48 protein-coding genes and 1 tRNA gene (1 of these 49 running past the window's edge) are annotated in these 57,671 nt (G+C 71.6%); 21 read left to right on the top strand and 28 right to left on the bottom strand.

The annotated features are described in order from the left end of the window. Positions 1–21 carry the 5' end (the start) of an AarF/ABC1/UbiB kinase family protein gene (locus ASG32_RS17700; protein WP_056528674.1) on the bottom strand. 1,341 nt of this gene lie to the left of the window's left edge, so the window shows 21 of its 1,362 coding nt (coding positions 1–21); it begins with the start codon at positions 19–21; the stop codon falls past the left edge of the window. 109 nt (positions 22–130) lie between these two features. Continuing rightward, a complete protein-coding gene (locus tag ASG32_RS17695; RefSeq protein WP_056528669.1) occupies positions 131–2,002 on the bottom strand; it encodes a M3 family oligoendopeptidase in 1,872 nt (623 codons plus the stop codon). 250 nt (positions 2,003–2,252) lie between these two features. Here ASG32_RS17695 and ASG32_RS17690 point away from each other — a divergent pair, with 250 nt between their 5' ends. The 3 genes from ASG32_RS17690 (at position 2,253) to ASG32_RS17680 (ending at position 7,659) form a co-directional block, all read left to right on the top strand. Beyond that, positions 2,253–3,737 (top strand): sigma-54 dependent transcriptional regulator, encoded by a 1,485-nt coding sequence (locus ASG32_RS17690; protein ID WP_020092001.1) that lies wholly within the window; start codon positions 2,253–2,255, stop codon positions 3,735–3,737. A gap of 246 nt (positions 3,738–3,983) precedes the next feature. Then, positions 3,984–6,002 (top strand): L,D-transpeptidase family protein, encoded by a 2,019-nt coding sequence (locus tag ASG32_RS17685; RefSeq protein WP_056528666.1) that lies wholly within the window; start codon positions 3,984–3,986, stop codon positions 6,000–6,002. Positions 6,003–6,144: 142 nt separating this feature from the next. After that, positions 6,145–7,659 carry a DUF882 domain-containing protein gene (locus ASG32_RS17680; RefSeq protein ID WP_082557927.1) on the top strand — a complete coding sequence of 505 codons (1,515 nt, stop codon included), beginning with the start codon at positions 6,145–6,147 and terminating at the stop codon, positions 7,657–7,659. Between the two features lie 82 nt (positions 7,660–7,741). On the opposite strand, the gene ASG32_RS17675 is transcribed toward ASG32_RS17680, so the two are convergent. The 15 genes from ASG32_RS17675 to ASG32_RS17610 all read right to left on the bottom strand — a co-directional run bounded on the left by ASG32_RS17675 (position 7,742) and on the right by ASG32_RS17610 (position 22,259). Further along, positions 7,742–7,993 (bottom strand): hypothetical protein, encoded by a 252-nt coding sequence (locus ASG32_RS17675; protein ID WP_020091998.1) that lies wholly within the window; start codon positions 7,991–7,993, stop codon positions 7,742–7,744. A gap of 192 nt (positions 7,994–8,185) precedes the next feature. Then, positions 8,186–10,876, bottom strand: a complete 2,691-nt coding sequence (ppdK, locus tag ASG32_RS17670) for a pyruvate, phosphate dikinase (RefSeq protein ID WP_056528663.1) — start codon at positions 10,874–10,876, stop codon at positions 8,186–8,188. Between the two features lie 165 nt (positions 10,877–11,041). Beyond that, positions 11,042–11,185 (bottom strand): DUF3096 domain-containing protein, encoded by a 144-nt coding sequence (locus ASG32_RS32670; protein ID WP_012319762.1) that lies wholly within the window; start codon positions 11,183–11,185, stop codon positions 11,042–11,044. A 109-nt stretch (positions 11,186–11,294) separates the two neighbouring features. Continuing rightward, positions 11,295–12,398, bottom strand: coding sequence for a photosynthetic reaction center cytochrome PufC (pufC, locus tag ASG32_RS17665; RefSeq protein ID WP_056528659.1), 1,104 nt, complete (start codon positions 12,396–12,398; stop codon positions 11,295–11,297). A gap of 10 nt (positions 12,399–12,408) precedes the next feature. Next, positions 12,409–13,389 (bottom strand): photosynthetic reaction center subunit M, encoded by a 981-nt coding sequence (gene pufM, locus ASG32_RS17660; RefSeq protein ID WP_020091995.1) that lies wholly within the window; start codon positions 13,387–13,389, stop codon positions 12,409–12,411. A gap of 80 nt (positions 13,390–13,469) precedes the next feature. Further along, the gene (gene pufL / locus ASG32_RS17655) at positions 13,470–14,294 is read right to left on the bottom strand and encodes a photosynthetic reaction center subunit L (RefSeq protein WP_020091994.1); all 825 of its coding nucleotides are present in this window, start codon (positions 14,292–14,294) and stop codon (positions 13,470–13,472) included. Between the two features lie 80 nt (positions 14,295–14,374). Next, the gene (gene pufA, locus ASG32_RS17650) at positions 14,375–14,566 is read right to left on the bottom strand and encodes a light-harvesting antenna LH1, alpha subunit (protein WP_020091993.1); all 192 of its coding nucleotides are present in this window, start codon (positions 14,564–14,566) and stop codon (positions 14,375–14,377) included. A 10-nt stretch (positions 14,567–14,576) separates the two neighbouring features. Further along, entirely contained in the window at positions 14,577–14,813 is a 237-nt protein-coding gene (gene pufB / locus ASG32_RS17645; protein ID WP_012319767.1) for a light-harvesting antenna LH1, beta subunit, read from the bottom strand. 127 nt (positions 14,814–14,940) lie between these two features. After that, positions 14,941–15,162, bottom strand: a complete 222-nt coding sequence (locus ASG32_RS17640; protein WP_199866133.1) for a hypothetical protein — start codon at positions 15,160–15,162, stop codon at positions 14,941–14,943. A gap of 35 nt (positions 15,163–15,197) precedes the next feature. Next, on the bottom strand, positions 15,198–16,664 hold the full coding sequence (gene bchZ / locus ASG32_RS17635; protein WP_056528653.1) for a chlorophyllide a reductase subunit Z: 1,467 nt from the start codon (positions 16,662–16,664) through the stop codon (positions 15,198–15,200). Beyond that, positions 16,664–18,193: a chlorophyllide a reductase subunit Y gene (gene bchY / locus ASG32_RS17630; protein ID WP_056528646.1), complete on the bottom strand. Its 1,530-nt coding sequence runs from the start codon at positions 18,191–18,193 to the stop codon at positions 16,664–16,666. The genes bchZ and bchY overlap by 1 nt, the downstream gene beginning before the upstream one ends. Before the next feature lie 5 nt (positions 18,194–18,198). Further along, the gene (locus tag ASG32_RS17625; RefSeq protein WP_042669531.1) at positions 18,199–19,203 is read right to left on the bottom strand and encodes a chlorophyllide a reductase iron protein subunit X; all 1,005 of its coding nucleotides are present in this window, start codon (positions 19,201–19,203) and stop codon (positions 18,199–18,201) included. Then, a complete protein-coding gene (bchC, locus tag ASG32_RS17620; protein WP_056528642.1) occupies positions 19,200–20,138 on the bottom strand; it encodes a chlorophyll synthesis pathway protein BchC in 939 nt (312 codons plus the stop codon). The genes ASG32_RS17625 and bchC overlap by 4 nt, the downstream gene beginning before the upstream one ends. A gap of 94 nt (positions 20,139–20,232) precedes the next feature. Further along, entirely contained in the window at positions 20,233–21,360 is a 1,128-nt protein-coding gene (locus ASG32_RS17615) for a methyltransferase (protein ID WP_082557926.1), read from the bottom strand. A gap of 29 nt (positions 21,361–21,389) precedes the next feature. Continuing rightward, on the bottom strand, positions 21,390–22,259 hold the full coding sequence (locus ASG32_RS17610) for a polyprenyl synthetase family protein (RefSeq protein ID WP_056528639.1): 870 nt from the start codon (positions 22,257–22,259) through the stop codon (positions 21,390–21,392). A 106-nt stretch (positions 22,260–22,365) separates the two neighbouring features. On the opposite strand from ASG32_RS17610, the gene crtD reads away from it, so the two are divergent. Further along, on the top strand, positions 22,366–23,901 hold the full coding sequence (gene crtD / locus ASG32_RS17605) for a 1-hydroxycarotenoid 3,4-desaturase CrtD (RefSeq protein ID WP_056529289.1): 1,536 nt from the start codon (positions 22,366–22,368) through the stop codon (positions 23,899–23,901). Continuing rightward, entirely contained in the window at positions 23,898–24,758 is an 861-nt protein-coding gene (locus ASG32_RS17600; RefSeq protein WP_056528637.1) for a carotenoid 1,2-hydratase, read from the top strand. Before crtD ends, ASG32_RS17600 begins: the two co-directional genes overlap by 4 nt. Here the strand turns inward: ASG32_RS17600 and ASG32_RS17595 are convergent. Then, on the bottom strand, positions 24,718–26,046 hold the full coding sequence (locus tag ASG32_RS17595; RefSeq protein WP_056528634.1) for a glycosyltransferase family 87 protein: 1,329 nt from the start codon (positions 26,044–26,046) through the stop codon (positions 24,718–24,720). The genes ASG32_RS17600 and ASG32_RS17595 overlap by 41 nt on opposite strands. 148 nt (positions 26,047–26,194) lie before the next feature. Here ASG32_RS17595 and ASG32_RS17590 point away from each other — a divergent pair, with 148 nt between their 5' ends. Genes ASG32_RS17590 through ASG32_RS17555 form a run of 8 tightly spaced genes read left to right on the top strand, consistent with a single transcriptional unit; the run spans position 26,195 to position 37,503 of the window. Continuing rightward, entirely contained in the window at positions 26,195–27,445 is a 1,251-nt protein-coding gene (locus ASG32_RS17590) for a glycosyltransferase (RefSeq protein ID WP_056528631.1), read from the top strand. Beyond that, on the top strand, positions 27,442–28,722 hold the full coding sequence (locus ASG32_RS17585) for a glycosyltransferase family 4 protein (protein WP_056528629.1): 1,281 nt from the start codon (positions 27,442–27,444) through the stop codon (positions 28,720–28,722). The genes ASG32_RS17590 and ASG32_RS17585 overlap by 4 nt, the downstream gene beginning before the upstream one ends. Continuing rightward, entirely contained in the window at positions 28,710–30,662 is a 1,953-nt protein-coding gene (locus ASG32_RS17580) for a glycosyltransferase (protein WP_056528626.1), read from the top strand. The genes ASG32_RS17585 and ASG32_RS17580 overlap by 13 nt, the downstream gene beginning before the upstream one ends. After that, a complete protein-coding gene (locus ASG32_RS17575; RefSeq protein WP_026604759.1) occupies positions 30,659–32,500 on the top strand; it encodes an ABC transporter ATP-binding protein in 1,842 nt (613 codons plus the stop codon). The genes ASG32_RS17580 and ASG32_RS17575 overlap by 4 nt, the downstream gene beginning before the upstream one ends. Next, positions 32,500–33,366 (top strand): hypothetical protein, encoded by an 867-nt coding sequence (locus ASG32_RS17570; protein ID WP_056528623.1) that lies wholly within the window; start codon positions 32,500–32,502, stop codon positions 33,364–33,366. Before ASG32_RS17575 ends, ASG32_RS17570 begins: the two co-directional genes overlap by 1 nt. Then, positions 33,363–35,330, top strand: a complete 1,968-nt coding sequence (locus ASG32_RS17565) for an ABC transporter substrate-binding protein (RefSeq protein WP_056528621.1) — start codon at positions 33,363–33,365, stop codon at positions 35,328–35,330. The genes ASG32_RS17570 and ASG32_RS17565 overlap by 4 nt, the downstream gene beginning before the upstream one ends. Further along, positions 35,327–36,343: an ABC transporter permease gene (locus ASG32_RS17560; protein WP_056528616.1), complete on the top strand. Its 1,017-nt coding sequence runs from the start codon at positions 35,327–35,329 to the stop codon at positions 36,341–36,343. Before ASG32_RS17565 ends, ASG32_RS17560 begins: the two co-directional genes overlap by 4 nt. 11 nt (positions 36,344–36,354) lie before the next feature. Then, the gene (locus tag ASG32_RS17555; protein WP_056528614.1) at positions 36,355–37,503 is read left to right on the top strand and encodes an ABC transporter permease; all 1,149 of its coding nucleotides are present in this window, start codon (positions 36,355–36,357) and stop codon (positions 37,501–37,503) included. Between the two features lie 24 nt (positions 37,504–37,527). Here the strand turns inward: ASG32_RS17555 and ASG32_RS17550 are convergent, their stop codons facing one another. Further along, entirely contained in the window at positions 37,528–39,744 is a 2,217-nt protein-coding gene (locus ASG32_RS17550) for an HWE histidine kinase domain-containing protein (protein ID WP_082557925.1), read from the bottom strand. Between the two features lie 55 nt (positions 39,745–39,799). Next, positions 39,800–40,141: a SelT/SelW/SelH family protein gene (locus ASG32_RS17545; protein WP_234082982.1), complete on the bottom strand. Its 342-nt coding sequence runs from the start codon at positions 40,139–40,141 to the stop codon at positions 39,800–39,802. A gap of 258 nt (positions 40,142–40,399) precedes the next feature. On the opposite strand from ASG32_RS17545, the gene ASG32_RS17540 reads away from it, so the two are divergent. Beyond that, positions 40,400–40,474, top strand: a tRNA-Val gene (locus tag ASG32_RS17540). A gap of 157 nt (positions 40,475–40,631) precedes the next feature. Next, entirely contained in the window at positions 40,632–42,164 is a 1,533-nt protein-coding gene (locus ASG32_RS17535; protein ID WP_056528605.1) for an acyl-CoA carboxylase subunit beta, read from the top strand. A 38-nt stretch (positions 42,165–42,202) separates the two neighbouring features. Here ASG32_RS17535 and ASG32_RS17530 read toward each other — a convergent pair whose 3' ends face one another. The 3 genes from ASG32_RS17530 to ASG32_RS17520 form a co-directional block, all read right to left on the bottom strand. Continuing rightward, positions 42,203–42,664, bottom strand: a complete 462-nt coding sequence (locus tag ASG32_RS17530) for a hypothetical protein (RefSeq protein WP_056528602.1) — start codon at positions 42,662–42,664, stop codon at positions 42,203–42,205. Positions 42,665–42,741: 77 nt separating this feature from the next. Next, positions 42,742–43,296 (bottom strand): TerB family tellurite resistance protein, encoded by a 555-nt coding sequence (locus ASG32_RS17525; protein WP_056528600.1) that lies wholly within the window; start codon positions 43,294–43,296, stop codon positions 42,742–42,744. A gap of 191 nt (positions 43,297–43,487) precedes the next feature. Next, entirely contained in the window at positions 43,488–44,408 is a 921-nt protein-coding gene (locus ASG32_RS17520) for a metallophosphoesterase (RefSeq protein WP_020091969.1), read from the bottom strand. 183 nt (positions 44,409–44,591) lie between these two features. On the opposite strand from ASG32_RS17520, the gene hemC reads away from it, so the two are divergent. Both hemC and ASG32_RS17510 read left to right on the top strand, forming a co-directional pair. Continuing rightward, positions 44,592–45,515 carry a hydroxymethylbilane synthase gene (hemC, locus tag ASG32_RS17515; RefSeq protein WP_056528598.1) on the top strand — a complete coding sequence of 308 codons (924 nt, stop codon included), beginning with the start codon at positions 44,592–44,594 and terminating at the stop codon, positions 45,513–45,515. Positions 45,516–45,525: 10 nt separating this feature from the next. Then, the gene (locus tag ASG32_RS17510; RefSeq protein WP_056528596.1) at positions 45,526–46,437 is read left to right on the top strand and encodes a PhzF family phenazine biosynthesis isomerase; all 912 of its coding nucleotides are present in this window, start codon (positions 45,526–45,528) and stop codon (positions 46,435–46,437) included. A gap of 50 nt (positions 46,438–46,487) precedes the next feature. On the opposite strand, the gene ASG32_RS35630 is transcribed toward ASG32_RS17510, so the two are convergent. The 4 genes from ASG32_RS35630 to ASG32_RS17495 form a co-directional block, all read right to left on the bottom strand. After that, complete coding sequence (locus ASG32_RS35630) at positions 46,488–46,616, bottom strand: hypothetical protein (RefSeq protein ID WP_280141588.1); 129 nt, start codon at positions 46,614–46,616, stop codon at positions 46,488–46,490. Positions 46,617–46,638: 22 nt separating this feature from the next. After that, positions 46,639–47,709, bottom strand: coding sequence for a phytoene/squalene synthase family protein (locus tag ASG32_RS17505; RefSeq protein WP_056528593.1), 1,071 nt, complete (start codon positions 47,707–47,709; stop codon positions 46,639–46,641). After that, positions 47,690–49,213: a phytoene desaturase gene (locus tag ASG32_RS17500; RefSeq protein ID WP_020091964.1), complete on the bottom strand. Its 1,524-nt coding sequence runs from the start codon at positions 49,211–49,213 to the stop codon at positions 47,690–47,692. Before ASG32_RS17500 ends, ASG32_RS17505 begins: the two co-directional genes overlap by 20 nt. 74 nt (positions 49,214–49,287) lie before the next feature. Continuing rightward, positions 49,288–50,847 (bottom strand): hypothetical protein, encoded by a 1,560-nt coding sequence (locus ASG32_RS17495; protein ID WP_244492016.1) that lies wholly within the window; start codon positions 50,845–50,847, stop codon positions 49,288–49,290. Positions 50,848–51,168: 321 nt separating this feature from the next. Between ASG32_RS17495 and ASG32_RS17490 the strand changes: the two genes are divergently transcribed. The 3 genes from ASG32_RS17490 to ASG32_RS17480 all read left to right on the top strand — a co-directional run bounded on the left by ASG32_RS17490 (position 51,169) and on the right by ASG32_RS17480 (position 53,942). After that, a complete protein-coding gene (locus ASG32_RS17490) occupies positions 51,169–52,140 on the top strand; it encodes a GDP-L-fucose synthase (protein ID WP_020091962.1) in 972 nt (323 codons plus the stop codon). A gap of 77 nt (positions 52,141–52,217) precedes the next feature. Further along, the gene (locus ASG32_RS17485; protein ID WP_056528586.1) at positions 52,218–53,240 is read left to right on the top strand and encodes a lipase; all 1,023 of its coding nucleotides are present in this window, start codon (positions 52,218–52,220) and stop codon (positions 53,238–53,240) included. Positions 53,241–53,243: 3 nt separating this feature from the next. Beyond that, positions 53,244–53,942, top strand: a complete 699-nt coding sequence (locus tag ASG32_RS17480; protein WP_056528583.1) for a GDSL-type esterase/lipase family protein — start codon at positions 53,244–53,246, stop codon at positions 53,940–53,942. On the opposite strand, the gene ilvD is transcribed toward ASG32_RS17480, so the two are convergent. After that, positions 53,943–55,772, bottom strand: coding sequence for a dihydroxy-acid dehydratase (ilvD, locus tag ASG32_RS17475; protein ID WP_056529283.1), 1,830 nt, complete (start codon positions 55,770–55,772; stop codon positions 53,943–53,945). It lies immediately after the preceding gene. 127 nt (positions 55,773–55,899) lie between these two features. Between ilvD and ade the strand changes: the two genes are divergently transcribed. Continuing rightward, positions 55,900–57,621 (top strand): adenine deaminase, encoded by a 1,722-nt coding sequence (gene ade, locus ASG32_RS17470; protein ID WP_056528580.1) that lies wholly within the window; start codon positions 55,900–55,902, stop codon positions 57,619–57,621. Positions 57,622–57,671 lie beyond the last annotated feature (50 nt).

Raw genomic sequence — 57,671 nt, 5'->3', positions numbered from 1 at the left:
TTCGCGGTCGGTCTCGGCCATCACTCGATCTGCTTGTCTGACGATGATGCGCAGATAAGCCGCCCCCGGCCGCGAACCAGGGGCGTGGGTCCCTGCGCCGCGGGGGGCGACGGGGTCCGCGGCGCTCGGCTCAGGCCTGTCCTTCCATACTCTCGAGCTCGACGATCATGCTCTCGATCATGCCGAGCCCGATCTGCCAGAAGCCCGGGTCCTTGGCGTCGAGGCCGAAGGGCGCGAGCAGCTCGCCGTAGGGTTTCGAGCCGCCGGCCGCGAGCAACGCGAAGTAGCGGTCCACGAAGCCGTCCTCCGCCCGGGCGTAGACGCCGTAGAGCGAGTTCACCAGGCAGTCGCCGAACGCGTACGCGTAGACGTAGAACGGCGAGTGGATGAAGTGCGGGATGTAGGCCCAGAACGGCTCGTAGCCGGAATCCAGCGTGATCGCCGGACCGAGCGATTCTGCCTGGACGGACAGCCACAGCGCGTTGATCTGATCGGTGGTCAGCTCACCCTTGGTGCGGGCGAGATGGACCTTCCGCTCGAACGAGTAGAAGGCGATCTGGCGCACCACCGTGTTGATCATGTCCTCGACCTTGGCGGCGAGCATGGCCCGGCGCTGGGTCGTGTCCGTGGTCGCGGCGAGGAGCCGACGGAAGGTCAGCATCTCGCCGAAGACGCTCGCCGTCTCGGCCAGCGTCAGGGGCGTCGGCGCCATGAGGGCGCCGTTCGGCCCGGCGAGCACCTGGTGGACGCCGTGGCCCAGCTCGTGCGCCAGCGTCATCACGTCCCGCGGCTTGCCCTGGTAATTGACCAGCACATAGGGGTGGACAGAGGGCACGGTCGGATGCGCGAAGGCGCCCGGCGCCTTGCCGGGACGGGTCGGCGCGTCGATCCAGCGCTCGTCGAAGAAGCGCCGCGCGATCCCCGCCATCTTCGGCGAGAAGGCGTCGTAGGCGGACAGCACCGTGTCGCGGGCCTCCGTCCACGGGATCGTGCGCTGCTCGACGCGGGGCAGCGGCGCGTTGCGGTCCCAGTAGGGCAGCGCCTCCTGCCCGAACCACTTCGCCTTGAGCGTGTAGTAGCGGTGGGACAGGCGGGGATAGGCCGCCCGCACGGCGTCGACGAGGGCTTCCACCACCTCGGGCTCGACCCGGTTCGACAGGTGGCGCGCGTCCGCGACGTCCTTGAACCCGCGCCAGCGGTCGCTGATCTCCTTGTCCTTCGCCAGCGTGTTGGTGATGAGCGTGAACACCCGCAGCTGACCGCGCAGGACCGCGCTGATCGCGCCGGCCGCCTCCTTGCGGACCGCGCCGTCCGGATCCTGAAGCTTGTTGAGCGTCGGCTCCAGCGGCATCTCCTCGCCCTGCACGGTGAAGCGCAGCGCGGCGATCGTTTCGTTGAACAGCCGGTCCCAGGCGGCGTTCGACGTGACCGACTTCTCGAGGAACAGCTTCTCGGTGCGATCGTCGAGCTGGTGCGGCTTCTCCCGCCGCAGGTCCTCGATCCACGGGGCGTAGTGGGCGAGCGGCCCTTCGGCCATCGCGGCGTTCATGGCCGTATCGTCGACGCGGTTCAGCTCCAGGGCGAAGAAGAGGAGATCCGCCGAGGCGCTGGTCAGCCGCTCGCGGGTGTCGCCGTAGAACTTGGCGCACGCCTCGTCGGTGGTGTCGCCGGAATAGACGAGACCTGCGAAGGACATGAGCCTGCCCAGCAGGTCCTCGATGCCCTCGTAGGCGCGCACCGCCTCGGCCAGCCGCGCGGACGCGTCCGGGCCCGCGGCGAGCTCCGCGATCCGGCCGGCGTAGGTCTCGGAGAAGCGGCGGCACTCCTCCTCAGCGCGGGTCATGTCGCCGGAGAAGTTCGGATCATCGAGGCCGGAATAGAGATCCGTGAGGTCCCATTCCGGAAGATGGCCGAGGTCGGCAGCCTTCGCGGCGGCGCGCGCGGCACTCACGCCCTCCGGCAGGCGGACAGTCACCGGCGAGGCGGTGTGGCTCGGCATCATGGTGTGCGATCCTCTCCAAGGGCTCCGGCCCCGTACCCTGATATCGAGCGTGCCGCCACGCGTTCAACGCGGAGGGACCGTCGGACCGGCGCGCGATCGGTGACGACGCGGCGCAAACGTCGTTAAGCGGCACTTTACGACTGTCGGTCACCCTACGGCTCGAAACGAAACAGTCGCCGAATCGGAAGGCCGCGACCGGGTCGAGCCCGCGTCGCGTGTCCGGCCTTCGCGCGCCGTTCAGGGAGCCGCCATGTCCGCCACCGTGCTCATCGTGGATGACGATCCGGTCCAGCGGCGCCTGGCCGAGGCGGCCGTGCGCCGCTTCGGCTTCGAGGCGCGGATCGCCGAGACCGGTGCGGACGCGCTGACCCTGCTGCGATCCGAGGGTGCGGATGTCGTGCTCCTCGACCTCGTGATGCCGGGGCTCGACGGGCTCGGTGTCCTGGCCGAGATGCGCAAGAGCGGCCTCGCCACGCCGGTCATCGTCCAGACCTCCAACGGCTCCATCGACACGGTGGTCAGCGCCATGCGGGCCGGCGCCGTGGATTTCGTGGTCAAACCGGCGGGCGCGGAGCGGCTCCAGGTCTCGATCAAGAATGCCCTGCGGGTCGACACGCTCGAGGAGGAGGTGCGCCGCATGCGCCGCCGCGCCTCCGGGGCGCTCACCTTCAAGGATCTCACCTCGAAGAGCCCCGACATGGAGCGGGTGATCCGCCTCGCCGAGCGGGCGGCGAAGTCGAACATCCCCGTTCTGATCGAGGGCGAGTCCGGTGTCGGCAAGGAGGTCCTGGCCCGGGCGATCCAGGGGTCCGGCGACCGGCGCGGCAAGCCCTTCGTGACCGTCAATTGCGGGGCGATCCCGGAGAACCTGGTGGAATCCACCCTGTTCGGCCACGAGAAGGGGGCGTTCACCGGCGCCACCGAGAAGCACGCCGGCAAGTTCGTCGAGGCCTCGGGCGGGACCTTGTTTCTGGACGAGATCGGCGAGTTGCCCCTCGACGCACAGGTGAAACTGCTCCGGGCCCTCCAGGAGGGCGAGGTCGATCCCGTCGGCGGCAAGCGCTCGGTGCGGGTGGACATCCGGCTCGTCTCGGCGACGAACCGGTCGCTGCTCGACCTCGTGAAGCAGGGCAAGTTCCGCGAGGATCTCTACTACCGCCTGAACGTCTTCCCGATGACGCTGCCGCCCCTGCGGGCGCGCCGCGAGGACATCCCGGATCTCGTCCGCTCGTTCTGCGCGCGGTTCTCGGCCGAGGAAGGCAAGCGCGTGCGGGCGATCAGCCCGGAGGCCATGGCCCTGCTCACGCGCTATCCCTGGCCGGGCAACGTCCGGCAGCTGGAGAACGCCCTGTTCCGCGCCGTCGTGCTGGCGGACGGCGACGAGCTGACCGTCTCCGAATTCCCCCAGATCGCCGCGCAGGTCGAGGGCTTCGACGTGCGGATCCCGGCAGCACCGGTCCAGCCGCAGATGCCGGCCTACGCCCCCGAACCGGTGCGGGAGATCGTCCGCGTCGAGGTCCGCGACCCGCACGCCATGTCGCTCGTCGCCGAGGAGACCGGCGAGATGAAGCCGATGGACGTCCTGGAGGCGGAGATCATCCGCTTCGCGCTCCAGTTCTACCGGCAGCGGATGTCCGAGGTCTCGCGCCGCCTCGGCATCGGACGCTCCACCCTCTACCGCAAGCTCAAGGATCTGGGGCTGGAGGAGGACGATAAAACCGAGGACGCGGCCTGATCGAGCGCGGCGTGCGCTAGCGCACCGCGCGCATTCGTTTCGGCCACGGTCGCTGAAATTCTCGGCCCTGCTACGTCGCGCCGGCAGATGATTGAGCGGATCGTAAGCTGAGCAGCATTAGAAATGACACATTCACCTGCAGGACCGAGCCTCTATTCGCGATAACTGCGGTTGCTCAAAGCCACGCTTGCGCGGATAATCACAATCTGAGCGTGCGGTCCTGCCGCCGCGCCCCGGGAGATCACGATGCGCGTCCCGCGCTCCAGCCTCATCGCGCTGGCCGCCCTTCTCGGCGGCACGCTGGCCCCGGCCGGCTCCCTCCGCGCCGCGACGGTCGCGCTGGACCAGCCGGCCACCGATATCCCCGCCTCCCCGCCCGTCGCCTTGCCGGCGCCGCCCGCGCAGGCGGACACGTCCGCGCCCGCCGCAGCGGCCCTTCCCGACTACAAGCCGGAGGCGCCGGCGGCCGAGCCGGCCCCGGCTCCCGCCGCGGCGGCTCCGGTCGCCCCGACGGACCCGCTCGGCGCCGCGGTCTTCGCCCGGTTCGCGGATGCCGCGCCCCTGCTGCTGCGCCTCACCGGCAAGGACCGGGACGCGATCCGGAGCTTCTACGAGGCCCGCGGCTTCAAGCCGATCTGGATCTCCGGCGGGGCCTGGACCGACGCCGCGAAGGCGGTCTCGGCGCGGTTGGCGGCCGCCGCCGAGGACGGTCTCGACCCCCGCGCCTACACGGTCCCGACGCTCGCCGATAACCCGGACGAGAAGGCGGTCGCCGACGCCGATCTGCGCCTGTCCGCGGCGGCGGTTCTCTACGCCCGGGACGCCCGCGGCGGCCGGATCAACCTGGCCTCGATCTCGCGGCTGATCACCCCGCACCTCGATCTCCCGGCCGGCAACGACGTCCTGGCGAAGCTCGACGAGGCCGGCGCGAAGGCCGGCGAGGCGCTGCAGGCCTACAACCCGGCGACTCAGGGCTACCTCGCGCTGAAGGCGCGGCTCGCCGCCCTGCGGGGACCCGCGCCGACCGCGGTGAAGCCGCTGCGCCTCCCGGCCGGACCGGCTCTCCGCGTCGGCATGCGCGATCCCCGCGTCCCGCTGCTGCGGGCGCATTTCGACCTGGAGAGCCGTCCTGCGGCGACCCTGGACAAGGGGCCGGGCGAGCCGGAGGAGTACGACCCCGTCGTCGCCGACGCGGTGGCGAAGTTTCAGCGCGGCCGCGGCCTGCCGGGGAACGGCGTCCTGAACGTCCAGACGGTGCTGGCCCTCGCCGATGCGGGCCGCGCCGCGCGCCCGACGGGCGGAGAGGCCGAACTCATCGTCAACATGGAGCGGTGGCGCTGGCTCCCCGGCGATCTGGGGCCGGATTACATCCTCGTCAACGTGCCGGAATATCGCCTGCGCGCCTACCGGGGCGGTGTGATGCGCGACGAGGCGCGGGTCATCGTCGGCAAGCCGGAATCGCGCACGCCGCTGTTCTCCGGGATGATGGAGTACGCGGTCGTCAACCCGTCCTGGTACGTCCCGCCGTCGATTCTGAAGACGATGGCGCCGAAGCTCGCCGGCTACGGCGGCAAGACCTGGGGCGGCTACGAGGTCGTCCGTCGCGGCGGGCACATCTCGCTGCGCCAGCCCCCGGGGGAGCGCAATGCGCTCGGCTTCATCAAGTTCATGTTCCCGAACCAGCACGCGGTCTACCTGCACGACACGCCGAACCGCTCGCTGTTCTCCGCCGCGAAGCGCGATTTCAGCCACGGCTGCGTCCGCGTCGACGACCCGTTCCGCCTCGCCGACGCGGTGCTGCCGAACTGGTCCGCGGATCGGCTGAAGAAGCTGATCGGCAAGGGCGAGCGCACCATCCGGCTGCCGGAGAAGCTGCCGGTCCACCTCGCCTACTTCACCGCCTTCGTGGACGACGGCGGCGCCTACCGCACCCTGCCGGATCTCTACGGCTACGACGCGCCGATGCGCGCGGCCCTCGGGCTGCCCGGCGGCGGCGGGCCGGCGATCGCGCGGCTCCCGGACGAGCCGCCACGGCGCAAGGCCGAGCGCGCCCCGAAGCCGCCCGCGCCCCGGACCGTCCATCGCCGCGCGCCCGAGCGGCCGGTCGCGGATGCCGACGCGTGGCCGGGCGGGCGCTACGAGGAGGCGGAGACGCCGCGCCGCGCCCAGCGTCGCGCCGCCCGTGCCGACAGCGCGCCGGAATACGGCGAGCCCGGCCTCTGGACGCCCGCGCCGCAGCAGGCGGCGCCGCGCGGGTGGTGGTAGCCCACCCGCGCCACCAGCAACTTTCAGGTGCGCGGCCGCACAGCCGGGCACGATTTCGCCACGGTCGAGCCTTAGCCGTTTCGGTCGCGAACCCGGTTCAACAGGCGTCGGGTCAGGCTGTCGGGAGAGGATCAGGACCGTCGTGCCCAGTCTCCCGCGCGCCCTTCGCCACGTCACCCTCGCCCTGTCCGGCCTCGCGCTCGGACTGATCGCCGGGACGGCCGAGACCGAGGACGCGGTCGCCAACGGCGACACCCGCTCCCTGTCGATCTACCACACCCACACGCAGGAGAGCGCGACCATCACGTTCAAGCGCGATGGTCGCTACGACCGCGCGGCCCTCGAGCAGCTGAACTGGCTCCTGCGCGACTGGCGGGTCAACGAGCCGACCAAGATGGACCCGCGGTTGTTCGATACGGTCTGGGAGGCCTATCGCCAGGTCGGGGCGACGCAGCCGATCCACGTCGTGTCGGCCTACCGCTCCCCGGGCACCAACGCGATGCTGCGCCGCCGCTCCAGGATGGTGGCCGAGTACAGCCAGCACATGCTCGGCAAGGCGATGGACTTCTTCCTGCCGGACGTGTCGATCGACCGGATCCGGGAGGTCGGCCTCCGGATGCAGCGGGGCGGCGTCGGCTGGTACCCCCATGCCGGAACGCCCTTCGTGCACCTCGACGTGGGTTCGGTGCGGATGTGGCCGCGCATGACCCACGACCAGCTCGCCCGCCTGTTCCCGGACGGCAAGACCGTCCTGCTCCCGAGCGACAACCGCCCCTTCCCCCGCTACGAGGAGGCCAAGGCCGAGATCCTGGCCCGCGGCGGTACCGTGGCGGGCCTCACGACGCAGATGGCCAGCGGCGAGGAGGAGGACGGGCCCGGCCTGTTCGGCTTCCTGGCCAGCCTGTTCGGCGGCGGGCGGTCGGCACCGGAGCCCGCGCCGGCGCCGGCTCCGGTGGAGACGGCGCGGAAATCGCGGCGCGCGCCCGTCGTCGCCGTGGCGAGCGCCGATCCGCAGGATGCGGCGGGCGCGCGCGCGGCCCTCGCCTACGCGGCGCCCGCGGCCGACGACGCCCTGCGCGGCTCGCTCGCCGAGCGGGCACAGGCGAAAGGTGCCGAGACCAAGCCCTCCGACACCAGGCCCGCCGACGCCAAGGCGCTCCTGACCGCCAGTCAGCCGGTCGCCGTCGACGATACCGTGACCGCCGTCACGGCACCGCTCCCGCCGCGGCGCCCCGCCGATATGGCCGCCGTCGCGGCGAGCCTGAACATGCCCCTGCCGCCGCCCCGCCCTGTGCAGTTCGCGGCGCTGGAGCGCGGGATGGCCAACCTCGCGCCGGCGGCCGAGATCCGCGCCCTCGACAAGCCGGCGGCGGCGGTTCCGGCTCGCGCCCGCTCCCTCGTGGCTCCGGACGCGGATGCCAAGGCGCAACTGCGCGCCCTGTTCGACTCCGTATCGGCCGGCCCGGGCGCTGCCCCGGCGAGCCGCGCCACGCCCGTGCACGTGGCCGCCACGCGCCTGCGCGGTGCCGCGCCCGACGCGGTGGTCGGCGCCGCGCCCGATCGGGTCACCACGCGCTTCAGTCCACGCAGCCCCGGCGACGATCTGCCGACCCGTTTCACCGGCTCGGCCGCGCGGGCCGTGTCTGGGGCGCGGTGATTCGACCGTCGTCGTCAGGACGTCCGCATCGGAGCCGCGCACCGGACCGCGCCGCCCGAGGCGGTCGGCACCGGGATCGCGCTCAGCGGAGCGGCTTGGACAGGTTGACCGCCAGCGCGCCGACCAGCGTGGTCGCGTAGCTGTCTTCCTGCGTCGCCGAGATGCGCTCCGCCTCGCTGCCGCTGTTGGCCGCGACCGACATCATCAGCATCACGGCCGTGACGACACCGCCGAGACCGGCGACGAGAGCGAGATAGGCGCGAACGGCGACGCTCGGGACAGCCGCGACCGCTTCGGTCTCGGCGAGGCACAGCGGCGATGGGCTGTGGGACATGGTGGCGGCCGCTTCTGACGGGCGATGCTGAACCCGACGCGGGCCGATTAGGCGCACGTCCGGCGTACCCGCTCAATCCAAGAACGCCTCAAAAAGAGGCGAGTTCGACCGAAAGGCGAATTTTTCCACTGATCCTCATACGGACGGTTGATAGCCGAAAGGGGGACATGCTCGGCGTCCCCCGGACCGGTCTCAGCCTTCCTTGCCGGCGACCTTGCCGAGCGCCGCCTGGGCGGCCGCCAGCCGGGCAATCGGCACCCGGTAGGGCGAGCAGGACACGTAATCGAGTCCCACCTCCTGGCAGAAGCCGATCGAGGCGGGGTCGCCGCCGTGCTCGCCGCAGATGCCGAGCTTGATGTCCGGGCGCGTCTTGCGGCCGCGCTCGACGCCGATGCGCACCAGCTCGCCCACGCCTTCCTGGTCGATCGTGATGAACGGGTCGGCCGGCAGGATGCCCTTCTGGGTGTAGGGGCCCAGGAAGGTGGCGGCGTCGTCGCGGGAGATGCCCAGCGCCGTCTGGGTGAGGTCGTTGGTGCCGAAGGAGAAGAACTCCGCGGTCTCGGCGATCTCGTTGGCCTTGAGGGCCGCGCGCGGCAGCTCGATCATCGTGCCGACCTGATAGTCGAGGGTCGCGCCCTTCTCCTCGGCCACGGCCTTCGCCATGGCGTCGATCCGGGCCTTCACGATGTCGAACTCGGCGCGGGTGAAGACCAGCGGCACCATCACTTCGGGCGTCACCGCCTTGCCGGTATCGGCGGCCGCCTGGACCGCGGCCTCGAAGATCGCGCGGGCCTGCATCTCGGCGATCTCCGGGAAGGCGATCGCGAGGCGGCAGCCGCGGAAGCCGAGCATCGGGTTGTGCTCGGACAGCTCGCGCGTCCGGTGCCGGATCTTCTCCTCGGAAACGCCCGTCGCCTTCACGACCTCGGCGACCTCGGCGTCGGTGTGCGGCAGGAACTCGTGCAGCGGCGGGTCGAGGAGGCGGATCGTGACCGGCAGGCCGGACATGATCGTGAACAGCTCCAGGAAGTCCTGGCGCTGGTAGGGCAGGATCTTCGCCAGCGCCGCGCGCCGGCCCTCGGCGTCGTCGGCGAGGATCATCTCGCGGACCGCGATGATGCGGTCACCCTCGAAGAACATGTGCTCGGTGCGGCAGAGGCCGATGCCCTCGGCGCCGAAGTTGCGCGCGGTCCGGGCGTCGGTCGGTGTGTCGGCGTTGGCGCGGACCTTCATGCCGCGGATCGCGTCGGCCCACTCCATCAGGGTGGCGAAGTCGCCCGACAGCTCGGGCTCCAGCATCTTCACCTCGCCCTGGATCACCTGGCCCGTGGACCCGTCGATGGTGATCCGGTCGCCGGCCTTCAGCGTCGTGCCGCCGACCGTCAGGGTCTGCGCCTTGTAGTCGATCCGGATCGAGCCGACGCCGGAGACGCAGGGCTTGCCCATGCCGCGGGCCACCACGGCCGCGTGGCTGGTCATGCCGCCGCGGGTGGTGAGGATGCCCTCGGCGGCGTGCATGCCGTGGATGTCCTCGGGCGAGGTCTCGATCCGCACCAGGATGCACTTGCGCTCGGCCTTGCGGTGCGCCTCCGCGTCCTCGGAGTTGAACACGATCTCGCCGGTCGCCGCGCCGGGCGAGGCCGGCAGGCCGGAGGCGATGACCTTGCGGTCGGCCTTCGGGTCGATGGTCGGGTGCAGGAGTTGGTCGAGGGCGCCGGGCTCGACGCGGCCGATCGCCTCCTCGCGGGAGATCAGCCCCTCGCCCGCCAGATCAACGGCGATGCGCAGGGCGGCCTTGGCCGTGCGCTTGCCGTTGCGGGTCTGGAGCATCCAGAGCTTCCCCTTCTCGATGGTGAATTCCATGTCCTGCATGTCGCGGTAGTGCGACTCCAGGATCCCGTAGATCCGGGTCAGCTCCGCGAAGCTCTCGGGCATGGCCTTCTCCATGGAAGGCTTGTCGCTCTCCGCTTCTTCCCGCGCCTTCTCGGTGATGTTCTGCGGGGTGCGGATGCCCGCCACGACATCCTCGCCCTGCGCGTTGATCAGGAACTCGCCGTAGAGCGCCTTCTCACCGGTGGAGGGGTTGCGGGTGAAGGCGACGCCGGTGGCCGACGTGTCGCCCATGTTGCCGAACACCATGGCCTGCACGTTAACGGCCGTGCCCCAGCTCTCCGGGATGTTGTTCAGCTCCCGGTACTTCTTCGCGCGGGGGATCATCCACGAATTGAACACGGCGCCGATCGCGCCCCAGAGTTGGTCGTCCGCGCCCTGCGGGAAGTCCGAGCCGTGCTCGTCGCGCACGATCTTCTTGTAGGTCTGGATGAGGGTCTTCCAGTCGCCGGCGCCGAGCTCGGTGTCGAGGTCGAAGCCCTTGCCCTCCTTGTACTGCTCCAGCGCCTCCTCGAAGGCGTGGTGCTCAACGCCGAGCACCACGTTCGAGTACATCGTGATGAACCGGCGGTACGAATCGTAGGCGAAGCGCTCGTCGTCGGCCTCCTTGGCGAGGGCCAGGACGGTCTCGTCGTTGAGGCCGAGATTGAGGACCGTGTCCATCATGCCGGGCATCGAGGCGCGCGCACCCGAGCGGACCGACACGAGCAGCGGGTTCGTCGCGTCGCCGAACTTGCGGCCGGTGAGCTTGCCCACCTGGGCGAGCGCTTCCGCGACCTGATCCTTGAGCTCCGGCGGATAGGATTTGCCGTGATCGTAGAAGTAGGTGCAGACCTCGGTGGTGATCGTGAAGCCCGGCGGGACCGGCAGACCCAGGTTGGACATCTCGGCGAGGTTGGCGCCCTTGCCGCCGAGCAGGTCGCGCATCTGCGACTTGCCCTCCGCCTTGCCGTCGCCGAAGGCGTAGACCCACTTCGCGCTGCCGGTCGCCATGTCGATCCCGTCCGTATCTGGTGCCCGGCGCCGGCCGAGCTGATGGGCGGGGTTGGACCATCCCGCAGCGCAACGCAAGATGAACGCGCGATGGCCCTGTGCGTGCGCGACTGACGGCTCGAGCGGTCTGTCAGGTCCGCGCCGTCGCGGCGCGGGCGCGGCCCGTCAATGCAGAATCCCGAGCCCGATCACGCCGACGACGATCAGGTAGATCGCGACGATGTAGTTGAGCAGCCGCGGCATCACCAGGATCAGGATCCCGGCGAGGATCGCGATCAGCGGCTGGAGGTTCGAGATGGTGATGGTCACGGACGCCTCCTGAGGGCCGAGCTTGGCCGCCGGTATCGACGCCTCTACCCCACGGAGGTTCCCTGTAGCTTGGGCGGGGCGGCCGGTGGTCCGGCCGCCCCGGGGCGGATCAGGGCTTTGGCGTCGGGGTCTCGGTCCCGGGGATCGGGTCCTTGGCCTCGCCGGTCGGCAGGCTCACGGCGATCGTCGGGTGCGACAGCTCCGGATAGGGCTCGATCACGTTGGCGCCGTTGAGCGGCTTGTTGGCGCCGTTGTGACAGGTGGCGCAGTTGATCTTCGGCACGTCGCCCAGGATCCCGAGCCGGTTCCGCGGGAATGTCGATTTCAGCGGCTCCATATAATCCTGGTTCAGGTCACGCACCATCCGGATGCCGTACCAGGCATGGACACGGTTGGGCGTGCTGGTGTCCCACTGCGCCACCGACCGGGTGTTGTGGCAGAAGGTGCAGTTGACCCCGAGCGATTGCGACATGCTGATCATGATCGCGAAGGTCTTCTCGGCGTCCTGGATCGGCTTGCCTTTGGTCTCCGGCAGCGCAGTGGTGGCGTTGACCCGGACCGCGTCCTCCGACGTCTCCTTGTGCTGATAGAAGGCCTGATAGACGTCGTAGGGCAGCGAGGTGTTGCCGACTTCTGCGGAGGCGAGGTTCTGGCTGTTGTTGCGCGGGATGAAGCGCCCCGCCCCCTGAACCGGATGATCGAACCAGATATTGGCCGGCACCGGATTGCCGCGGTGACAGGTGTAGCAGGTCACGCCCGCCTGATGGACGTGGTTCTCCTTCCAGGACGAGTTGATGTACTGGGTCATCTGGAGCATCCGCCGGGCGACGCGCTTCTGGTAGAGCTCGTCGGACGCCATGTTCTCGGTGCTGTGGCAGTAGGTGCAGCCCTGCTGCGGGGCCACCCACTCGGTGATCGACACCATCAGCCGGTTGAACTGCTCGGCCGAGAGATCGCCCAGAACCTGGACGTTCTGGTAGACGGCGGAGGCCTTGTCGCCGCCCGCATCGGCCGGATCGGCCGGGGTCGGGGCGACGTTCGCGGCGGCCAGCGCCTCGTTGCCGGCGCGGGTGCGGATCAGGTCCATGCCCGTCCCGCGGAAGCCGGTCTGCTTGTTCGCCATCGGCGGGTGGGTCCAGCCGGCGCCGCCGAACATCGCGATGGTGAGGAAGAGGGCCAGTGCGCCGCCGGCCACCGCCAGAATCGTCTTCATGACGGCCTCCTCACGGCTTCATGCCGGGTGCGAGATGGGCGGGATCCACGATCGGGCCGTAGACCTGCGGGTACGAGGGCGCGACGCCGTGCTTGACCGCCCAGAGGTACCAGTTGTCGACCACGGTCCCGGTGAGCAGGATGCCGATGCCACCGGTCAGCGTCGTCAGCACGGCGAACCACCACGCCCAGCGGTGGACCGACTCCATCGTGGCGTTGAAGCCCATGGTCCAGCGCCAGAACAGGGCGGCGCGCTCGGTGGCAGTGCCGCGGTCGACGATCTGGTCGATCTCGCGCTCCGCGCCGTAGCGCGAACAGGCCAGGATCGTGCCCCCGTGCATCGCGAACAGCAGCGTCGACCCGTAGAGGAACGTGATCGAGAGCATGTGGAACGGGTTGTAGAACAGGTTCCCGTAGCGGAGCGAGAAGGCGGCGGTCCAGTCGAGGTGCGGGAAGATGCCGAACGGCACGGCTTCCGACCACGAACCCATCAGCACCGGCCGGATGAAGCCGAGGACGAGGTAGAGCCAGATCGCCGACGCGAAGGCCCACGGCACGTGCAGGCCGAGGCCGAGCGCCCGCGCCCGCTTGTAGAGATGGACCCACCACAGCAGGATCGAGGCCGTCAGGAAGAAGCCCGCGATGAGCCACCACCCGCCCTCGTTCAGGGGCGGAAGGACCTTCAGGCCGTACTTCGGGAGGGGTGGCTCGAGGGCGAGCCACGGCAATTGCCGGACGAACTGAACCGGATCCCAGTTCACCGAGGCCCACATATTGAGCCCGATGATCTCAAAGGCGATCACCCCGCAGGTGATCGACAGGGCCGCGATGTAGCCGATGTAGATGGGCCCGACCTGGCTGTTGCCGATCAGCCCGAACAGGTAGCTGTTGAACGGCTTGCCGACCCGCTCGTCGACCGCGACCGGAACGCCCTGATCCGGCACGAGCGGGCGCACCTGAACCTGCGTGAAGATGTTCTGGTAATAGGCCATGGCCTGCCCTCCCCCGGAGTGCCGCGCGCTGGGCGGCGGCGACCCGCGTTAGTCCCCTCGTTCCGATCGCGTCCGACCCGTCACCGCCAGACCGGCAGGTTGAGCCACCAGCCCCACCATTGCGGCCAGCCCTGCGTCCAGAATGGCCCGCTGATGACGATGCAGACCGCGCTCCAGAACCCTGCAGAGAGGGCCAGGAACAGGCCGAGGCGGTGGATGCCGAGCGTGCCAATCGAGTAGCCGATCGTGTCGCGGAAGAAGGTGTCCTCGTGCTCGGGCGTCTTGACGGTCTCGCCCTTCTTCGGGTTGGTCGCCGACAGGATCAGGCCGCCGTGCATCGCGAGGGCCAGCGTCGTCGTGAAGAAGAACGTCACGGCCAGCATGTGGGCCGGATTATAGTGGAAGTGGAGATACTGGTATCCGGTGTTGGACACCCAATCGAGATGGCTGAGGATGCCGTACGGGAAGCCGTAGCCCCAGGCGCCCATCAGCAGCGGCCGGATCACCACGAGGGTGAAGTAGGCGAAGATCGCCATCCCGAAGGCCGCCGGGACGTGGTAGCCGATCCCGAGCTTGCGGCAGATCTCGACCTCGCGCAGCGCCCAGGAGACGAACGAGCCGAGCGCGCACATGGTGATGATCTGCCAGAGCCCGCCATCCTTCAGCGGCGCGAGTCTCAGGCCGTAGCTGACATCGGGCGGCGCGATGTTGATCTGCCAGATGTTCCAGGTTGGTCCGATCGCGGCGCCGTAGATGACGAGCGCGGTGCCCAGCACCGTGAAGAACATGCCGACGACGCCGAAGAAACCGACGAAGAACGGCCCGACCCAGAAGTCGAACAGGTCGCCTCCGAGCAAGGTGCCGCCGCGAACCCTGTATTTGCGCTCGAAGCTCAGCATCGCCATGGCGGCTGCTCCTCAGTCAGGCCGGAGAAGAGGAAAATTGGTGGACCGCGGCCCTCGCGCGCCGCGGTCCGGACCGGCGGTCAGGCCGGCATCTGCGGCAGCGCGAGCGTGATGGTGTTCTGGGCCGCCTTGTTGTTTCTCGGGCCGTCCAGCCAGTTGAACCGGTCGGTCGAGAGCAGGATGAAGTGGATCAGCAGCGCCAGGATAAAGAGGAAGGTGAACAGAGCCACCAGCGTGCGCCGCGGATCGAAGAGCAACCAAACCTTGTGCATCCGATCCTCCTCAGCCGATCATCGTGACGAGGGCGTGGGCCGCATCGCGAACGCCCTCGAGAGAGGCGTAGCCCTGCGGTCCGGGGAGCCACGGACGCCACAGCCAGACGAGGATGTGGGCGACCACGGCGATCGCCGTGAATATGAGGAAGCTCGTCAGGAAGATCGCGTGGAACTCCTTGGCTTCCGGTTCCGTCAGCCCGGACAGGCTGCTCGGTCTTTCTGTTGTGACGGGTCCACTCGCCATCGTTCAGACCTCCGTGTGTTGGCCGCGCCTCTGGCGAGGCGCGACGGGTTCAGCCGCGATGCCTTTCGGCTGTCACGGCCCGACTTCCCCCGCGTGACCGGACGGAAGCGTCTCGCTCAGGGGCGTTTCAGCCCATGAAGGCGAAGGGGATCGCCTGAACCGCCATGGCGCGGGCTTCGCCGAAGACCGAGCGGCGCGCCGGCACCAGGCCCGGGCGGGCCGTCTCGCGGCTGGGCCGGAACCGGTTCAGCGCCGCGGCGGCGAGGAAGAACGGGTAGGTCGCCGCCAGGATCAGCCGGAACTGAAACGCTTCCTGGTGCTGGCGGCCGGTCGGGACCATCGTTCGCATCGTCAGGTCTCCTCTGGGTGAAACGGAAAGGCGGCTCATGCGGGCACTCCTCCCGCGAGGGCGGCCCGGGCCCGCGCCACGTGGGCGGGCGCTACGGCGGCGGCCTCGGTGTCCCGGGCAGCCCGCTCGGCGGCGTCGCGCAGGCGCTTGGCCGCGGAGATCCGGGCGAGCACCGGCTGGGCCTCGACGAGGGCGTCGAGTGCTTGCCGGGCGGCCTCGTCCCACGGCAGCTCGGCGTGCCGCCGCGTGGGAGTGGCCTCGACCTTGTCCATGTCGCGGGCGAGCGGCAGGATGTGGAAGAGGGTGTCGAACAGGGCGTTGCAGACCTCCTGGACCAGGTAGGTCGCCCCGGCGTAGCCCATGAACGGCGTGCCGGTGTGCCGCCGGATGATCGCGCCGGGGAACGAGGCCGGCACGTAGGTCGCCCGGGCTCCGGTCTCCGCGAGGTACATCCGCTCGTTGAACGAGCCGAACAGCACCAGCGGCGGCTTGGCCGCGACGGCGGCGCGGACGGCCGCGTTGTCGGGCTTCAGACCGGCCGAGCGCCGGAAGGCGAAGTGGCAGGGCAGGCCCATCTCGTCTTCGAGGAAGTGGCGCACGCCCCGCGCGTAGGTCTCTGTGGCGACGATGCCGAAGCTCGCCGTGCCGAAGAAGTCCTGGGTCACCGAGCGCCAGAGATCCCAGACCGGTTTGATCGTGGTGTGGCGCTCCCGCTCGATGAACGGCTCGGGATCGAGTCCGAGGATGTCGCCGAGCGCGCGCAGGAACTTGGTGGTCGACAGGATGCCGATCGGCGCCTGCAGGTACGGGCGCTCCAGATCCTCGCAGAGCAGCCGCCCGAACTCCCGGTAGAGGCAGATATTGGCGTCGGCGTTGACCAGCTTCGGCACGTCGGCGAGGTGCGCGCCGAGCGGGAAGGTGAGGTTCACCTCGGCGCCGATCCCCTCGACCAACCGCCGGATCTCGGCGAGGTCGGAGGGCATATTGAAGGTGCCGTAGGCCGGGCCGATCAGGTTCACCCGCGGCTTCTCGCCGGGCTTCTTCTCGGGCCGGGCCGGAATGCCCTTCTTGGCGAACTTCTTCGCCCCGTATTCCTGCCAGAGCCAGCGCATCGCACGGTCGGCGGCCTGCCACTGGTCCTCGTCGATGGTGCGCGGCAGGAAGCGCTGGAGTCCCGTGCCCTCCGGCGTCACGCCGCCGCCGATCATCTCGGCGATGGAGCCGGTGACCACCACGCTGGGTTGGCCCGGATCGAGGGTCGCGTGGGCGCGCTTCATGGCGCCCTCGGTGCCGTGCCGGCCGAGTTCCTCCTCGGCGAGCCCGGTGACCACGATCGGCAGCTCGTGCGGCGGCAGCGCGTCGGTGTAGTGCAGCACCGAGGTGACCGGCAGGTTCTCGCAGCCGACGGGGCCGTCGATGACGACCTGCAGGCCCTTGATCGCCGTGAAGACGTAGACCGCGCCCCAGTAGCCGCCGGCCCTGTCGTGATCGAGGATGAGCATCAGGCCATCTCCCCGATCGGCTTCTTGGGGCCCTCGATCTTCGGTCCCTGGCGCTTCTGCGGCACCTCCTGCCAGACGCCCGCGGCGTGGCCGGTGCCGACGCCCTCGAAGAAGTCGCGCATGGCGTCGAACCGCGCCCTGTTGCCGAGGGCGGCGTTGATCACCGTGGCGAGCGACCCGGCGCCGGCCGCGCCCATCAGCGGGCGCGCCGAGATCAGGTTGGTGAAGTAGAGCGCCGGCGTGCCGCGCTCCTTGGCCCGCTGCACCACCGGGGTCGTGCCGATGGCGAGATCGGGCTTCAGCGCTTCGAAGGCGAACAGATCATCCTCGAGGGAGGCCCGGTAGCGGACCTCCGATCCGCGAGACTCGAGCCAGTCGCGATCCGCCTCCGACCAGGGCGTGCGCGGGCAGGCGGTGCCGACATAGGGGACCTCGGCGCCGCTCTCCACGAGGAGGCGCGCCACGAGCAGCTCCGATCCCTCGTAGCCCGAGAGCGTGATCCGCCCCTTGATCGGCATCGCGCCGAGCGCGCCGCGGATGCCGGGCAGGATGCGGTTCTTGGCCGCCTCGACGGTGGCGCGGGGCACGCCGCAGGCCTCGCCGATCCGGTCGAGCCAGTCGGCGGTCCCGTCGACGCCGACGGGAGCGGAGCCGACGATCGGGCGGCCCGCCGCCTCGAACTCGCGGATCGAGGCCGTGTAGAACGGGTGAATCGCCGCCACCGCCGCGCAGTCGAGGGCCGCGTAGAGCTCGCGCCATTCCCGGGTCGGCACGACCGGGCCGGCCGCCAACCCTAGCGGCTCCAGGAGCGATCCGATCACCACCGGATCGGCCGGGAAGACCTCGCCCAGCAGCGCGACGCTCGGGCGCTCGGAACGGCCACCGCGGGGGGCGGCGACGGGCCCCTGCTCGGCCTCCGCGCGGGCGACCTTGAGCATGGCGCCGGCGAGCACGTCCTTGGCTTCCGCGTGGGTCGGGACGCCGAAGCCCGGCACGTCGATGCCGATCACCCGGACGCCGTCGATCGCCTTCGGCAGCAGCCGCAGCGGCACGCCGGAGGCCGTCGGGACGCAGAGGTTGATGACGACGACGGCGTCGTAATCCTCCGGCTTCGCAGTCGCGTGGACCGCCTCGCGGATGTCCTCGAACAGCTTGCCGGTGACGAGCGTCTCGGAGTTGAACGGCACGTAGCCGACGCTGCGCCGCGCCCCGTAGAAATGCGACGTGAAGGTCAGGCCATACACGCAGCAGGCCGAGCCCGACAGGATCGTCGCCGTGCGGCGCATCCGCAGGCCGACCCGCAGCGAGCCGAAGGCCGGGCACATGCTCTGCGGCTGGTCGTGCGGGCCCTGGGGATAATCCTCGCGCAGCTGCGCCAGGGTCTCCGACATGCCGGCGGTTTCCGCGGCCGCCACCATCGCGTCCTTGCCGGCGTGGCAACCCAGGCCGTCGCTCTGCGCCGCGGCGAGGTCGACGGTGGCCGGCGCCTTGCGGGCTCGCAGATCGGCGATGTCGAGGGAGACGGCCATGCGCGTCAGACCTCGTCGTACACGACTTCGAGGGACGGCTTGGACACGTGGGCGACGCCGCACATGTCCTCGTGGGTCGCCGGAACCAGCACGACGTCGCGGCCGGTGGTCTCGCTGGAGAACAGGCCGAGCAGCCCGTCCTGCGAGAGCGGCGTCGGGCGGTGCGGCGCGGCCTCCGCGACGTTCGCGGCGAGTTCCGCGAACAGGGTGCCCCAGCGCCCGTCCGGCTTGCCGATGATCTCGTAATTCGCGCTCTTGCGGCGGATGTCCTCGTCGGCCGGGATCGAGGCCAGGACCGGGATGCCGGCCGCCTCCGCGAAGGCCTGGGCCTCGCCGGTGCCGTCGTCCTTGTTGATCACGAGGCCGCCGACGCCGACATTGCCCCCGAGCTTGCGGAAATACTCCACCGCCGAGCAGACGTTGTTGGCGACGTAGAGCGACTGCAGGTCGTTCGAGCCGACGACGATGACCTTCTGGCACATGTCCCGGGCGATCGGCAGGCCGAAGCCGCCGCAGACCACGTCGCCGAGGAAGTCGAGGAGGACGAAGTCGAAGCCCCACTCGTGGAAGCCCAGCTTCTCCAGAAGCTCGAAGCCGTGGATGATGCCGCGGCCGCCGCAGCCGCGCCCGACCTCGGGACCGCCGAGCTCCATGGCGTAGACGCCGTCGCGCTTGAAGCAGACGTCGCCGATCGCGACCGACTCGCCCGCGAGCTTCTTCCTGGTCGACGTCTCGATGATGGTCGGGCAGGCCTTGCCGCCGAAGAGGAGCGAGGTGGTGTCGCTCTTCGGGTCGCAGCCGATCAGCAGGACCTTCTTGCCCTGCTGGGCCATCATGTAGCTGAGATTGGCGAGGGTGAACGACTTGCCGATGCCGCCCTTGCCGTAGATCGCGATGATCTGCGTTTCTTTCTTCGCCGGTGCGGTGGACACGGCATCGGGCTCGATCGCGGCCTCGGCGCGGAGCTGGGTCGCCTGGGACAGGGCAGCCTTGTTGAGCTGAACGTTCACGCGGCGTCCCTCCAGTCGAGGATCATCTTCAGGCAGCCCGGATCCGCGAACGCGGTGCGGTAGGCGTCCTGGGCCTGTGCCGCCGGGGCACGGTGGGTAATCAGCCCGTCGAGGGAGAGCCGGCCGCTCTCGATCATCCGCGTCACCGCCACCGTGTCCTCGGGCCTGAACTCGGCCGAGATCCGGATCCGGGCCTCGCGCATGAAGGCGGGCGGGAAAGCGAAGCTGAGGGGCGCCTCGTAGAACCCGGCGAGGACGATCTCGCCCCCCGGTGCGAGCCGGGCGATCAGGTCGTCGAGGCCGGCGGCGTTGCCGCTGACATCCGTAATCGTCGCGTAGTCGCGCCGGGGATCGGCGTCGGGCGCGACGACGGTGTATCCGTGCTCGCCGGCTGCGCGCACGGAGTCCGTCTCCCAGACGGTGGGCGCGGCGCCCGCCGCCAGGGTCAGCCGCGCGAGCAGCCGGCCGAGGACGCCGTGCCCGACGATGAGCGGAGCCTCGCCGGGGGCGAGGCGCCCGAGGGCGCGATGGGCGGTCGCCGCGAGGGCCAGGAGGCAGGCCTGCTCGCCGAGGGCCTCGTCCACCGGCACGAGGCGGGCGGCCAGTGCGACCAGATGGGACGCGGCGCCGCCGAACAGGCCGCGAACGGCGCCGAAGCAGCGGGCCCCCGGGACGTAGACGGTCTGGCCGACCCGGACCGAAGCGCCGGCATCCGCCTCCACGACCGTCCCGACGGATTCGTAGCCCGGCACCAGGGGGTAGCCCATGCCCGGGAAGGGCGGCATCCGCCCCGACCAGAGCAGGCGCTCGGTGCCGGTGCTGATCCCGCTCCAGGACACCGCCACGACCGCGTCCGCGTCAGTGGGCGGCGTCAGGGCCAGGCGCTGAACCGAGAGGTGCTCCGGGTTTTCCAGAATGACGGCCAGAGCGTCCATGGCTGGAAGTGTCCACCCTCTGCGTTGCGACTCTCTCTGGTGCGAAGCCGCTATGTGTCATCCTAGATAGACACAGGTCAGCGTCAAGTCACACTTACTTTGCTGGGCCTGTTTTTTGAGCTCTCAGCACCCGCGCGAGCAGGGGGCGACGTGTCGGATGCTCGTGCGTGGCGGTGAAACCTGCGGCCGCGAGCATCGCGCGCAGCTCCTCGGCCCGGCGCGGCCGGCCGGAGCCCATCGCCAGGAGGTAGATGCCGAAATAGGCGTCGCCGACCGGCTCCGCGCCGGGCGTCCCGGCCATCGGCTCCGCGATGAGCAGCGTGCCGCCCGGCGGCAGCGCCGCGTAGGCCGCCCGCAGCAGTGCCTGGGCCGGCGCGTCGTCGTGATCGTGGACGATCCGCACCAGGGTGATCGTGTCGGCGCCCGCGGGCAGCCCGCCGTGGAAGTCGCCTCCGCGGCAGGCGATCCTGTCGCCGAGGCCGGATTGGTCGAGGCGCGCTCGGGCGCGGTCGGCGACGGCCGGCAGGTCGAACAGGGTCAGGCGGGGGCCGGCGTGCCGCGCCGCCACGGCCTGCAGGAAGGCGCCCTCGCCGCCGCCGACATCCATGAGGTGCCGGACGCGCGACAGGTCGCAGGCGTCGAGCACATCCTCGGCGATCAGCGCCTGCGAGGCACCCATCAGGCCGCTGTAGGGAGCCACCGTGCGCGCGTCGCCCGTCGCCCCGGCCGCGTAGGGCCAGTAGCCCGCGAGGCGGGTCGGCTGGGCCTGTCCGCGCAGCAGGGCGACCGGATCCGCGAGATCCGCGTAGAGCAGCGCGTGATGCTCGATCATGGCGGCGATGCCGGGATTGCCGACGAGGGCCGCGCCCAAGTCGGCGAGCCCGAATCGGTCATTCGACAGGGCGCGCAGCAAACCGAGGGACTCAGCGGCGCGCAGCAGGCGTCGTGCCGCGTCGGGCGTGAGGTCGAGCCGCCGCGCCAGCGCGTCGACCGTCTGCGGGCCCTCCGCGAGGATCGCGAACAGGTCCAGGCGGATGCAGGCGGTCAGGACCTGCGCGTAGACGAAGCCGGCACAGAGGTCGAACAGCGCGCGCGTGTTGCGCTGCGCGATGCGGCGCGTCAGCGGAAAACCCGCCGCCCAGCGCTGGAACCGGGGGCTGGCGACGAGGCGGTTGCGCCACGCGAGCCACCTGTCCGCCCACGCGGGCGGAACGGGCGGCACCGCGCCGGTTCCGGGGAGCGATCCGGCGCTCAGACCGCCACCGCGCGCAGGCTCGCGGGCAGGAACAGCCGCGCCTGCGCCTCGATCTCGGCGGTGAGCGCGGCCACGCCCGGACAGGGCGGGATCGCCGCGATCGCCTCGCGGGTCAGCCGGGACAGGCGCTCCATCGCGCCGCCGGTCCCCAGCAGGGCGGCGGCGTTGGGGCGGCCCAGCGTCGCGTCGCGCCCGGCGGGCTTGCCGATCTCCTCCTGCCGGCAGGCGACGTCGCGCAGGTCGTCGGCGACCTGATAGGCCTCGCCGAGGCACTCGCCGAGGCGGCGCCAGGGTTCCGGATCCGCGCCCGCCGCCGCGGCACCGGCCACGGTGGCGGCGGCGAACAGGGCGCCCGTCTTCGCCTGCTGATAGTCGCTGAGGCTGATATGCGCCTCCGATTCCCAGGCCTGCCCGGCCGCGATGCCGGACGGCGACCCCGCGGCGCGGCCGAGGAGTCCGACGAGGCGCCCGAGGCGCGCCGGATGAGGCCCGACGGACCGCGCGAGGGTCTCGAAGGCGAGGACGATCAGGGCGTCGCCGGTCAGGACGGCGATCGGCTCGCCGAAGGCGACGTGGACCGAGGGCTTCTGCCTCCGCATCGGCGCGTCGTCGAAGCACGGCAGGTCGTCGTGGACCAGCGAGGCGCAGTGCAGGAGCTCGATAGCGGCGGCGGCCGCCACGGACCCCGCCGGGTCGTCGTCGCCGCAGGCGCGGGCCACCGAGAGGCACAGGCGCGGCCGGATCCGATGGCCGCCGGGAAACACCGCGTAGCGGAGAGCCTCCGCCAGAAGGGGCGGGGCGCCGGGCGCCTCCGCGTGCGCAACGGCGCGATCCAGCGCCATCTCGATCCGCCGACCGGACTCCATATCGTTGCCTCCCGTGTTGTATGCGGTTGTCAGCAACAGGTGTCATTTCTTATTGACACTTTGCGGAGGGGAGATCAATCCCGTAGTGGGGGAGTTCGGAGCGGCCGTGGCGCAGGAGCGCGTCGTCGTGATCGGTGCCGGGATCGGTGGCCTCGCCGCCGCCCTGCGGCTCGCCCATGCCGGTTTCGAGACGACAATCCTCGAGCGCGCGCCGCAGCCCGGCGGGAAGATGCGCGCCGTCCCGGTCGGGGACCGCGCCGTCGAGGCCGGTCCGACGGTCTTCACGATGCGCTGGGTTCTCGAGGAGCTGTTCGCCGAGTGCGGGGCGGATCTCGGCGACCGGGTCGCCCTGTCACCGGCAAGGCTCCTCGCCCGTCACGCCTGGAGCCGGGGCGAGCGTCTCGACCTCTTCGCCGATATCGACGCGTCCGCGGACGCGATCGCGGCCTTCGCGGGACCGCGCGAGGCGGACGGCTACCGGCGCTTCTGCGCCCGCTCCGCAGAGGTCTACCGCACCCTCGAAGGGCCCTTCATCCGCGAGGGCCGGACGGGTCCCGCCGGCCTCGCGCAGCGGGTCGGGCTCTCGGGCCTCGGCGATCTCTGGCGAATCCAGCCCTTCACGACGCTCTGGTCGGCGCTGGGGGCGTACTTTCGCGACCCGCGACTGCTCCAGCTGTTCGGCCGCTACGCCACCTATTGCGGCGCCTCGCCCTTCACGGCACCGGCGACGCTGATGCTCGTCGCCCACGTGGAGCAGGCCGGCGTCTGGACCGTCGCGGGAGGGCTCAGCGGCCTCGCGCGGGCGGTGGCCGATCTGGCGGCGGAGCGCGGCGTGACCTTCCGGTACGGCGCGGAGGTCGCGCAAATCCTCGCGGACGGCGGCCGCGTCACCGGCGTTCGCCTGAGCGACGGCACGACTGTGGCCGCCGACTACGTCGTCTGCAACGCGGACTGCGCGGCCCTGGGGGCGGGGCTGCTCGGGCCCGATGCGGCCGCCGCCGGCGAGCGGCTCGCGCCCGGCGAGCGCTCGCTCTCCGCGGTCACGCTCTGCGCGGAGGCGGTGCCGGCGGGTTTCCCGCTGGCGCACCACACGGTGTTCTTCTCGCGCGACTACCGGGCCGAGTTCGACGCGCTCCTGCGCGCCCGCCGCCTGCCCGACGACCCGACCGTCTACGTCTGTGCCCAGGACCGGGACGCGGCGGGCGCCGCGCCGCGGGGGCCGGAACGCCTGCTCCTGCTCGTCAACGCTCCGGCGGATGGCCGGGAGCGCCCCCTTCAGCCGCCGGAGATCGAGAGATGCGAGAGGAACCTGATCCGCCGGCTGGAGGCCTGCGGGCTCACCCTGGACTTCACGTCGTCGGCGGTCACGACGACGCCGCGGGACTTCGACGCCCTCTTCCCCGGGACGGGCGGAGCCCTCTACGGTCGGGCGGCGCAGGGCTGGGCGACGACCTTCAAGCGCGCGGGCGCGCGGACGGCGGTGCCGGGCCTCTATCTCGCGGGGGGCTCGATCCATCCCGGCCCGGGCGTGCCGATGGCGGCGCAGTCGGGGCGGCTGGCAGCGGCAGCGATCCTGGACGACCGCGATTCGATGGCGCGGTCGCGCGGGGCGGCTACGCGTGGTGGTACGTCGATGCGGTGAGCGACGACGGCCGCCAGGGTCTCACGATCATCGCGTTCATCGGCAGCGTGTTCTCGCCCTACTACGCCTGGAGCGCCGAGAAGGACCCCTTCGCCCACTGCGCCATGAACGTGGTGCTCTACGGCGACTGCGGCCGCTTCGCCATGACCGAGCGCCGCGCCGCCAGCCTGTCGCGCAGCGCCGACCACATCGCCGTCGGACCCAGCGCCATGCACTGGGACGGCACGGCGCTGACGGTGCGGATCGACGAGCGCGGCGCGCCCCTGCCCCGGAAGATCCGCGGCACCGTGCGTCTCGAGCCGCGCGGGTTCACGGGCGGCCCGTTCCATCTCGACCGGGCCGGGCGCCACCGCTGGTGGCCGATGTCGCCGTCCTCGCGGGTCGAGGTGGATTTCGACGCGCCGGACCTTCGCTGGAGCGGGAGCGGCTACTTCGACACCAACGACGGCGACGAACCGCTGGAGGCCGCCTTCTCGCGGTGGACATGGTGCCGGGCCGACCTGCCGGACGGCGCGGCGATCCTCTACGACGTCCATCACCGCGACGGCGGCGGCCACAACCTGTCGCTCCGGTTCTCCGCGGACGGCAGCCGCCGCGAGATCCGGCCGCCGCCCGGCGCGGCGCTCCCGGCGACGCGCTTCTGGCGGATGCCGCGCGAGACCCGCAGCGACGGCGGCCGCTCGCGGGTGCTCGCGACCTACGAGGACACGCCGTTCTACGCCCGCTCGCTGCTCGCGTCGACCCTGGGCGGCGAGCCGGTCCGGGCCATGCACGAGAGCCTGTCGCTCGACCGGTTCCGCAACCCGATGGTGCGACTCATGCTGCCCTTCCGGATCCCGCGGCCGCTGGCTCCGTGAGGGCCTCGGCGGCGCCCGTCCCGGATCGCCGTCGGCTCGGGGTGACGCTCCGCGGCATGACGCGCGCCGCGATGCAGGCGAAGGTCGCCATGCTCAGCACGAGGCCGAGGGGGAAGCCGGTCAGCGCGGCCGCCTCCCGGACGACCGCGAAGAGCGGCACCGCGCAGAGCAGCGCCCGCTCGCGCGGCCGCAGGCCGTCCGCGCGGTGCGCGGCGAGCGCCAGGAGGAGCACGGCCGGCACGAGGGGCGCCAGGTCGTAGACCGGGAGGTACGGCGACAGCAGCGGCGCGGAGACGAGGAGCGCGGCCGCGCGCAGCGCCGGGTCGGTGGGGCGCAACCACGCGCGGCCGGCGAGGCCGAGCGCCAGTACGGCGACGAGACCCTGCGCCGTCCAGGCGGCGGCCATCGAGCCGCCGAGCAGGCGCACCGCGCCGAACGCGCTGGCGTTGAGGTTGAGGCTCGCCGCCGCGTTCTGCAGGATGATCCGGTTCGTGTCCCCGAGCGTGCCGAGGAAGCCGGTCCAGGGCGCGGTCCCGAACAGCGCCAGCGACGCGAGGCAGAGGGCCAGCACCGTCGACGCGCAGGCGGCCAGGCACGCGCGCCGTCCCGTCACCAGCAGGAGCAGGGGGGCGAGCGCCGCGAAGTGCGGCTTGTAGGCCAGCAGGCCGAAGCAGAGCCCGGCGAGCCACGGTCGGCGATCGACGAGCACCGCGCCGAGGGTGAGCAGTGACGCGGTGAACAGGCCGTTCTGGCCGTAGACGAGGTTGCAGAGCACGAGCGGGTGCGCGAGCGCGACGAGGGCCGCGTCCCGCCGGCCGGCCGCGACCCGCATCGCGAGCGCGAACAGGGCGAGGGAGAGCGCGGTCCACAGCAGGTAGGCCGGCTGCAGATCCAGCAGTGCCATCGCGGCCGCCGGCAGGAGGAACACCGGGGGATAGTGCCACGCGAACCGGCACGCCTGCCCGCAGGCCGCCTTCAGGTTCGCCAGGTGCACCGGCAGATCGTAGGGGTCCGCCCCCCGCCCCTCCAGCGCCGAGCGGCCCGCCACCCAGACCTGGACGAAGTCGTTGCCGAGGGGGTCGCCGTACCAGTTGCGCCGCGGGTCCGGGCCGGTCCCGTAGACGAGGAGGACCATGGCGAGGCCGAGCGGCAGCAGCACCCAGGCCGCCCGCCTGCCGAAGGCGAACAGCCGGTCATCGCTGCTCAGGAGATGCGCGAGATCTGACCGGAGCGCGGCGGCGCGTGCTGTCGGTGAGCCCGGCACGCGGGTCTCGATGGGCGCTGGCATGACGGAGGATTTCCGCGTCCGGATTCCGCGGCAGCCTAGGCGCGCGCGGTTCCGGGCCCGTTAACAGGGGTGTTTGCGGCCCGGCCCGGCTTGTGCAAGAGGGCGGCGGCTGCGATCCTCGCGCCGTGAAACCGGGGCGATCACATCGATGCGACTGGACGAGGCGTCTCCGGCCCCGCGCGTCCTGATCTACAGCCACGATACCTTCGGGCTCGGCCATCTGCGCCGCTCGCGGGCGATCGCCAACGCGATCGTGGCGTGCAACCGCGGCGCCCGGGCGATGATCGTCTCGGGCTCCCCGGTGGTCGACCGCTTCGCCTTCGCCGCGGGCGTCCGGACGGTCAGGCTGCCGCCGGTGACCAAGTTCGCCGACGGCGGCTATGCCAGCCTCGACGGCGCGACCCCACTGGCGCGCACCGTCGCGCAGCGTTCCGCGATCATCGCCCAGGCCTGCGACGCCTTCCGGCCCGGCCTGATCATCGTCGACAAGGAACCGGCCGGCTTCCACGGCGAGTTGCTGCCGGTGCTGGAGAAGGCCGCGGCCCGCGACATCCGCCTAGTCCTGGGCCTGCGCGACGTTCTCGACGACGCCGACCGCCTCGTCCCCGAATGGGAGCGCAAGGGCGCGGCCGAGACGATGGCGCGCTTCTACGACGAGATCTGGGTGTACGGGCTGAGCCGGATCCACGAGCCCCTGGCGGCGCTGCCGATGGAGCCCGAGATGGCCGCCCGCATCGACGGGCGCCTGATCTACACCGGCTATCTCCGCCGCGACCTCCCGGAGCGCCGCGCCGGCCGCGAGGAGCCCCCGATCGCGAACGGCCCCTTCATCCTGGTGACGCCGGGCGGCGGCGGCGACGGGGCGGCCCTGATCGACTGGGTGATCGCCGCCTACGAGGCCGATCCCGCGATCCCCCTCCCCGCGCTCATCGCCTTCGGTCCCTTCCTCGACGCCGGGATCCGCGACGGGTTCGCGGCGCGCATCCGCCGCCTCGGCGACCGGATCGCGGCCATCACCTTCGACAGCGAGATCGAGTTCCTGATGCGCAAGGCCGCCGGCGTCGTCGCCATGGGGGGCTACAACACGTTCTGCGAGATCCTGTCCTTCGACCGCCGGGCGATCCTCGTGCCCCGGACCGAGCCGCGGCGGGAACAGGCGATCCGGGCGCTGGCGGCCGAGCGGCTCGGCCTCGCGCGGGTGCTGATGGAGGCGGAAGGCCGGGCGCCCGGGCGCATGGCGGCGGCGCTCCGCGACCTGCCGGGACAGGACCCGCCGTCGCGGGTTCTGGTGCCGGGTCTCCTCGACGGCCTCGACGCGGTCGCGCGCCGCGTCCGGGCGCTGACCGTCCGCGGCGGCGCGGACGTCGCGGCCCGGCCGTACCTGCAGGCCTATTCGTGAGCGCCAAGCGGGTCGCCGTGGTGCTGAAGGGCTATCCGCGGCTCTCCGAGACCTTCATCGCGCAGGAGTTGCTGGCGCTGGAACGGTGCGGCCTGGCTCTCGAGATCTGGTCCCTCCGGCGCCCGACCGATCGGGCCCGCCATCCGATGCACGCGCAGATCCGCGCGGAGGCCGCCTACCTGCCCGAGTACCTGCGCGACGCGCCGCTGCGGGTGCTCCGAGGCCTCGGCGCCGCGCTCCGGCGGCCGAACCTGCCCGCGCTCCTGGCGCTGTTCGCCCGCGATCTCCGGCGCGACCCGACGGCGTCGCGGCTGCGGCGCCTCGGGCAGGCCGCTGTCCTCGCCCGGGAATTGCCGGCCGAGGTCGCCCATATCCACGTGCACTTCCTGCACACGCCGGCCAGCGTCGCCCGCTACGCCGCGCTCCTGACCGGGCGCCGGTGGAGCTTCTCGGCGCACGCCAAGGACATCTGGACCACGCCCGACTGGGAACTGGCCGAGAAGCTGCGCGACGCCGAATGGGGCGTGACCTGCACCCGTGACGGCCTTGCCCGGCTCGACAGCCTCGCCCCGGGCCGGACGCTGCTCGCCTATCACGGGCTCGATCTCGCCCGGTTCCCCGACGCGCCGCCGCCGCGCGAGCCACGCGACGGAACGGACCCGGACCGCCCCCTCCGGCTCCTCTGTGTCGGCCGGCTCGTCGCCAAGAAGGGGCACGACGACCTCATCGACGCCCTCGCCGCCCTGCCCGCGCACCTGCACTGGCGGCTCGACCTGATCGGCAGCGGCGAGCGGCGCGAAGCCCTGGAGGCCCGGGTCGCTGCCTGCGGCCTGGCGGAGCGGGTCCGCTTCCGCGGCGCCCTGGCGCAGCCCGCGGTGGTCGAGGCCATGCGCGCGGCGGACCTCTTCGTCCTGCCGACGAAGCCCGCCCCCGGCGGCGATCGCGACGGCCTGCCGAACGTGCTGATGGAGGCCGCGAGCCAGGCGCTCCCGATCCTGGCAACCGCCTTCGCCGGCACGCCGGAATTCATCACCGACGGTGTCCACGGCGTCCTGATGCCGCCCGGCGAGCCGGCGGTGCTGGCCGAGGCCCTGTCGCGTCTCGCGGGCGATCCGGGCCTCCGTCAGCGGCTCGGTGCAGAGGCCCTGGCCCGGCTCGTGCAGGACTTTTCCGAGGAAGCGGCGATCGCGCTGATCGCCGGCCGGCTGCGCGCGTCCGCGGGTCTGCCGCAGGGCGCGGTCGCCCGCGAATCGGAGTTGTCCGCGTGCGCGTCCTGATCGCGGTCACGCATCTGCTCGGCGCGGGGCACCTCACCCGCGCGGTCGCCATCGCCCGCGCCTTCGCGGCGGCCGGCCACGAGACGATGCTGGTCTCGGGCGGCGTCCCGGCACCGATGGTCCGACAGGACGGGTTGCGCCGCGTGCAGCTGCCGCCGCTCCGGATCACCGGCACGGACTTCTCGACGCTGCTGGACCCCGACGGACGCCCGGCCGGGCCGGCGCTCCTCGAACGCCGCCGGGCCCTGATGGTTGATACCCTGGCGGCCTTCGAGCCTGACGCGGTGATCACCGAGCTGTTCCCGTTCGGCCGGCGCGCTCTGGCGGCCGAGTTCCTCGCCCTGGTGGACGCGGCCCGCGCCCGGCGGCCGCGCCCGCTCGTCCTCGCCTCCGTGCGCGACGTCCTCGTGGCCTCGACCAAGCCGGAGCGGATCGCCCAGGCGCACGCGCGTGTGGCGGACCTCTACGACGCCGTGCTGGTGCACGGCGACCCGGCTCTGATCCCCCTCGAGGCCTCGTGGCCCCTCGACGCGGCCACCGCCGCGAAGGTGCGTTATACCGGCTACGTGGACGAGGGGACCGTGCCCGCGCCGGCCTCGCGCCGCTCCGGCGTGGTGGTCGCCGCCGGATCCGGACCGGCCGGGCTGGTCCTGCTGCGCGCGGCCGCAGGCGCCGCCCGGCTTCGGCCGGATCTCGGCTGGCGGATCCTGGCCGGCCACGGCGTCCCCGAGGCCGAGCTGTCCGAGATCGGTCACGGTCTCGCGCCCGGCATCCTCGGTCGCGCCCAGCCGGACTATCGCGCGCTCCTGGCCGGCGCCGCCCTGTCGGTCAGCCAGTGCGGCTACAACACGGCCGTCGATCTCCTCGCCACCGGCACACCCGCTGTCCTCGTGCCCTTCGAGGCCGGCGGCGAGACCGAGCAGCGCCTGCGCGCCGAGCGCCTCGCCGCCCGGGGCCTCGCCCGGGTGCTGCCGGAATCGGAGCTGACGCCCGGGACCCTGGTGCAGGCCATCGCGGCGCGGGGCGTCCTCCCCGCGCCCGGCGATCCCGGGATCGATCGGGACGGCGCAGCGCGCACGGTCGCGCTGGTCGAATCCCTCCGCGGGGGCGAGCGATCGCGCCCCGTCCGGGCTAAGCCGGCAGAGCCGGCCCTCGACGCTCTCCGCCGTGCTCTCGACGCCGTCGCGGCGCGGGGCCTGCGCGTGCCGCTGTTCTGGCGCGACGACGACGCGGTCGCGGGCGGTCCGGACCTCGACCGCCTCATCGGTCTCGCCGAGCACCACGGCGTCCCGCTGCTCCTCGCCGCGATCCCGGCCGGCATCGACGCCTCGCTGCCGCGGCGGCTCGAAGCGGCTGCCGGTGTATCCGCCGCCGTCCACGGCCTCGCCCACCACAACCACGCCCCGCCGGGCGAGAAGCGGGCCGAGTTCGGCGCGCACCGCCCGCTCGACACCCTGGTCGCCGACGCCGCTGCCGGCCTCCGGATCGCCCGGCAGCGTCTGCCGGAAGGCTCGCTGCTGCCTGTCTTCGTGCCGCCGTGGAACCGCGTCGCGCCGGAACTCGCCGCCGCCCTGCCGGATCTCGGCTATCGCGGCCTCTCGGCCGTGCCCGGCCCGTCGATCCCGGGTTTGCGCCGGCTCGATGCCACCCTCGATCCGATCGATTGGCGGGGCAGCCGGTCCCTGCGCGATCCGGAAGCCCTGCTGCGCGGCCTCGCCGCCGACATCGCGGGCGCGCCGGAGCGGCCGCTCGGCCTGCTGACGCACCACCGCGTCCACGACGAGGCCGTCTGGGATTTCGTCGGCGCGCTGGTGGCCAACCTCCTGCGGCACCCGGCGATACAGGTCGTGGATGTTCGGGGGCACTTCGGCGCGTCCGCGATGGACAAGGGGCCGGCGGCATCTAAGTCTCAGGTCTCACAGATCGCGAGGACGGGTTGAGCCCGCTATTGTCCATCCGCGACCTCGCGGTCGCGTTCCGCACGGAGAGCGGTCCGTTCGAGGCGCTGCACGGCCTGTCCCTCGACGTTCACCGCGGCCGCACCCTCGCCCTGGTCGGCGAGTCCGGTTCGGGCAAGTCGGTGACCGCCCAGGCGATTCTGCGGATCCTGCCGCCCTCCGCCGCCATCACCCGCGGTCAGATCCTGTTCCGGGACGGCGAGGTCGAGGCCGACATCGCGCGGCTCCCCTCCGAGGGCGAGGCGATGCGGGCGATCCGTGGCCAGCGCATCGCCATGATCTTCCAGGAGCCCATGACCTGCCTGTCACCGCTCCACACGGTGGGCGACCAGATCGGCGAGGCGCTGCGCATCCACACCGGGGCCGACCGCAAGGAGGCCGATGCCCGGACCGAGGGGGCGCTGGCCCGGGTCGGCTTCCCGGACCCGCACCGCGCCCTGCGGACCTACCCGTTCGAGCTGTCCGGCGGCCTGCGCCAGCGCGCCATGATCGCCATGGCGCTGATCCTGAAACCCGCCCTCCTCGTCGCCGACGAGCCGACCACCGCGCTCGACGTCACCACCCAGGCCCAGATCCTCGCCCTGCTGGCCCGGCTCCAGGAGGAGACCGGGATGGCGATCCTGCTGATCACCCACGACCTCGGCGTGGTCGCCAACATCGCCCACGACGTCGCCGTCCTCTACCGCGGACGCCTCGTCGAGGCGGGCCCGCGCGACACGGTGATGCGCGCGCCGGGCCACGCCTATCTCCGCGCGCTCCTCCACGCGGTGCCGCGCTTCGACATGGCGCCCGGCGAGCGGCTGACACCGATCCGCCCGGCCAAGGCCGAGATCCCGCCCGGCCAGGCGCCCGCGCCCCTGGCCGGACCGATCCTCCAGGTGGAGGGGGTGAGCAAGAGCTTCACGCTGCGCGCCGGTCGGCTGTGGCAGAAGCCGCGGATCGTCCACGCCGTGTCCGACGTCTCCTTGAGTTTGGCGGCGGGCCAGACGCTGGGGCTCGTCGGCGAGTCCGGGTCGGGCAAGACCACGGTCTCGAAGATGATCATGCGGGCGCTCCGGCCGGATTCCGGGCGGATCCTGTTCGACGACGGCAGCGGCCCGCGGGACGTCCACGGCCTGAGCGGCGACGCCCTCTTCGCCTATCGCCGCACGGTCCAGTTCGTCTTCCAGGACCCCTACGCGTCCCTTGATCCGCGCATGACCGTCCGGCAGATCCTGTCGGAGCCGATGGAGATCCACGGCGTCCCGGCGGCGGAGCGGCGGGAGCGCTGCCGCGCCCTGATGGCGATGGTCGGCCTGGAGCCCAGCGGTCTCGGCCGGTACCCGCACGCCTTCTCGGGCGGGCAGCGGCAGCGCATCGGGATCGCCCGGGCGCTCGCCCCGAAGCCGCGGCTGCTGGTGCTCGACGAGCCGGTCTCGGCCCTCGACGTCTCGGTCCAGGCGCAGATCCTGAACCTGCTCAAGGATCTCCAGGCCGCCCTGGGCCTCTCCTACCTCATCGTTTCCCACAATCTGGCAGTGATCGACTACATGGCGGACACGATCAGCGTGATGTGCCGGGGCCGCATCGTCGAGGAGGCGCCCCGCGCGGCCCTGTTCCGCCGGCCCGTCCATCCCTACACGCGGGCGCTGCTCGCCGCCGTGCCCGATCCGAGCCTGGACCATCCCCTCGACTTCGCGGCCGTCGCCTCCGACCGCAATGACCCGACCCGCTGGGAGGAGCCGTTCCGCCTGGCCCCCGACGAGGCCGGGGCGATGCGCCCGGTCGAGACCGGACACCGGGTGCGCTTCAGCGCCGCCCACAGCGCGGAGGCCGCGTGATGCAGGCCCGGCCGCCCGTGATGCTGGAGCGCCTGCGCCGCAAGGTGCTGTCGCCGTTCTTCGACCGCCTGGGCTACGACCTCGTCCCGGCCGCCCCCGACTGGACCCACCGGCCGACCTCGCCGCGGGAAGTCGCCACCCTGCTCGAATCGGCCGCCGCCATCCTGGAACGCGATCTCGCCGCCGCCGGCCTCGTCCCCGACGGCGACGTGCTGGAGCAGGTCCGGGCATTCTGGGCGCTGATACCCACCGCCCCCGTCCGGCAGCGGCGCGGCGGCAGCGGCTTCAACGGCGCGCTGCAGCTCTACGTCGCCATGCGGGCGCTGAAGCCCGACTACGTGATCGAATCGGGCGTTTTCCGCGGGCTCACGACCTGGGTGATCCGGCAGGCCCGCCCGCAAGCGCAGATCTTCTGCCACGATCCGGACCTGTCGGGCCTGCAGTACCGCGACCGGCAGGCCCGCTACAGCACGGCGGATTGGTCGACCGCCGACTGGTCCATGCTCGACCCGGCGCGGACGGTGGCGTTCTTCGACGACCACGTCGCCCAGGGCCGGCGGGTCGTGGAGGCGCGGGCGCGCGGTCTGACCCGGCTGCTGTTCGACGACGACGCGGCCGGGCACCGGATCCACGCCCATGGCGGCCCCGCGCACCCGACCATCGCGATGATCACCGGGCCCGAGCGCAGCCCGGAGCCGATCCGGTGGACGCGGAACGGCCGCCATTTCGAGCAGCCGGCCGACGACGCCCTGGTGCGGCAGGCCGCCGGGTTGATCGCCCGGTCCCACGCCTTCGACGACCTGCACAGGGCGACCGGCTACTCGCCCGCCCGGCTCACCTCCGTGACGTTGCGGGGCAGCTCATGAAGGCCTCGGACATCCGGGACGGCACCGCGTCCGCTCTCCCGCTGCGGGGCGGGAACGACAGCACCGTGTCCCGCCGCGCCCTGCTCGCCGGGCTCGGCGCCAGCCTGATCTGGTCGCGCGCGCCGTCGCGGGCCTTCGCCGACACCCCGCCGGCCGACGCGCCCGGCCCGCCGACCACCCCCTACGTGGCCGACCTCGCCGCCCACGGACGCCGGCTCGGCAGCGCGGGCGGCACGATCCGCACCCTGATCGCTAAGGCGCGGGACGTCCGCTACCTGTCGGTCTACGGCTACACCCGCCTCGTCGGCTACGATTCCGACCTCAACCTGCGGCCCGACGTGCTGGAGCGCGTCGACGTCGAGGGCGGCCGCTTCACGTTCACGCTCCGCCAGGGCCACCGCTGGTCGGACGGGCACCCGTTCACCGCGGAGGATTTCCGCTACTACTGGGAGGATGTCGCCAACGAGAAGGCCCTGAGCCCCGACGGACCAGCGGCCTTCTTCCGGGTCGACGGCAAGCTCCCGGAGGTGGAATTCCTCGATCCGGTCACCGTCCGCTACAGCTGGGACCGGCCGAACCCGATGTTCCTGCCGGCCCTGGCGGCGCCGCGCGACCCGCTGATCTACCGGCCGTCGCACTATCTCAAGCCGTACCACGCCCGATACGTCGGCAAGGAGGCGGCCGACGCGAAGGCCAAGGCGCTGAAGCTCCGCAGCTGGGCGGCCCTGCACAATCGCCTCGACGACAATTACGAGCTCAACAACCCGGACTGCCCGACCCTGCAGGGCTGGGTCCCGCGGACCCGCTCGCCGGCCACCCGGTTCCGGTTCGAGCGCAACCGCAGCTACCACCGGGTCGACACGGCCGGCACGCAGCTCCCCTACGTCGATTCCATCGTGATGGACGTGGCCTCGCAGGGCCTCCTGGTCGCCAAGACCAATGCCGGCGAGGCCGACCTGATGTTCCGCGGGCTGATGATGCCCGACATCCCGAGCCTCAAGGAGGGTGAGGCGGCGCATCGCTACCGCACCAACCTGTGGCCCGTGGCCCGCGGCTCGGAGATCGCGCTCTACCCGAACCTGACCACGACGGATCCGGCGTGGCGGCAGCTCAACCGCGACGTGCGTTACCGGCACGCCTTGTCGCTCGCCATCGATCGGCGCACCCTCAACAACACGCTCCTGTTCGGCCTGGGCACCGAGGGCAACGACACGATCGTGCCGGAGAGCGCGCTGTTCGAGCCCGAGATGCGGACCCTCAACGCCGCCTACGACCCGGCCCGGGCCGCCAAGCTGCTGGACGAGATCGGGCTGACGGCCCGCGACGGGTCTGGCACGCGGCTGCTCCCCGGCGGTCGCGCCCTGGAGCTGGTGGTGGAGAGCGACGGCGAGGCCGAGATGGTCCTCGACGCGCTGCTGCTCATCACGGAGTTCTGGCGCGAGGTCGGGATCCGCCTGATCACCAAGCCGCAGGAGCGCACGAACCTGCACCGGCGCTCGATCGCGGGCGTGACCGTCATGGTCGCCGCCCAGGGCCTCGACCTCGCCGTGCCGACCGCGATCATGCCCCCGACCGAGCTGAGCCCGGCCCAGCCGGAGCATTATTCCTGGCCGCTGTGGAGCATGAACGTCGAGAGCCGCGGCAAGAGCGGCGAGCCCTGCGACGTACCGGAGGTCCAGCGCCTCATCGAGCTCGACCGGGAGTGGCGCCACACCGACGATGCCGGCCGGCAGGCTGCGATCTGGCGCGAGATGCTGATGAACCACGCGCACAACACCTGGGTGATCGGCACGGTGGCGGGCGCGCTCCAGCCGGTGGTCGGCGCCGATCGCCTGATCAACCTCCCGAAGCGAGCCCTCTATTCCTGGGAGCCCACCGCGATGATCGGCGTGCAGCGCCTCGACGAGCTGTTCTGGGACAAGGGCACCGAAACCGGCGCCGACAAGCGCGCGGAGGCCCGGTGATCGTCCAGATCCTCCGCCGCGTCGTCACGATGGCGGTGACGCTGCTGGTCATCTCGGCGCTCGTCTTCGTGATCATCAAGCTGCCGCCGGGCGACTACCTGACCAACCGGATCATGGAGCTGCGGGCCACCGGCGACGCGAGCTCCGTGGCGAAGGCGGAGCTGCTCATCAAACAGTACGGGCTCGATCGGCCGGTCTGGCAGCAGTACCTGATGTGGATCGGCGTGCTGCCCGGATCGGTCGGGTTCTCCGGGCTGCTCCAGGGCGACTGGGGCTGGTCGTTCGAGTACGACAAGCCAGTGGCGGACGTCGTCGGCGACGCCCTGTGGCTGACCCTGCTGATCAATCTGACGGCGGTGGTGTTCGTCCACCTCGTGGCGATCCCGGCGGCGATCTACTCCGCGACGCACCGGAACACGCTCGGCGACGCCGTCGTCACCCTGCTGGGCTATGTCGGCCTCGCCGTGCCGGGCTTCCTGCTCGCCCTGATCCTGCTGTTCTACGCCAACCGGTGGTTCGGGCTGTCGATCGGCGGCCTCTACGATTCGGCTCTCACCAACCAGCCCTGGACCTGGGAGAAGGTCCGCTCGCTCCTGGCGCACCTGATCGTGCCGACGCTGGTGATCGGCCTCGGCGGCACCGCGGCCATGATCCGGCGCATGCGCGCCAACCTGCTCGACGAGCTGGCCAAGCCCTACACGGTGACCGCCCGCGCCAAAGGCCTGCCGCCCCTGCAGGCGCTGCTGAAATACCCGTTCCGGATGTCGCTCAACCCGTTCGTCGCGGATATCGGCAACCTGCTCCCGCACCTCGTCTCGGGGTCGGTGCTGGTCTCCCTGGTGCTCAGCCTGCCGACTGTCGGGCCGCTGCTCCTCGAGGCCCTGCGCAGCCAGGACCAGTTCATGGCCGGGTTCATCCTGATGTTCGTCGCGGCCCTCACCCTCGTCGGCATGCTGATCTCGGACCTGATCCTGGTCTGGCTCGATCCGCGCATCCGCATGGGCCTGCGATGACTCGCCCCGCGATGACCGACGCGCTGCTCGCATCCGGACACTTCGTCGATCCGGCGCCCTTCGAGCCGGAGGCCCGGACCGAGAGCCCGGTCGCCACGGCCTCCGCGTGGCGGCTCATCCTCCGCAAGTTTCTGCGCCACCGCCTCGCCGTGGCCTCGTCCCTGATCCTGCTCGCGCTCTACGCGACCGTGCCGTTCGTCGAGCAGCTCGCGCCCTATGGACAGGCCCGCCGCAACGGCGACTTCCTCTACGCGCCGCCACAGGGCGTGCACCTGTTCCACGAGGGCCGCTTCGTCGGGCCGTTCGTCTACCCCTACCGGGCCCATCTCGACCTCGACACGTTCCGCCGGGACTACAAGGTGGACGCCGCCGCCCCGCAGCCGCTGCGCTTCCTCTGCCGGGGCGACGGCTACGACTGGCTGGGGCTCGTCCGCACCGACCTGCACCTCGTCTGCCCGCCGGAGAACGGCACGCTGTTCCTCCTCGGCACCGACAAGCTCGGGCGTGACCTGTTCTCGCGCATGATCTACGGGGCCCGGATCTCCCTCACCATCGGCCTCGTGGGCGTCGCCATCTCGTTCGCGCTCGGGCTCTTCTTCGGCGGCATCGCGGGCTATTTCGGCGGCGTCGTCGATGCCGGGGTGCAGCGGCTGATCGAGGTGGTGCGCTCCCTGCCGGAGCTGCCGCTGTGGCTCGCCTTGTCGGCGGCGCTGCCGCCGAACTGGAGCCCGCTGCTGATCTTCTTCGGCATCACGGTGATCCTCGGCCTGCTCGACTGGCCGGGGCTCGCGCGGGCGGTGCGCGGGAAGCTCCTGGCGCTGCGGGAGGAGGATTTCGTCCAGGCCGCCGAGCTGATGGGCGCCTCGCCGACCCGGGTGATCGGCCGCCACCTGATCCCGAACTTCATGAGCCACCTGATCGCGTCGGCGACGCTGTCGATCCCGACCATGATCCTCGGCGAGACCGCCCTGTCGTTCCTGGGCCTCGGACTCAGACCGCCGGTGACCAGCTGGGGCGTGCTGCTCAACGAGGCGCAGAATCTCGCGGCGGTGCAGCTCTACCCCTGGCTGCTCCTGCCGGTCCTGCCCGTGCTGGTGACGGTGCTCGCCTTCAACTTCATGGGCGACGGCCTGCGCGACGCTGCCGATCCGTATCACTGACGGGCGCGCGCCGCGCCGTGTGGCCTACCCGGCGAGCGGCAGCGGCGCGATCCGCGTCGGGGCGGCGACGCCCTTGCGCTCGAGGAGGCCCGGCGGCGGCACCGGGGCGTCGATGGTGCAGACCACGCCGGTCGGCTCGTAGCTCAGCACCACCTCGCCGGCGAGCTCGCGCGCCAGACTGCGCTCGATCAGGCGCGAGCCGAATCCGGTCCGCGTCGGCTTCTTCACCGGCGGGCCGCCGCGCTCGGACCAGCGGAGCGAGAGCTGCATCTCGTCCAGGCGCCGCACCGTCCAGGCGATCTCGACCGTGCCGCCCTCGGTCGAGAGCGCGCCGTACTTCACGGCGTTCGTGCCGAGCTCGTGCAGGGCCATGGCGATGGACAGCGCGAGCCGCGGCGGCAGCCGCAGGGCCGGTCCCTGAACCTGGAACCGCGAGGCCCGGCCGTCGCCGGCCTCCAGCGGCCGGATCGCGTCCGCCACGACGGCGGAGAGTTCGGCGCCCTCCCAGCTCTCCCGGGTCAGCACGTCGTGGACCCGCGCCAGGGCGAGGAGCCGTGCCTCGAAGGCGGCGCGCGCCGCGTCGGCCTCGGCGCCTTCCAGCCCGCGCAGCGACTGGGCCGCGATCGACTGCACCGTCGCCAGGGTGTTCTTCACCCGGTGGTTCAACTCGTGGATCAGGAGCAGGAGGTGCTCCTCGGCGTTCTTCGTGTCGGTGATGTCGATGTTGCAGCCGGTGTAGCCCAGGAAGTTCTGGGCGTCGTCGAGCCGCGGCACGCCCTCGCACTGGAGCCAGCGCACCGCGCCCGTCCGGTCGATCACCCGCGCCTCCGTGCGGAACGGGATCCGGGCCTCGAACGCCTCCGTGAAGGCGCAGCGGAAATTCTCCAGGTCGTCGGGATGCACGATCTGGTGCCAGCCGTCGTCGTTGAACCGTGCGGCCGGCAGCCCGAACAGGTGCTCGAAATGGAGGTTAGCGAAGCTGACCGCGCCGGTCTCGTCGGTCATCCAGATCAGGGCCGGCGCCGAATCGGCCATGTGCCGGAAGCGCGCCTCGGACTCGCTCAGGGCGCTCAGGCCGCGTTTGGTCTCGGCGAGCGCCCGGTCGCGCTCCTCCTCCCGGGTGCGCAGCCGGAGAGACGCCTCCGACAGCACGACGCCGAGCCGCTGGATCTCGTGGACCGGCGACGACACGCGCGGGATCGCCTCGCCCCGGGCCAGGGCAGGCCCCGAAGCGGCCAGCAGCCGGAGGGGGCGCGAGACCCGCGACCAGAGGTTCACCGCCAGGAGCGACGAGGTGGCCAGCACCAGCAGGCCGAAGCCCGCGAAGGCCCAGATCCAGCGCCGCACCCGCGCGTCGACGAGAGCCTGCGGGATGCTGGTCGCGACCATCCAGCCGGTGAGCCGCGAGCGCGCCTCGATCACCACCACCGGCTTGTGCTGGCGATCCTGGCCTTCCCAGACCCCGGGCGTCGACGACTGCACCTGGCGGAGGCTGGCGAGGCGCTGCTTGCCGACCACCGCCTCGGGATCGGGCAGGCGCGCCAGGACGATGCCCGACCTGTCGCTGATCCCCGTCGTCCAGCCCGGGACGACCTCCCGGGACAGGATGCCCTGCAGGCGCGACAGGGGGACGGTGAAGCTCAGGATATAGCCGACCTCGCCGTCGACCATCACGGGCACGCCGACCGCGTAGGTGGCCTCGCTCGGCGTCGGGCCCGGCACGTAGCCGCTCACCATGGCGCGCTGCGTCCCGCGGGCCAGATCCTGGTCGAAGGGTAGCGTCACGACCGGCATCGGCGCGCCGCGCGGCACGCCGGTATTCACCATCTCCTGCCCGTTGGGCCGGCGCAGGAGCACGTCCAGGTCGATCGATTCGCGGACCAGGCGCGCCTGGGCGTCGAACGCCTCGAAGTCGCCCTGCCGGATCCGCGGTGAGGTCGCCAGGGTCTGCAGAACCGACACGAGGCCGGCGGTGTCGCGGTCCAGGGACAGGCCGATGCCGCGCACGTTCTCGCGGGCGTCCTGCTCGAACCGTGCCCGCTCGGCGGAGGCGTAGCGCATCAGCAGGATGCTGGTGAACAGCAGGCCGGGGCCGATCAGCGCGATCACCAGCGCGATCAGGTAGACCTGGGTCGAGAAGCCGTTTCGCCCGAAGCGGTGCAGCCGCCGCGACAGCCAGGAACGTCGCGCGGGAATCACCGCGGGGACGCCCGCGCCCTCGGCGTGATGGTCCGGACTCAAGCGGGGTCCGTCCCCGGCCCGCGGTGCCACGCGGGCTCGTCGCCGTTCCCTCGCCTCATGACCGGTCGATATGACCGAGATCGCGTGTCGGGTCGAGGTGGTCGCGCACGCGCTGCTTCAGCGCCTTCACGTCCGGGAAACCGCCGTCGCGCACCCGTTCCCACAGGAGCACCCCGTCCAGTTGGATGTTGAAAGCGCCCCCCGTGGCCGGGACGAGGGCGACCTCGCCCAGATCATCGCGAAACGTCGAGAGGAGTTCCTGCGCCATCCAGGCGGAGCGCAGCAGCCAGTTGCACTGGGTGCAATACGTGATCGCGACGCGCGGCCGTCCTGGCCTCGCCGCGCCCTCCACCGTCACGTCGCTGCCGGGCTTCGCGCCCGCTGGCCCATCGTGCATGCCCGCACAGCGCACCGGGCCGGCGCCCTTGTCAACCTCACGCGCGCGCACGTCGGCGTGCCCCGGGCCGGCGACGGCGGCGCTCAGCCGAGTTCGGTGCGAATTTGGACGCCTGCTCGAACGCTCGCCCGGCTGTCGGCCAACATCGCCGGCCGCGCTTGACGTCGCGGCCCGCCGCGCTCTAGAAGGCCCGCCACCGGGTCGCGGCGCCCCCACGGGCGAGCGGCGATGGCGTGCGCTCAGGCGGCACGCCGGTACGGACGGTTAGCACAGCGGTAGTGCGTTCCCTTCACACGGGAAAGGTCGCAGGTTCGATCCCTGCACCGTCCACCATCATCCCCTATCCCCCGAAGGTCTGATCCCGCGGCTCCCCGCGTCGGTTTGCCACCCGAAAAGCGCGTGCTAAGGGCGCTCGATCGGTGAACGCATAAGCTTGGACCCGGCCCGATCCGGGTCGCAGGTCACAGGCAGGGGAAGGGCGGGAACAGCCATGAAGGACATCCTCGACAAGCTCGAAGAGCGGCGGGCGCAGGCCCGGCTCGGCGGCGGTGAGAAGCGCGTCGAGGCCCAGCACAAGCGCGGCAAGCTGACGGCGCGCGAGCGCATCGAACTCCTCCTCGACCACGGGTCGTTCGAGGAGTTCGACATGTTCGTGCAGCACCGCTCCACCGATTTCGGCATGGAGAAGCAGAAGATCCCCGGCGACGGCGTCGTGACCGGCTGGGGCACGATCAACGGCCGCACGGTCTTCCTCTTCTCGAAGGACTTCACGGTGTTCGGCGGCTCGCTGTCCGAGGCGCATGCCCAGAAGATCGTGAAGGTTCAGGACATGGCGCTGAAGATGCGCGCCCCGATCATCGGTATCTTCGACGCCGGCGGCGCGCGCATCCAGGAGGGCGTCGCGGCGCTCGGCGGCTACGGCGAGGTGTTCCGCCGCAACGTCATGGCCTCGGGCGTCATCCCGCAGATCTCGGTGATCATGGGTCCCTGCGCGGGCGGCGACGTCTACTCGCCGGCCATGACCGACTTCATCTTCATGGTTCGCGACACGAGCTACATGTTCGTGACCGGCCCCGACGTGGTGAAGACCGTCACCAACGAGGTTGTGACCGCCGAGGAACTCGGCGGCGCCAAGGTCCACACCACCAAGTCGTCGATCGCCGACGGGTCCTTCGAGAACGACGTCGAGGCGATCCTCCAGATCCGCCGCCTCCTCGACTTCCTCCCGCCGAACAACATCGACGGCGTGCCGGAGCTCGCGAGCTTCGACGACGTCAACCGGATCGACGCGTCCCTCGACACGCTGATCCCCGACAACCCGAACAAGCCCTACGACATGGGCGAGCTGATCCGCCGCGTGGTGGACGAGGGCGACTTCTTCGAGATCCAATCCGCCTACGCGCGCAACATCATCACCGGGTTCGGCCGGATCGAGGGCCGGACCGTCGGTTTCGTGGCCAACCAGCCGCTGGTGCTCGCGGGCGTGCTCGATTCGGACGCCTCGCGGAAAGCCGCGCGCTTCGTGCGCTACTGCGACGCCTTCGGCATCCCGATCGTCACCTTCGTGGACGTGCCGGGCTTCCTGCCGGGCACGGCGCAGGAATACGGCGGCCTGATCAAGCACGGCGCCAAGCTGCTCTTCGCCTACTCGCAGGCGACGGTGCCGCTGGTCACGATCATCACCCGCAAGGCCTTCGGCGGCGCCTACGACGTCATGGCGTCGAAGCACGTCGGCGCGGACGTGAACTACGCGTGGCCGACGGCGCAGATCGCCGTGATGGGCGCGAAGGGTGCGGTCGAGATCATCTTCCGCAGCGAGATCGGCGACCCGGAGAAGATCGCGGCGCGCACCGGCGAGTACGAGGACCGGTTCCTCTCGCCCTTCGTGGCGGCCGAGCGCGGCTACATCGACGAGGTGATCATGCCGCACTCGACCCGCCGCCGGATCGCCAAGGCCCTCGGGATGCTCCGCACCAAGAAGATGGAGCAGCCCTGGAAGAAGCACGACAACATCCCGCTCTGAGGCGGGCGCACGGGCCGGCGGCCGCGCCGCCGCCGGTCTCAGCTGCGGTTGCTGTTCTCGATCACCGCGCACAGCGTCAGCGGGCCCTTGTCGGCCGACACCATCGCTGAGCAGGTGACCCGGGCCCCGCCGAGATCGACGTTGCTGTGCCTGAGCTTCGTGGCCGTCGCCTGGGCCCGGTGCGCGGCCTCGGTGATCACGGCGGCATCGATGCCGGTCACCGCGTGCCCGGCCTGCCCGAACAGGTCGTAGTAGCGGTCGGGCGGGTTCGCCCCGCGAAACTGCGCGCCCACAGAGGACAGGTTTGGCCCGCCGCAGGCCAGCGTCAGGGTCATGTCGGGACCGGCCGTGAAGCTCGCGTAGTCGCTCCGGCGCTCGGCCGTCTTGGCCGCCGTCTCGGCCGTGACCTTGTCGACCAGCGCGTCGCAGGACTGTGCCCAGGCGGGGCCGGCGCCGGCCGAGAGGGCGGTGAGGACGAGGAGAGGCAGGAGCGCGCGCATGCCCGCGAGGTAGCGCGGCGGTCCGGAAAGGCGAGCGGCGCGGCGTTCCGGCGCGCCGCGCCCCACCCCGATGCGGATCAGGCGGATTCGCCCCGCCCCCTGACCAGGACGGGTCCCTCGCCGACGAGGAGGCGCCGCTTGAGGCGGGCGATGCCCTCGCGCTGCAACTCGCTGGGCGGGGAATGCGCGCTGGCCACCTGGGTCAGCATCGCGATCAACTCGCCCCGCTCGGACACCGTCAGCGCGTCGCGCAGCAGCGGCGCCAGGGCGTCGGCGACCTGCGAGAACGGGAGACGCGCCTGCGTGTAGCCCCAGGCCTTCTCGAAGGTGGCCGAGATCCGATCCACCTCGAGCGGACGCTCGATGTATTCGAGGATCCGCGTCTTCTCGCTGGCGGTGAGGGGGCTGCCGGTCCGGACCAGCTGGATCATCAGGATCACCGCCGCCAAGCGCGGGTCGCGGACGCGCTGCAACGGCGTCCCCACGAGGTTCTGGAAGGTCGAGACAGCGCGGCGCTGAAGCCCCTTCGTGTCCCGGTTGACCTCCTGCAGGCCCTTGACGGTCCCGTGCGTCCGCAAGATCCAGAACAGTCCCGCGACGATGATCCCGATGAGGCCGAGCAGGATCGGCATGAGCGTCCCCAGATCGAATCGACGCGGGACGCTCCCACGCACATCTCGGTGTGTCAAACCCGCGTCAATGCCTGCGAATGACCGCTGTGACTTGCGGGATCGCGCGCGCAGGCGACACATCCATTGTGCGCGACCTGGATCTACTTCACCGATGCGGCGACCGTCGGCGTCCGCGTGACGCTCTCGCGCGCTCAGCTGGCGGTCGCGGACGCGTCCGACGTGCCGAGCTCGAGGAGGACGATCTCCGGCGGGACGCCCATCCGCACGGGGATCCGGCTCATCCCGAAACCGCCCGAGACGATCATGTGGCGGCCGTCCTGAACGATGTGGCCGTAGGAGTAATCGTGGCCGCGCACCTTCCGGATGGCGGGGGCGTGGCCGAACAGCCGGACCTGGCCGCCATGGGTGTGGCCGGCGAGGGTCAGCGAGACGCGGTCGGGCACGGAGACGAAGATGTCGGGTTCGTGGGCCATCAGGATCACGGGCGCCGAGTCCGTGACCGCTCGCAGCGTCCGCGGCAGGTCGGCCAGGCTGAACGTGCTCCACGCGTTGAGGAACGGCAGCTGGTCGCCGAGCCCGGCCAGCCAGAACGGCCGCCCGTCCTTCACGAGGCGCACGGCCTGATTCTCCAGGACCGGGATGCCCTGCGCCTCCAGCAGGCGCCGCACCGCCGGAACACCGCGGCCGGCCCGCTGGACGGCGTGGTCGTCCCACCAATCGTGGTTGCCGAGGATCGCGTGCGTGCCGAGGGGCGCCTTCAGCTCGGTCATCATCCGGGCGAACTGGTCGAGCGGCAGCTTGCGCCACGCGATGCGCCCGGCCGGGTAGTCGCCGAGCAGCAGGACCAGATCGGGCGCGAGGGCGTTGGTGGCCGCGACGATCTCCGCCACCCGGTCGAACGGCATGTACGGCTCGCAGATGTGGAAATCCGCCAGCACCGCCACCCGCAGGCGCAGCGCCGGATCCCAGCGCGGCAGGGACGGCGCGTAGGACGTGACCACCAGCCGGTGCAGCGGCTCGACGTCGAAGGCGTAGACGCCCGTCGCGGCGGTGAGGCCGGCGCCCACGCCGAGCCCGGTCAGGAACTGCCGGCGGCTCGGCATGATCAGCATCGCGATAAGACCTGTAGGCTCCAGAACCCGCCGGGGTCCCGCTAGGCGCGCAGTCCGGCGAAAGCGGGGCGGGCCGCCTTCACGGCCGCGAGACCCTGGCCCGAAACCGGTTGACGGAATGTGGCCTGCCGCCGCGCTCGGTCTATAAGGCAATGTCTCGTCCAGCGAAGCGATCCGGAACAGATGTTGAACCGCCCCCTGCGCATCGGCACCCGCGGCTCTCCGATGGCGCTCGCGCAGACCGGGATGGTGCGCGACCGGATCGTGGCGGCCAATCCGGGCCTCGAGACCGAGCTGGTGGTCGTGACCACCGTGGCCGACAAGATCCTGGACCGGCCCCTGTCCGAGATCGGCGGCAAGGGCCTGTTCACCAAGGAACTCGAGCAGGCCCTGTTCGCCGGCGAGGTCGACGTCGCCGTGCATTCGATGAAGGACGTGGAGACCTGGCTCCCCGACGGCCTCGCCATCGCCTGCATCCTCGAGCGCGACGATCCGCGGGACGCGTTCCTGTCGCCGCACGCCGACGGACTGGCGGGGCTGCCGGCCGGCGCCCGGGTCGGGACCTCGTCGCTCCGCCGCGGCGCGCAGGTGCTGATGCGACGGCCCGATCTCCGAGTGGTCCCGCTGCGGGGCAACGCCAACACCCGGATGCGCAAGCTCGAGGCCGGCGAGTGCGACGCGACGCTGCTCGCCATCGCGGGCCTGGAGCGCCTCGGCCTGGAGAGCATGGCGCGCAGCGTCCTGTCGGTCGAGGAGATGCTGCCGGCCGTGGCGCAGGGCGCCCTGGGCATCGAGTGCCGCTCGGACGACGCGGCGATCCGCGACCTCCTGGCGCCCATCGCCTGCGCGCGGACCACCATCGCGGTCTCGGCCGAGCGGGCGCTGCTCGCGGAACTCGACGGGTCCTGCCGGACGCCCATCGCCGCCCTGGCGCAGATCGACGGGGACACTCTGCGGATCGACGGGCTGCTCTTCCTGCCCGACGGCAGCCGCCACTGGGCGGCGTCCCGGCAGGGGCCCGTCGCGGAGGCGGAGCGGATCGGCCGCGAGGCGGGCGCGGCCCTCAAGGCGGCGGCCGGCGACACCTATACCCGCCACCTCCAGTGAGGGCCGGCCGATGCCGCCCGTGACTGTGGTCGACGTCTTCACGCACGCCGGCACGGGCGGCAATCCCTGTCCCGTCGTCTCCGACGCGCGGGCCCTCGACGCGGAGGCCATGCGGGGCGTCGCCCGGCGGTACGGCCACGAATCGGGCTTCGCGCTGCCGGCCGATGACCCGGCCCACGATCTGCACCTGCGCTTCTTCGTGCCGAACCACGAGATGGAGATGTGCGCCCACGCCACGATCGGCGTCCTGTGGGTGCTCGCCCGTGAGGGGCGCCTGCCGGAGGGGGCGGCCCGCATCGCCACCGGCAGCGGTTCCGTAACGGGGTTCGTCAGCCCGCGCGGCGCGGATGCTTGGAGCGTCGCGATCACGCAGTCGGTCGGCCGCGTGCGGCCCCTGATGGACGAGCAGAGCGCCGCAGCCCAAGCGGCGCTCGGAATCGGACGCGACGCCCTCGCTGCGCGGCCGGTCCACAACGCTGTGACGTCCCGGATCAAGACGCTCGTGCCGATGCGCGACGCGGCGGCGCTGAACGCCCTCGCGCCCGCAAGCGATGCCGTCGAGGCTGCCTGCACGCGGATCGGATCGACCGGGCTCTATCCCTACGCCGTGCTCGACGGCCCGGCCCGGCTGTTCGAGGCGCGGCAGTTTCCCCGCGCCTCCGGCTATCCCGAGGACGCCGCCACGGGCATCGCGGCCGCAGCCCTGGCCTTCGGGCTGTTGCAGGACGGCCTCATCGAGCCGGACGACCGTCCGATCCGGATCCTGCAGGGTCGGGCTATGGGCCGCTTGTCCGAGATCCGGGTGCGGCTCGGCTTCGTGGACGGCCGCCCGGTCGGGTGCCTGCTGGAGGGCGACGTCGCGCTCGCCGAATCCGCCGACCGCGTGACCGCGACGGATGAGGGCGGCCGGATCGCGGGGTAGTGGCTCACCGCGCCGTCACGGCCCGGAGGCCGCCGTCGGTAACCGTGGCCTCAATCCACCTTGCCGTCCCGGTCGCGGCGGATGCTGCGGCGGACCGCGATGAGCTGCCAGACCCCGACACCCAGCGCCAGGGCGAAGACGAGTCCGATATCGAGGGCGGCGAACAGCCCGTCGCGCACCGATGAGCCTCCGCCGCGTCGATCAGGACGGTGCGGAGCGGCCGAACGCCTCGCGCTCACGCATCCGCTCGATCAGATCGAGGACGTGCACGACCCGGCCGCCGACGTCCCACCAGGGCCGCAGCGCCGGGCGCGCGCGCATCGGCAGGACCGGCTCGGCCGCCACGGCCTCGATCAGGAACGCCGTCTCGGGAAGCGGGGCCGCGCCGAGGCCGGCCGCGTCCGCGGGCGTTCGGATCGCGCGGACGATCAGGGCGAGCTTCCGCGCCGTCGTGACCCGGGCGCGGTGGCGGACCGAATCGTAGCCCTGCGCCGCGACGACCCGGCCGATCTCGGCGTAGATCAGCTCCGCCGCCCGGATCGAGGGCCGGCAGCCGCGTGGCAGCACCGCGATGCCCGCCTCGGCGCGCGCGTAGAGGCTGTCCGCCTCGGCGAGGAGGCGGGCCACCACGCCGGCCAGGGCCGGGCTCGGCCGCGGATCGGCGAGGAACGCGTCCGGATCGAGCCCCGCCTCCCGCATCCAGTCCAGCGGCAGGTAGAGGCGGCCCATCCGCGCGTCCTCGCCGACGTCGCGCGCGATGTTGGTGAGCTGCATCGCGGCGCCGAGATCGCAGGCGCGGGCCAGCGCGTTGGGACAGCGGGTCCCCATGATCAGGGCCATCATCGCCCCGACCGAGCCCGCGACCCGGGCAGCGTAGGCGTGGAGCGCCCCGAGATCGCCGTAGCGCCGGCCCTCGGCGTCCCAGGCGAAGCCCTCGATCAGCGCGCGCGGCAGCGCTTCCGGGATCGCGTGGGCCGCGACGATCTCCGCGAAGGCGCGGTCCGCCGGGGCGTCGGCGGGACGGCCCGCATAGGCCTGGCCGATCCGGGTCTCGAGACGCGCCACGGCGCCGCGCCGGTCGGCCGGGCTCGCCGCATCGTCGACGAGATCGTCGGACAGCCGGCAGAAGGCGTAGAGGCCGTAAGCCGCCTCGCGCATGTCGGCCGGCAGCAGCTGGCCGGCCGCGAAGAAGCTCTTCGAGCCGGCCCGGATCGCCATCCGGCAGGCGGTACGGTCGGCCGCGGCGGCGAATTCAGGCGGTAACGCGGGCATCGGGGACCACGCTGTCGAGGATGCGGGCGGAGGACAGCACCCCGGGGAGGCCGGCCCCCGGATGCGTGCCGGCCCCCACGAGGTAGAGGTTGCGGACTGCGCTCGACCGGTTGTGCGGACGGAACCAGGCCGATTGCGTCAGCACCGGCTCCAGGCCGAATCCGGAGCCCCGGTAGCTCAGGAAATCGTCTTGGAAATCCAGAGGCGTCGTCACCTTCGAGGTCACGATGGCCTCCGACAGGCCGGGCATCACGCTCGCCTCGAGCAGGGCGGCGATCCGGCGCCGGTACGGTTCGGCGAGGGTCTGCCAATCCTGGCCGCCGGCGAGGTTCGGCACCGGGGCCAGCACGTAGAAGGCGTCGCATCCCGGTGGGGCGAGGCTCGGATCGGTGGCGGTCGGACGGTGCAGGTAGAGGCTCGCGTCCTCGGCCAGCACCTTGCGGTCGAAGATGTCGGCGAGCAGGCCGCGATATCGGGGCCCGAGCAGGATCGTGTGGTGATCCACCGCCGGGTAGCGCCGCTTGGTGCCGAAGTACCAGACGAACAGTCCCATCGACGAGCGGGCTCGCTGGAACCGCCCCGGGCTCCAGCGCTGCGCCTCCGGAAGCAGGCGCGCGTGCGTCACGGCCGAATCGGCGTTGGACACCACGACGTCGGCCGCGATCGTCTCGCCGCTGGTCAGGTCGACGCCGGTGGCCGCCCCCGCCTCGACCCGGATGCGCGCGACCTCGACGCCGAGGCGCAGGCGGCCGCCCTGCGACCGGATCAGCCGCACCAGCCCGTCGACCAGCTGCCCCGTACCGCCCATCGCGAAGTGAACGCCCCAGCGCCGCTCGAGGTCGGCGATCAGGCAGTAGATGGCGCTGGCCCGGAACGGGTTGCCGCCGATCAGGAGCGGATGGAAGCTGAAGACCGTGCGCAGCCGCTCGTCGCGGATGAAGCGCGCCACCACGTCGTGCACCGAGCGGTGTCCCGAGAGGCGCAGCAGGTCGGGCGCGATCTTGAGCATCGCGCCGACGCTGCCGAACGGCACGTGTCCGAGCTGCTCGAACCCGATCCGGCAGACGGCGCGGCTGTGCGCCATGAAGCGCTCGTACCCCGCGACGTCGTCCGGCGCGAAGCGGGCCACCTCGGCGCGCATCCGGTCCACGTCGCCGCTGTAGGCGAAGGACGTGCCGTCGGCGAAGCGGATCCGGTAGAACGGATCCATCGGCACCAGCGTCACGTCGTCGGCGAGCCTGCGGCCGGCGAGCTGCCACAACTCCTCGAAGAGCTGGGGCGCGGTGACGATGGTCGGACCGGCGTCGAAGGTGAAGCCGTCCTGCCTGTGGACGCGGGCTCGTCCCCCGGGCTGCGCGAGGCGCTCCAAGACGGTGACGCGATAGCCGCGCGCGCCAAGCCGAACCGCCGCGGCGAGACCGCCGAAGCCCGAGCCGACCACGACGGCGTGCGGGCGCCGATCGATCTCTTGCGCAACCCGATGGTCGACCGCGAGTGTCAGCATTGCTTGACACTATCGCGGTCCTTTCCCGCCGCGCAAGGACGAAATCGTGCGCGTCCCTGGCGGCGATGGTCGCGTCAGAACTCACCCGCGAGGCCGGCGCGGACACCGACGGCGTTGTCGCCGCCGTAGGCCACGCCGGCGGTCACCGCGATCGGGACGCAGCAGGTCGGCAACCGGTGCGCCACAGCGAGGCCGCCCGCCCACTCGCCCCGGTAGGTCGCCCCGTTGGTGGCCCAGGTCGTCTTGCCCGGCGCCGACGGCATCGGCGCGGTCGCCATCGCGATGGCCATGGCGACACCCTGCCGGGCCTCCTTGCGGGTCTGGATGGCGTAGCGCTGGACCGAGTCGGTCTTGGCTTCCAGGTTGTTGACCTGCGCCTGCACCGAATCGATCCGGTTGCCGAGGCCGGCGATCGTCGACGGTCCGTAGGCCGAGGCCGCGAGGTTACCGTTCGCGTCCGTGGTCACGAAGGCCGTCGCTCCGCTCTGGGCGGCGGCGCTCGCCTGCGAGGCGATACCGGCGAGCCTGTAGGTGTTCGCGGAATTGCCGATCGCGACCTGGTTGGCCTGGGTCGTCTTCACGTTCGCGCCGATCGCGATCGTGTTGGCCTGGTTGGCGGCCGCCCCGTTGCCGAGCGCGACGCTGTTGTTGCCGGCCGCCGAGGCGGCCGCGCCGACGGCGGTCGAGCCGGTCCCGGTCGCGCCGGCGACGAAGCCCAGGGCGGTGCTGCCGGCTCCGGACGCCGCGGAGGCCGTGCCGATCGCCGTTCCGCCGAGGCCCTGCGCGCTGGCCGCGTAGCCGAGGGCGACGCTGCCGGTGTTGGCGGCGCTGGCGCCCGTGCCGACCGCGGTCGAGGCCGTCCCGGCCGCGCTCGAACCGTAGCCCACCGCCAGCGCGTCGCTGCCGACGGCGATCGGCGCGGCCTGGTTGCTGGTGTTGTTGGCGGCGACGCCCGTGACGCTCGTGAGCTGCGAGAGCCTCAGCTCGTTGATGACGGTCTGCCCCTGGGACTGCGTCACGTTGCCGGTGATGATGTAGATGCCCTGATTGGACCCGCCACCGGTACCACCACCACCGGTTCCGCCTCCGCCGGTCCCACCCCCGCCGGTGCCGCCGCAGGTGCTGCAGCCGCCCGTTCCGGTCGCTCCCGCGGTTCCCAGGGTCAGACCGGTGCCGAGCAGCCCGTCTCCCGGACCGGTCGTGCCGACGAGCACGCCGGTCCCGAGCACACCCCCGCTGGTGGTCCCGACGTTGAGCCCCGTCCCGAGGACGCCGGTCCCGGGAGCGGTGGTTCCGACCGTCACGCCGGTGCCGAGCACGCTGCCGCCGGTCGTGCTCCCGACATTGACGCCGGTCCCGAGGACGCCGGTCCCGGGATTGGTGGTGCCGACCGTGACGCCCGTGCCGAGAAGCCCGCCATTGGTCGTCCCGACATTGAGGCCGGTTCCGAGCACGCCGCTGCCGGGGCTGCTCGTGCCGATCGTGAGCCCGGTGCCGAGGATGCCATTCGAGGTTGTATCCAAGGCGCCGCGCAGGAGCTGCGCCTGGGCGGGCGTCGCCAGGGCCGTGCAGAGCAGCAGCCCGGCCGCGATCGGGATCGCGCGGGCGGCGCCCGGACGGAGGACAGCGATCATCGCAGTCCGCGGCGTAACCGGGACGACGGTCAAGGGACGCATCTGGAACTCCATTGCTGCGCGGCCGGGGAGCGATTCCGATCCGGCCCTGCAACCCGTTGGTCGGCAAGCAGGAACGAGATGCAGCTTCTGGTAGAATGATTAACGCTAACTTTCAGTTGTATTTGGTTTCGTCGTTTCCCGTACAATGACGCGGTTCGCGGAGGCCGGCGGGCGCCCCGTGGCCCGCCTCAGAAAACGCGTGTTTGCGCGGCGATATCGCGCCGCAAAGGGGCTATAGGGGCTTGGAAATCCGAGCTTTCGGCAGGGAACGGACGCGTGATGGACGGTCGAGGTCAGACCATTTTCGTGGCGGGCCATCGCGGCATGGTGGGCTCGGCGATCGTGCGTCGCCTGCGTGAGCTCGGTCACGAGCGGATCCTCACGGCCGACCGCCGGACCCTCGACCTCCTCGATCAGGCCGCGGTCCGGCGCTTCTTCGCCGAGAACCGCATCGACCAGGTCTACCTCGCCGCCGCGCGCGTCGGCGGCATCCACGCCAACAACACCTACCCGGCCGAGTTCATCCACGAGAACCTGCTGATCCAGTCGAACCTGATCGACGCCGCGCACACGCACGGCGTCGACCGGCTGCTGTTCCTGGGCTCGTCCTGCATCTACCCGAAGCTCGCGCCCCAGCCGATGCGCGAGGACGCCCTGCTGACCGGGCTGCTCGAGCCGACCAACGAGCCCTACGCGATCGCCAAGATCGCGGGGATCAAGATGTGCGAGAGCTACAACCGCCAGTATGGGCGCCGCTATCGCAGCGTGATGCCGACGAACCTCTACGGCCCGAACGACAACTTCCATCCCGAGAACGCCCACGTGCTGCCGGCGCTGATGCGCCGCTTCCACGAGGCGAAGCGGGAGGGTCTGGCGAAGGTCACGGTCTGGGGCACCGGCCGGGCGATGCGCGAGTTCCTGCACGTCGACGACATGGCGCGGGCCAGCGTCTACGTGATGGAGATGGACGACGCGGTCTACGCCGCGAACACGCGCCCCGACCTGTCGCACATCAACGTCGGGACGGGTGAGGACTGCACCATCCGTCAGCTAGCCGAGGCGCTCGCGCGGGTGATCGGCTACGCGGGCGAGCTCGCGTTCGACGCGACCAAGCCGGACGGCACGCCGCGCAAGCTGATGGACGTGTCGCGGCTGCGGGCGATGGGCTGGCGGCCGGAGATCGCCCTCGAGGACGGCCTGCGCCAGACCTACGGCTGGTTCCTGGAGAACCACGCGACGCTGCGGAGCTGACCGGGCCCGCCGTCGCGCCGCCCGGCTCACCGACCATCGCACAGCCACCGGGCATCCGCCCGGCGAGGAGACGGACCATGGCCCACCGGCCGCCCGACGACAGCGCGGACGCGCGACGGCGGAAGTTCCTGCAGAGCTTCCAGAATTTCGACGCGAACAGCCGGTTTCCCGCGCCCTACGCGCAGTTCGCCGGGAAGCCGCTGACCGAGGCGTCCGGTCAGGGCTGGCGCTACGACGCCCTCGGGTATCGCAACGACGCGCACGCGGACGCGCGGCCGCCCTCCGAGACGCTGCGGGTCTTCGTCGTCGGCGACAGCACGCTGATCGACGGCCAGGTCTTCGCCGACACCGTGCCCGGACGGCTGGAGACCGGGCTGAAACAGGCGCACGGACCCGGCGCGCGGGTCTACAATTTCGGCGCGGTCTCGGCCTGTCTCAACCAGATGATCGCCCTGATCACGACGCGGCTGATGGACCTGCAGCCCGACGTCATCCTGGTCGTCGGCGGCGCGACCGACATCTTCCAGCCGTGGAGCTTCGATCCGCGGGCCGGCGTTCCCTACAATCACTTCGCGAACGAGAGCCTCTACGACTACTTCTTCGACCCGAGGAAATCCGCCGAGGACGCGGAAGACCTGTCGTATGACGGCTTGCAGGCGATGATCTTCAATCGCCTCGAGAACCTGCGCGCGCTCACGAACTGGCAGTCCGACATCTGGGAATGGGAGGGGGTGCGGCAGTTCGAGCTGGCGCTCAGGCGCCTCGCGCGGCTCGCGCCCGGGATCGGCGCGCCGGTCCGGTTCCTCCTGCAACCGACGGTCGTCCGCAAGGGGACGCCCGCGGGCGCGGAGGCCGGCGCCGCGTCCGGCGCGTTCCTCGCCTATCTCGACCGCCAGTACGAGCGCTTCGAGAGTGTCCTCGGGCGGCTGGACACGGCCGACCGGGCCTTCGCGGCGCGGAACCTGAGCCGGCTGTTCGAGGCCGACACCCGTGCCCTGTTCACCGACATCGTCCACGTGACTTCGGAGGGGCGCCAAGTGATGGCCGACCGTCTCCAGGCGGAGGTGGTCGAGACGGTCGGGGCGGCGACGGCCGCCTGAGCCATGGCCGAACCGATCGTCTTCGTGGGCGACTCGATCACGGAGCTCTGGGGCTTCCACCGGGCCGGCACTTTCCAGGCCTACGACCTCATCCCCCGTGGCGGCTCCGGGCAGACGGCGCGCTGGATCACCATGCGGTTCGCCCGCGACCTCGCGGAGACCGGCGCCCGGGGCGTGCATCTCCTGTGCGGCGTCAACGATATCGGCCGCAACGAGGGTGTCTTCGTCCCGGTCGAGGAGATCTGCCGCACGCTCGCCGGCATGCTCGACGAGGCCCGCGCCCTGGGCGTGAAGGCCTGGATCGGCTCGCTCACGCCGGTGGACGGCATCCCGTGGAACCCGGAGGTGCGAGACGCCCCCGCCATGATCGCGGCGGTCAACGCGTGGCTCCGGGACCACGCCCACGAGCACGGCGCGACGTTCATCGATTACCACGCCGTGCTGGTGTCCGAGTCCGGCGGGCTCCGGCCGGATTACGGGACGGACGGGCTCCACCTGAGCCCGGCCGGATACGCGGCGATCGAGCCGTTGATGCTCCGGGCGCTGGGGCGCATCCCGGATGCCCCATCCGCCCCTGCCCTGTCGGTGAACGGTGCGCCCGCGAACACGACCCGGTCCGTCCGCGCGCGCCTCATCGGCGCCGCGGTGGCGGCGGCGGCCCTGTTGGCCGCCATCGCCGCCCTGGTCCTCGAGCTCCGCTGATCAGACCCGGCGCACCGCGCCGTGCGCCGCGCTCGTCGTGAGCATGGCGTAGGCGCGCAGGGCCGCGCTCACCTTCCGCTTGCGCGGCTTCGCCGGCTGCCAGCCCGCGGCCTCCTGGGCGGCCCGCCGCTGGTCGAGCTCCGCCGTCTCGACATCGAGGTGGATGCGCCGGTTCGGGATGTCGATGGCGATCCGGTCGCCGTCGCGCACGAGGCCGATGAGGCCGCCCTCGGCCGCCTCGGGGGAGACGTGCCCGATGGACAGGCCCGACGACCCGCCGGAGAACCGCCCGTCGGTGACGAGCGCGCAGGCCTTACCCAGACCCTTCGATTTGAGGTAGCTCGTCGGGTACAGCATCTCCTGCATGCCGGGGCCGCCGCGGGGGCCCTCGTAACGGATCAGCACCACCTCGCCGGCCGTGACCTTGCCGTTGAGGATGCCGTCGACGGCCGCGTCCTGGCTCTCGAACACGCGGGCGGTGCCCGTGAAGGTCAGGATCGAGGTGTCGACGCCCGCGGTCTTCACGATGCAGCCCTGCTCGGCGAGATTGCCGTAGAGCACGGCGAGGCCGCCATCCTGCGAGTAGGCGTGCGCCGCGTCGCGGATGACGCCGCCCTCCCGGTCGAGGTCGAGCGCGTCGAAGCGCGATTCCTGGCTGAACGCCACCTGGGTCGGCACGCCGCCCGGGGCCGCGCGGTAGAAGGTCTGGACCGAGGCGGCCGGTTCGCCGCGCACGTCCCAGCGGGCGAGCGCCCCGCCGAGCGTCCCGGCCGAGACGTTGCCGACGCCGGTGTCGATCAGGCCGGCCCGGTCGAGCTCGCCCAGGATCCCCATGATGCCGCCCGCCCGGTGGACGTCCTCCATGTGGACGTTGGCCACCGCCGGCGCGACCTTGCACAGCACCGGCACCCGCCGGGACAGCCGGTCGATGTCGGCCATTGTGAAGGGCACCTCGCCTTCGTGGGCGGCGGCCAGCAGGTGCAGCACCGTGTTGGTCGAGCCGCCCATCGCGATGTCGAGGGTCATGGCGTTCTCGAACGCCTGGAAGCTCGCGACCGCGCGCGGCAGCACGCTGGCGTCGTCCTGCTCGTAGTGGCGGCGGGCCAGATCGACGATCAGGTGGCCGGCCTCGACGAAGAGGCGCTTGCGGTCGGCGTGGGTGGCGAGCACCGAGCCGTTGCCCGGCAGCGCCAGACCCAGCGCCTCGGTGAGGCAGTTCATCGAGTTCGCCGTGAACATGCCCGAGCAGGAGCCGCAGGTCGGGCAGGCGGAGCGCTCGATGACGGCGACGTCCTCGTCGGAGATCCGGTCGTCGGCCGCCGCGATCATCGCGTCGACGAGGTCGACCTTCCTGGCGATGCCCGGCAGCTGCACCTTGCCGGCCTCCATCGGGCCGCCCGAAACGAAGACGGTCGGGATGTTGAGGCGCAGCGTCGCCATCAGCATGCCGGGGGTGATCTTGTCGCAGTTCGAGATGCACACCATCGCGTCGGCGCAGTGCGCGTTGACCATGTACTCGACGGAATCGGCGATCAGCTCGCGGGACGGCAGCGAGTACAGCATCCCATCGTGGCCCATCGCGATCCCGTCATCGACCGCGATGGTGTTGAACTCCTTGGCGACACCGCCGGCCGCCTCGATCTCCCGGGCGACGAGCTGGCCGAGGTCCTTGAGGTGGACGTGGCCCGGCACGAACTGCGTGAAGGAGTTCACCACCGCGATGATCGGCTTGCCGAAATCCGAATCCTTCATGCCGGTGGCGCGCCAGAGGCCGCGGGCGCCGGCCATGTTGCGGCCGTGGGTGGTGGTGCGTGAGCGATAGGCAGGCATCGAGAGCTTCGACTGGTTCAAAGGTGAAGGGCTTCTGCGCCCGCGCCCGCGCATCCGCAAGCGTCGCCGGGAGGCCGGCACCCGTGGCATGCTTCTGGCGGATGGCAGGCGGGAGGGGCGGATCGCGATGACACAGGTGGATTTTCTCCGGCGCGCGATCGCGCAGGGTCAGGGCCGGGCCGACGCCGATCTGGTCCTGAAGGGCGGCCGCTTCCTCGACCTCGTCACCGGCGACCTCGTCGCCTCCGACATCGCGATCTGCGGCGACCGGATCGTCGGGACCTTCGGGCAGTATCGCGGCACCCGGGAGATCGACGTGTCCGGCAAGGTCGTGGTGCCGGGCTTCATCGACACGCATTTCCACGTCGAGTCGTCGCTGATGCCGCCGCAGGAATACGAGCGGTGCGTCCTGCCGCACGGCGTCACCACCGGGATCTGCGACCCGCACGAGATGGCCAACGTGCTCGGCACCGACGCCTTCACGTGGTTCCTCAGATCCTCCGAGACGCTGGCGATGGATCTGCGGGTGCAGCTCTCGTCCTGCGTGCCGGCCACCGACCACCTGGAGACCTCGGGCGCCCGGATCGAGGCACAGGATCTCCTTCCCTTCGCGACGCACCCGAAGGTGATCGGCCTCGCCGAGTTCATGAACTTCCCGGGCGTGCTGGCGGGCGATGCGGGCGTGCTGGACAAGCTCGCGGCCTTCCAGGGGCGGCACATCGACGGGCACGCGCCGCTCCTGCGCGGCCTCGCGCTCAACGGCTACATCGCGGCGGGCATCCGCACCGAGCACGAGGCGACATCGCCCGAGGAGGCCCGCGAGAAGCTGTCGAAGGGCATGACCGTGCTGATCCGCGAGGGCTCGGTGTGCAAGGACCTGCACGCCCTCGCGCCGATCCTGACCGAGCGGACGGCGCCGTTCCTGGCCTTCTGCACCGACGACCGGAATCCCCTCGACATCGCCGAGGAGGGGCACCTCGACTTCGTCATCAGCACGGCCATCGCCCTCGGCGTGCCGCCGCTGGCCGCCTATCGGGCGGCCTCCTGGTCGGCGGCCCGCGCCTTCGGGCTGCACGACCGGGGCCTCGTCGCGCCCGGCCAGCGCGCCGACCTCGTGGTGCTCGACGATCTCGCCGCCTGTGCCGTGTCGCAAGTCCTCAGCGCGGGCCGGCCGGTGGGCGCGGCGCTCTTCGACGCGCGCGCGTCGATCGAGCCGATCGGCCGCCGGAGCGTGCGGGCGCGGCACGTGACGGCCGCCGACTTCGACGCTCCGGGCTCCGGGCCGTCGACGCCGGTGATCGGCGTCGTGCCCGGCAAGATCATCACCCTGCGGCACGACCTGACCCTGCCCTATTCCGGCGGCGAGCGCCGGATCGACCTCGACCAGGACGTCATCAAGGTCGCGGTGGTCGAGCGCCACGGCCGGACACAGCCGGGCGCGCGCGGCGTCGGGGTCGCGTTCGTGAAGGGGTTCGGCCTCAAGCGCGGCGCCATCGCCTCGTCGGTCGGGCACGACAGCCACAACATCACGGTGGTCGGGGCGGACGACGCCGACATGGCCGTGGCGGTGAACCGGCTCGGCGCGATCGAGGGCGGCTTCGTGGTGGTCGAGGGCGGCCGGGTGCTGGCCGAGATCGCGCTGCCGGTCGCCGGGCTCATGAGTCTCATGCCGTTCGACGCCATCCGCCGGTCGCTCGTAACCTTGCGCGACGCGGCGCGAAGCCTGGAGGTCGTCCTTCCCGAACCCTTCCTGCAGGTGGCCTTCCTGCCCCTGCCGGTGATCCCCCACCTGAAGATCACCGATCGTGGGCTCGTCGATGTCGACCGCTTCGCGCTGATCGATCCTTGAAATTAGATTGCGCGCAATCTAAATGGGCTGTGCGGAGGCGAGTCGGCGCC

Source organism: Methylobacterium sp. Leaf361 (genome assembly GCF_001424445.1).
Taxonomy (GTDB): Bacteria; Pseudomonadota; Alphaproteobacteria; order Rhizobiales; family Beijerinckiaceae; genus Methylobacterium.
This window is presented reverse-complemented; position numbering and strand designations above follow the sequence as displayed.

Excerpts from the sequence above, each read along its gene's own strand:
- ASG32_RS17695 (WP_056528669.1), bottom strand. The coding sequence starts at position 2,002 with ATGATGCCGAGCCACACCGCCTCGCCGGTGACTGTCCGCCTGCCGGAG.
- ASG32_RS17690 (WP_020092001.1), top strand. The coding sequence starts at position 2,253 with ATGTCCGCCACCGTGCTCATCGTGGATGACGATCCGGTCCAGCGGCGC.
- ASG32_RS17685 (WP_056528666.1), top strand. The coding sequence starts at position 3,984 with ATGCGCGTCCCGCGCTCCAGCCTCATCGCGCTGGCCGCCCTTCTCGGC.
- ASG32_RS17675 (WP_020091998.1), bottom strand. The coding sequence starts at position 7,993 with ATGTCCCACAGCCCATCGCCGCTGTGCCTCGCCGAGACCGAAGCGGTC.
- ppdK (WP_056528663.1), bottom strand. The coding sequence starts at position 10,876 with ATGGCGACCGGCAGCGCGAAGTGGGTCTACGCCTTCGGCGACGGCAAG.
- pufC (WP_056528659.1), bottom strand. The coding sequence starts at position 12,398 with ATGAAGACGATTCTGGCGGTGGCCGGCGGCGCACTGGCCCTCTTCCTC.
- pufM (WP_020091995.1), bottom strand. The coding sequence starts at position 13,389 with ATGGCCTATTACCAGAACATCTTCACGCAGGTTCAGGTGCGCCCGCTC.
- pufL (WP_020091994.1), bottom strand. The coding sequence starts at position 14,294 with ATGGCGATGCTGAGCTTCGAGCGCAAATACAGGGTTCGCGGCGGCACC.
- pufA (WP_020091993.1), bottom strand. The coding sequence starts at position 14,566 with ATGCACAAGGTTTGGTTGCTCTTCGATCCGCGGCGCACGCTGGTGGCT.
- pufB (WP_012319767.1), bottom strand. The coding sequence starts at position 14,813 with ATGGCGAGTGGACCCGTCACAACAGAAAGACCGAGCAGCCTGTCCGGG.
- ASG32_RS17640 (WP_199866133.1), bottom strand. The coding sequence starts at position 15,162 with ATGCGAACGATGGTCCCGACCGGCCGCCAGCACCAGGAAGCGTTTCAG.
- bchZ (WP_056528653.1), bottom strand. The coding sequence starts at position 16,664 with ATGCTCATCCTCGATCACGACAGGGCCGGCGGCTACTGGGGCGCGGTC.
- bchY (WP_056528646.1), bottom strand. The coding sequence starts at position 18,193 with ATGGCCGTCTCCCTCGACATCGCCGATCTGCGAGCCCGCAAGGCGCCG.
- bchC (WP_056528642.1), bottom strand. The coding sequence starts at position 20,138 with ATGGACGCTCTGGCCGTCATTCTGGAAAACCCGGAGCACCTCTCGGTT.
- ASG32_RS17610 (WP_056528639.1), bottom strand. The coding sequence starts at position 22,259 with ATGGAGTCCGGTCGGCGGATCGAGATGGCGCTGGATCGCGCCGTTGCG.
- ASG32_RS17595 (WP_056528634.1), bottom strand. The coding sequence starts at position 26,046 with ATGCCAGCGCCCATCGAGACCCGCGTGCCGGGCTCACCGACAGCACGC.
- ASG32_RS17590 (WP_056528631.1), top strand. The coding sequence starts at position 26,195 with ATGCGACTGGACGAGGCGTCTCCGGCCCCGCGCGTCCTGATCTACAGC.
- ASG32_RS17570 (WP_056528623.1), top strand. The coding sequence starts at position 32,500 with ATGCAGGCCCGGCCGCCCGTGATGCTGGAGCGCCTGCGCCGCAAGGTG.
- ASG32_RS17565 (WP_056528621.1), top strand. The coding sequence starts at position 33,363 with ATGAAGGCCTCGGACATCCGGGACGGCACCGCGTCCGCTCTCCCGCTG.
- ASG32_RS17555 (WP_056528614.1), top strand. The coding sequence starts at position 36,355 with ATGACCGACGCGCTGCTCGCATCCGGACACTTCGTCGATCCGGCGCCC.
- ASG32_RS17545 (WP_234082982.1), bottom strand. The coding sequence starts at position 40,141 with ATGCACGATGGGCCAGCGGGCGCGAAGCCCGGCAGCGACGTGACGGTG.
- ASG32_RS17535 (WP_056528605.1), top strand. The coding sequence starts at position 40,632 with ATGAAGGACATCCTCGACAAGCTCGAAGAGCGGCGGGCGCAGGCCCGG.
- ASG32_RS17530 (WP_056528602.1), bottom strand. The coding sequence starts at position 42,664 with ATGCGCGCGCTCCTGCCTCTCCTCGTCCTCACCGCCCTCTCGGCCGGC.
- ASG32_RS17525 (WP_056528600.1), bottom strand. The coding sequence starts at position 43,296 with ATGCCGATCCTGCTCGGCCTCATCGGGATCATCGTCGCGGGACTGTTC.
- ASG32_RS17520 (WP_020091969.1), bottom strand. The coding sequence starts at position 44,408 with ATGCTGATCATGCCGAGCCGCCGGCAGTTCCTGACCGGGCTCGGCGTG.
- hemC (WP_056528598.1), top strand. The coding sequence starts at position 44,592 with ATGTTGAACCGCCCCCTGCGCATCGGCACCCGCGGCTCTCCGATGGCG.
- ASG32_RS17510 (WP_056528596.1), top strand. The coding sequence starts at position 45,526 with ATGCCGCCCGTGACTGTGGTCGACGTCTTCACGCACGCCGGCACGGGC.
- ASG32_RS17505 (WP_056528593.1), bottom strand. The coding sequence starts at position 47,709 with ATGCCCGCGTTACCGCCTGAATTCGCCGCCGCGGCCGACCGTACCGCC.
- ASG32_RS17500 (WP_020091964.1), bottom strand. The coding sequence starts at position 49,213 with ATGCTGACACTCGCGGTCGACCATCGGGTTGCGCAAGAGATCGATCGG.
- ASG32_RS17495 (WP_244492016.1), bottom strand. The coding sequence starts at position 50,847 with ATGATCGCTGTCCTCCGTCCGGGCGCCGCCCGCGCGATCCCGATCGCG.
- ASG32_RS17490 (WP_020091962.1), top strand. The coding sequence starts at position 51,169 with ATGGACGGTCGAGGTCAGACCATTTTCGTGGCGGGCCATCGCGGCATG.
- ASG32_RS17485 (WP_056528586.1), top strand. The coding sequence starts at position 52,218 with ATGGCCCACCGGCCGCCCGACGACAGCGCGGACGCGCGACGGCGGAAG.
- ASG32_RS17480 (WP_056528583.1), top strand. The coding sequence starts at position 53,244 with ATGGCCGAACCGATCGTCTTCGTGGGCGACTCGATCACGGAGCTCTGG.
- ilvD (WP_056529283.1), bottom strand. The coding sequence starts at position 55,772 with ATGCCTGCCTATCGCTCACGCACCACCACCCACGGCCGCAACATGGCC.
- ade (WP_056528580.1), top strand. The coding sequence starts at position 55,900 with ATGACACAGGTGGATTTTCTCCGGCGCGCGATCGCGCAGGGTCAGGGC.